Annotated in this window: 49 protein-coding genes (2 of these 49 only partly in view); 15 read left to right on the top strand and 34 right to left on the bottom strand. The window is 70.6% G+C overall.

Annotated elements, in window-relative coordinates:
- The 5 genes in view from mnmE to ACQW02_RS25130 are tightly spaced (at most 18 nt apart) and all read left to right on the top strand, a layout consistent with a single transcriptional unit that may run on beyond the window.
- Window positions 1-147, top strand: partial view of a tRNA uridine-5-carboxymethylaminomethyl(34) synthesis GTPase MnmE gene (gene mnmE, locus ACQW02_RS25150; protein WP_431282654.1) — the 3' portion only. Its footprint begins 1155 nt before the window's first position; the window shows 147 of its 1302 coding nt (coding positions 1156-1302); its start codon lies beyond the left edge, outside the window; its stop codon occupies window positions 145-147.
- Between the two features lie 18 nt (window positions 148-165).
- Entirely contained in the window at window positions 166-2025 is a 1860-nt protein-coding gene (gene mnmG / locus ACQW02_RS25145; protein ID WP_431282653.1) for a tRNA uridine-5-carboxymethylaminomethyl(34) synthesis enzyme MnmG, read from the top strand.
- Window positions 2013-2588, top strand: coding sequence for a 16S rRNA (guanine(527)-N(7))-methyltransferase RsmG (rsmG, locus tag ACQW02_RS25140; RefSeq protein WP_431282652.1), 576 nt, complete (start codon window positions 2013-2015; stop codon window positions 2586-2588). Before mnmG ends, rsmG begins: the two co-directional genes overlap by 13 nt.
- Window positions 2575-3381, top strand: coding sequence for a ParA family protein (locus ACQW02_RS25135; protein WP_431282651.1), 807 nt, complete (start codon window positions 2575-2577; stop codon window positions 3379-3381). Before rsmG ends, ACQW02_RS25135 begins: the two co-directional genes overlap by 14 nt.
- A complete protein-coding gene (locus ACQW02_RS25130) occupies window positions 3378-4223 on the top strand; it encodes a ParB/RepB/Spo0J family partition protein (RefSeq protein ID WP_431282650.1) in 846 nt (281 codons plus the stop codon). Before ACQW02_RS25135 ends, ACQW02_RS25130 begins: the two co-directional genes overlap by 4 nt.
- On the opposite strand, the gene holA is transcribed toward ACQW02_RS25130, so the two are convergent.
- The 6 genes from holA to ACQW02_RS25100 form a co-directional block, all read right to left on the bottom strand.
- Window positions 4220-5257 carry a DNA polymerase III subunit delta gene (holA, locus tag ACQW02_RS25125; RefSeq protein ID WP_431282649.1) on the bottom strand — a complete coding sequence of 346 codons (1038 nt, stop codon included), beginning with the start codon at window positions 5255-5257 and terminating at the stop codon, window positions 4220-4222. The two genes, ACQW02_RS25130 and holA, sit on opposite strands and share 4 nt — an antisense overlap.
- A gap of 5 nt (window positions 5258-5262) precedes the next feature.
- Entirely contained in the window at window positions 5263-5808 is a 546-nt protein-coding gene (gene lptE / locus ACQW02_RS25120; protein ID WP_431282648.1) for an LPS assembly lipoprotein LptE, read from the bottom strand.
- A complete protein-coding gene (gene leuS, locus ACQW02_RS25115) occupies window positions 5801-8356 on the bottom strand; it encodes a leucine--tRNA ligase (protein WP_431282647.1) in 2556 nt (851 codons plus the stop codon). The genes lptE and leuS overlap by 8 nt, the downstream gene beginning before the upstream one ends.
- A 99-nt stretch (window positions 8357-8455) precedes the next feature.
- Window positions 8456-9004 carry a DUF3576 domain-containing protein gene (locus ACQW02_RS25110; RefSeq protein WP_431282646.1) on the bottom strand — a complete coding sequence of 183 codons (549 nt, stop codon included), beginning with the start codon at window positions 9002-9004 and terminating at the stop codon, window positions 8456-8458.
- A gap of 189 nt (window positions 9005-9193) precedes the next feature.
- Window positions 9194-10519: a porin gene (locus tag ACQW02_RS25105; RefSeq protein WP_431282645.1), complete on the bottom strand. Its 1326-nt coding sequence runs from the start codon at window positions 10517-10519 to the stop codon at window positions 9194-9196.
- A 205-nt stretch (window positions 10520-10724) separates the two neighbouring features.
- Window positions 10725-11282: a thiamine phosphate synthase gene (locus tag ACQW02_RS25100; protein ID WP_431282644.1), complete on the bottom strand. Its 558-nt coding sequence runs from the start codon at window positions 11280-11282 to the stop codon at window positions 10725-10727.
- 80 nt (window positions 11283-11362) lie between these two features.
- On the opposite strand from ACQW02_RS25100, the gene ACQW02_RS25095 reads away from it, so the two are divergent.
- Window positions 11363-12037 (top strand): YggS family pyridoxal phosphate-dependent enzyme, encoded by a 675-nt coding sequence (locus ACQW02_RS25095; protein WP_431282643.1) that lies wholly within the window; start codon window positions 11363-11365, stop codon window positions 12035-12037.
- 254 nt (window positions 12038-12291) lie between these two features.
- On the opposite strand, the gene ACQW02_RS25090 is transcribed toward ACQW02_RS25095, so the two are convergent.
- From ACQW02_RS25090 to ACQW02_RS25075, 4 genes are all read right to left on the bottom strand, one after another.
- Entirely contained in the window at window positions 12292-13020 is a 729-nt protein-coding gene (locus tag ACQW02_RS25090; RefSeq protein WP_431282642.1) for a 2OG-Fe dioxygenase family protein, read from the bottom strand.
- Window positions 13017-13793, bottom strand: a complete 777-nt coding sequence (locus ACQW02_RS25085; RefSeq protein WP_431282641.1) for a (Fe-S)-binding protein — start codon at window positions 13791-13793, stop codon at window positions 13017-13019. The genes ACQW02_RS25090 and ACQW02_RS25085 overlap by 4 nt, the downstream gene beginning before the upstream one ends.
- 45 nt (window positions 13794-13838) lie before the next feature.
- Window positions 13839-15413, bottom strand: coding sequence for an MltA domain-containing protein (locus ACQW02_RS25080; protein WP_431282640.1), 1575 nt, complete (start codon window positions 15411-15413; stop codon window positions 13839-13841).
- Between the two features lie 205 nt (window positions 15414-15618).
- Window positions 15619-16287 carry a Tim44/TimA family putative adaptor protein gene (locus ACQW02_RS25075; RefSeq protein WP_431282639.1) on the bottom strand — a complete coding sequence of 223 codons (669 nt, stop codon included), beginning with the start codon at window positions 16285-16287 and terminating at the stop codon, window positions 15619-15621.
- A gap of 184 nt (window positions 16288-16471) precedes the next feature.
- On the opposite strand from ACQW02_RS25075, the gene ACQW02_RS25070 reads away from it, so the two are divergent.
- Window positions 16472-17026 (top strand): histidine phosphatase family protein, encoded by a 555-nt coding sequence (locus ACQW02_RS25070; RefSeq protein WP_431282638.1) that lies wholly within the window; start codon window positions 16472-16474, stop codon window positions 17024-17026.
- 289 nt (window positions 17027-17315) lie between these two features.
- Here the strand turns inward: ACQW02_RS25070 and ACQW02_RS25065 are convergent, their stop codons facing one another.
- From ACQW02_RS25065 to ACQW02_RS25010, 12 genes are all read right to left on the bottom strand, one after another.
- A complete protein-coding gene (locus ACQW02_RS25065) occupies window positions 17316-18074 on the bottom strand; it encodes a hypothetical protein (RefSeq protein WP_431282637.1) in 759 nt (252 codons plus the stop codon).
- 102 nt (window positions 18075-18176) lie between these two features.
- Window positions 18177-19739 (bottom strand): formylglycine-generating enzyme family protein, encoded by a 1563-nt coding sequence (locus tag ACQW02_RS25060; RefSeq protein WP_431282636.1) that lies wholly within the window; start codon window positions 19737-19739, stop codon window positions 18177-18179.
- Window positions 19740-19825: 86 nt separating this feature from the next.
- Window positions 19826-20683, bottom strand: coding sequence for an alpha/beta fold hydrolase (locus ACQW02_RS25055; RefSeq protein ID WP_431282635.1), 858 nt, complete (start codon window positions 20681-20683; stop codon window positions 19826-19828).
- A 34-nt stretch (window positions 20684-20717) separates the two neighbouring features.
- Window positions 20718-21884 (bottom strand): FtsX-like permease family protein, encoded by a 1167-nt coding sequence (locus tag ACQW02_RS25050; RefSeq protein WP_431282634.1) that lies wholly within the window; start codon window positions 21882-21884, stop codon window positions 20718-20720.
- Entirely contained in the window at window positions 21884-22594 is a 711-nt protein-coding gene (locus tag ACQW02_RS25045; RefSeq protein ID WP_431282633.1) for an ABC transporter ATP-binding protein, read from the bottom strand. The genes ACQW02_RS25050 and ACQW02_RS25045 overlap by 1 nt, the downstream gene beginning before the upstream one ends.
- Window positions 22591-24498 (bottom strand): vWA domain-containing protein, encoded by a 1908-nt coding sequence (locus ACQW02_RS25040; protein ID WP_431282632.1) that lies wholly within the window; start codon window positions 24496-24498, stop codon window positions 22591-22593. The genes ACQW02_RS25045 and ACQW02_RS25040 overlap by 4 nt, the downstream gene beginning before the upstream one ends.
- The gene (locus ACQW02_RS25035) at window positions 24495-25517 is read right to left on the bottom strand and encodes a hypothetical protein (RefSeq protein ID WP_431282631.1); all 1023 of its coding nucleotides are present in this window, start codon (window positions 25515-25517) and stop codon (window positions 24495-24497) included. The genes ACQW02_RS25040 and ACQW02_RS25035 overlap by 4 nt, the downstream gene beginning before the upstream one ends.
- Window positions 25514-28126, bottom strand: coding sequence for a virulence factor SrfC family protein (locus ACQW02_RS25030; RefSeq protein ID WP_431282630.1), 2613 nt, complete (start codon window positions 28124-28126; stop codon window positions 25514-25516). The genes ACQW02_RS25035 and ACQW02_RS25030 overlap by 4 nt, the downstream gene beginning before the upstream one ends.
- The gene (locus tag ACQW02_RS25025) at window positions 28123-31077 is read right to left on the bottom strand and encodes a virulence factor SrfB (RefSeq protein WP_431282629.1); all 2955 of its coding nucleotides are present in this window, start codon (window positions 31075-31077) and stop codon (window positions 28123-28125) included. Before ACQW02_RS25025 ends, ACQW02_RS25030 begins: the two co-directional genes overlap by 4 nt.
- A gap of 79 nt (window positions 31078-31156) precedes the next feature.
- Entirely contained in the window at window positions 31157-32365 is a 1209-nt protein-coding gene (locus ACQW02_RS25020) for a hypothetical protein (RefSeq protein ID WP_431282628.1), read from the bottom strand.
- 5 nt (window positions 32366-32370) lie between these two features.
- Window positions 32371-33648 (bottom strand): hypothetical protein, encoded by a 1278-nt coding sequence (locus ACQW02_RS25015; protein WP_431282627.1) that lies wholly within the window; start codon window positions 33646-33648, stop codon window positions 32371-32373.
- Between the two features lie 3 nt (window positions 33649-33651).
- On the bottom strand, window positions 33652-35409 hold the full coding sequence (locus ACQW02_RS25010) for a S1C family serine protease (protein ID WP_431282626.1): 1758 nt from the start codon (window positions 35407-35409) through the stop codon (window positions 33652-33654).
- Between the two features lie 206 nt (window positions 35410-35615).
- On the opposite strand from ACQW02_RS25010, the gene ACQW02_RS25005 reads away from it, so the two are divergent.
- Complete coding sequence (locus ACQW02_RS25005) at window positions 35616-36596, top strand: Bug family tripartite tricarboxylate transporter substrate binding protein (RefSeq protein ID WP_431282625.1); 981 nt, start codon at window positions 35616-35618, stop codon at window positions 36594-36596.
- Here ACQW02_RS25005 and ACQW02_RS25000 read toward each other — a convergent pair whose 3' ends face one another.
- From ACQW02_RS25000 to folE, 4 genes are read right to left on the bottom strand one after another with little or no spacing between them, the layout of a single operon-like run.
- On the bottom strand, window positions 36597-37403 hold the full coding sequence (locus tag ACQW02_RS25000) for an undecaprenyl-diphosphate phosphatase (protein WP_431282624.1): 807 nt from the start codon (window positions 37401-37403) through the stop codon (window positions 36597-36599).
- Window positions 37404-37448: 45 nt separating this feature from the next.
- Window positions 37449-38303, bottom strand: a complete 855-nt coding sequence (locus ACQW02_RS24995; RefSeq protein WP_431282623.1) for a DMT family transporter — start codon at window positions 38301-38303, stop codon at window positions 37449-37451.
- Between the two features lie 39 nt (window positions 38304-38342).
- On the bottom strand, window positions 38343-38885 hold the full coding sequence (locus ACQW02_RS24990) for an MOSC domain-containing protein (protein WP_431282622.1): 543 nt from the start codon (window positions 38883-38885) through the stop codon (window positions 38343-38345).
- Window positions 38886-38909: 24 nt separating this feature from the next.
- Window positions 38910-39566 carry a GTP cyclohydrolase I FolE gene (folE, locus tag ACQW02_RS24985; protein WP_431282621.1) on the bottom strand — a complete coding sequence of 219 codons (657 nt, stop codon included), beginning with the start codon at window positions 39564-39566 and terminating at the stop codon, window positions 38910-38912.
- Window positions 39567-39802: 236 nt separating this feature from the next.
- On the opposite strand from folE, the gene ACQW02_RS24980 reads away from it, so the two are divergent.
- Window positions 39803-41458 carry a stimulus-sensing domain-containing protein gene (locus ACQW02_RS24980; RefSeq protein WP_431285968.1) on the top strand — a complete coding sequence of 552 codons (1656 nt, stop codon included), beginning with the start codon at window positions 39803-39805 and terminating at the stop codon, window positions 41456-41458.
- A gap of 66 nt (window positions 41459-41524) precedes the next feature.
- Here ACQW02_RS24980 and ACQW02_RS24975 read toward each other — a convergent pair whose 3' ends face one another.
- The 6 genes from ACQW02_RS24975 to ACQW02_RS24950 are packed head-to-tail and all read right to left on the bottom strand — an operon-like array spanning window position 41525 to window position 48663.
- Window positions 41525-42082 (bottom strand): NADH-quinone oxidoreductase subunit B family protein, encoded by a 558-nt coding sequence (locus ACQW02_RS24975; RefSeq protein WP_431282620.1) that lies wholly within the window; start codon window positions 42080-42082, stop codon window positions 41525-41527.
- Window positions 42083-43594, bottom strand: coding sequence for a hydrogenase expression protein HypE (locus ACQW02_RS24970; protein ID WP_431282619.1), 1512 nt, complete (start codon window positions 43592-43594; stop codon window positions 42083-42085).
- Window positions 43591-45033, bottom strand: a complete 1443-nt coding sequence (locus tag ACQW02_RS24965) for a proton-conducting transporter membrane subunit (RefSeq protein WP_431282618.1) — start codon at window positions 45031-45033, stop codon at window positions 43591-43593. The genes ACQW02_RS24970 and ACQW02_RS24965 overlap by 4 nt, the downstream gene beginning before the upstream one ends.
- Complete coding sequence (locus tag ACQW02_RS24960; RefSeq protein ID WP_431282617.1) at window positions 45030-45698, bottom strand: hydrogenase-4 component E; 669 nt, start codon at window positions 45696-45698, stop codon at window positions 45030-45032. Before ACQW02_RS24960 ends, ACQW02_RS24965 begins: the two co-directional genes overlap by 4 nt.
- Window positions 45698-46657 carry a respiratory chain complex I subunit 1 family protein gene (locus ACQW02_RS24955; protein ID WP_431282616.1) on the bottom strand — a complete coding sequence of 320 codons (960 nt, stop codon included), beginning with the start codon at window positions 46655-46657 and terminating at the stop codon, window positions 45698-45700. Before ACQW02_RS24955 ends, ACQW02_RS24960 begins: the two co-directional genes overlap by 1 nt.
- The gene (locus ACQW02_RS24950) at window positions 46654-48663 is read right to left on the bottom strand and encodes a proton-conducting transporter membrane subunit (RefSeq protein WP_431282615.1); all 2010 of its coding nucleotides are present in this window, start codon (window positions 48661-48663) and stop codon (window positions 46654-46656) included. The genes ACQW02_RS24955 and ACQW02_RS24950 overlap by 4 nt, the downstream gene beginning before the upstream one ends.
- 148 nt (window positions 48664-48811) lie before the next feature.
- On the opposite strand from ACQW02_RS24950, the gene ACQW02_RS24945 reads away from it, so the two are divergent.
- Genes ACQW02_RS24945 through ACQW02_RS24930 form a run of 4 tightly spaced genes read left to right on the top strand, consistent with a single transcriptional unit; the run spans window position 48812 to window position 53353 of the window.
- Entirely contained in the window at window positions 48812-49948 is a 1137-nt protein-coding gene (locus ACQW02_RS24945) for a TRAP transporter substrate-binding protein (protein ID WP_431282614.1), read from the top strand.
- 4 nt (window positions 49949-49952) lie between these two features.
- On the top strand, window positions 49953-50501 hold the full coding sequence (locus ACQW02_RS24940; protein ID WP_431282613.1) for a TRAP transporter small permease subunit: 549 nt from the start codon (window positions 49953-49955) through the stop codon (window positions 50499-50501).
- A gap of 19 nt (window positions 50502-50520) precedes the next feature.
- Window positions 50521-51927 (top strand): TRAP transporter large permease, encoded by a 1407-nt coding sequence (locus ACQW02_RS24935; RefSeq protein WP_431282612.1) that lies wholly within the window; start codon window positions 50521-50523, stop codon window positions 51925-51927.
- A 55-nt stretch (window positions 51928-51982) separates the two neighbouring features.
- On the top strand, window positions 51983-53353 hold the full coding sequence (locus ACQW02_RS24930; RefSeq protein WP_431282611.1) for a DUF4157 domain-containing protein: 1371 nt from the start codon (window positions 51983-51985) through the stop codon (window positions 53351-53353).
- A gap of 9 nt (window positions 53354-53362) precedes the next feature.
- Here the strand turns inward: ACQW02_RS24930 and ACQW02_RS24925 are convergent, their stop codons facing one another.
- Window positions 53363-55147, bottom strand: a complete 1785-nt coding sequence (locus ACQW02_RS24925) for a monovalent cation:proton antiporter-2 (CPA2) family protein (protein WP_431282610.1) — start codon at window positions 55145-55147, stop codon at window positions 53363-53365.
- A gap of 175 nt (window positions 55148-55322) precedes the next feature.
- Window positions 55323-56153 (bottom strand): aldo/keto reductase, encoded by an 831-nt coding sequence (locus ACQW02_RS24920; RefSeq protein WP_431282609.1) that lies wholly within the window; start codon window positions 56151-56153, stop codon window positions 55323-55325.
- On the opposite strand from ACQW02_RS24920, the gene ACQW02_RS24915 reads away from it, so the two are divergent.
- Together ACQW02_RS24915 and ACQW02_RS24910 are read left to right on the top strand one after the other, a co-directional pair.
- Complete coding sequence (locus tag ACQW02_RS24915) at window positions 56152-56796, top strand: hypothetical protein (protein ID WP_431282608.1); 645 nt, start codon at window positions 56152-56154, stop codon at window positions 56794-56796. The two genes, ACQW02_RS24920 and ACQW02_RS24915, sit on opposite strands and share 2 nt — an antisense overlap.
- Window positions 56797-56848: 52 nt before the next feature.
- Window positions 56849-57326 carry the 5' portion of a sigma-70 family RNA polymerase sigma factor gene (locus ACQW02_RS24910; RefSeq protein WP_431282607.1) on the top strand. It continues 47 nt past the right edge of the window, so 478 of the gene's 525 nt are visible here — the first part of the coding sequence; its start codon is at window positions 56849-56851; its stop codon lies off the right edge, out of view.

Genomic DNA, 57326 nt, shown 5'->3' with positions numbered 1-57326 from the left:
CTTGCGACGGCCCTGGACGCCGCGATGCCGGAGATTGTCGCGGAATGCCTGCGCGCCGCCCGGCGCACCCTCGGGCGGATCACGGGGCAAGGCAGCACGGAGGCGGTGCTTGATGCCGTGTTCAGGGACTTCTGCATCGGCAAGTAGCGGCGCTATAGGCAGCGCATGACTGACAGATACGACGTGATTGTGGTGGGGGGCGGCCATGCCGGCACCGAAGCGGCCGCCGCCGCCGCGCGCTGCGGCGCACGCACGCTTCTGCTGACGCACAACAAGGCAACCGTGGGGGAGATGTCCTGCAACCCGGCCATCGGCGGGATCGGCAAGGGGCATCTGGTGCGGGAGGTTGACGCGCTGGACGGGCTGATGGCCCGCGCCGCCGACCAGGCGGGCATCCATTTCAAATTGCTGAACCGCAGCAAGGGACCCGCCGTGCGCGGCCCGCGCGTGCAGGCTGATCGCCGCCTGTATCGCGAAGCCATCCAGGCCCTGCTGCGCGACACCGCCCTGCTGACCATCGCCGAGGGCGCCGCCGAAGCCCTGGAACGCAATGGCAACGGCCGGCTGTCCGCCATCATCTGTGCCGATGGCCGCCGGATCCCCTGCGGCGCCGCCGTGGTCACGACAGGCACGTTCCTGCGTGGCGTCATTCATGTGGGCGATACGCAAAACCCTGCCGGGCGGATGGGCGAAGCAGCTTCCGTCGGACTGTCCGATGCCTTGCGCAATCTTGGCCTGCCGCTCGGCCGGCTGAAGACCGGCACGCCGCCGCGGCTGGATGGGCGCACCATCGACTGGGCGGCGCTGGAAATGCAGCCCGGCGACGAGGTGCCGGAACCGCTGTCCTGGATGACCGACGCCATCACCCTGGCACAGGTCCAATGCGGCATCACCTGGACGACACCGGACGTCCACCGGATCATCACCGCGAACCTCACCCGCGGCCCCGTCCATTCGGGCCGCATCCAGGGCGTCGGCCCGCGCTACTGTCCGTCGATCGAGGACAAGGTCGTTCGCTTCGCCGATCGCGAACGGCACCAGGTTTTTCTGGAACCCGAGGGTCTGGACGACCACACGGTCTATCCGAACGGCATCTCCACCAGCCTGCCGGTGGATGTGCAAGCCGCCATGATCGCCGCCATTCCCGGGCTGTCGCGCGCAAAGATTCTGCGCCCGGGCTATGCGGTCGAATACGATCACGTCGATCCGCGCAGCCTGCTGCCAAGCTATGAATGCCGCGGCATTCCGGGGCTGTTCCTGGCTGGCCAGATCAACGGCACGACCGGCTATGAGGAGGCCGCGGCCCAGGGGATCATGGCCGGAATCAACGCCGCCGCCATGGCCTCGGGCGATCCGACCCCGCGCGTGCTGGCGCGGTCGGAGGCCTATATCGGGGTGCTGACCGACGACCTGACCCTGCAAGGGGTATCGGAGCCTTACCGCATGCTAACCGCGCGCGCCGAGCACAGGCTGGCGCTGCGCGCCGACAATGCCGGGCTGCGCCTGACGGAAACGGGTATCGCCTGGGGCTGCGTCGGCCCCGAGCGCGCCAGGCGCCATCGCGCCTTTGCGGGCGCGATCGACGACGCCATGGCCCGCGCCCGTTCGGAAACGCACACCACATCGGCCCTGCAGAATGCCGGTGTGCCGGTCAACCAGGACGGCAAGCCGCGAAGCATCCTCGACGCGATTGGCCTGCCGGAGGCGGAATGGAGTTCTGTGGTCGCCGTAGCCCCCTGGCTCGGCGACCTAAGCCCCAATGTGCAGTCCCATTTGCGCGCAGAGGCGCTCTACGCGCCCTATCTGGACCGTCAGGCGGATGAACTTTCGCTTATCCGGCGGGAAGACCGGGTCGCCGTGCCGCGTGGCCTGGACTTTTCCGCCGTCCCGGGCCTGTCGCGGGAGATGCAGCACAGGCTTGCCCAATCCGCACCACCCACGCTTGGCGCCGCCGGGCGCATCGCGGGCATCACGCCGGCGGCGCTGACCGCCCTGGCCGTCCATCTGCGCCGGTGTTCCACGTGAAACGCACCGAGCATCTTCTGGACCTGCTCATTCGTTGGAACCAACGCATCAACCTGGTGGCCAAGGCCGATCGCGACACGTTGTGGCAGCGGCATGTGGTCGATTCCGAGCAATTGCTCGACCTGCTGCCACCGGGCCAGACGCCTGCGGCCGACCTCGGGTCCGGCGGTGGATTTCCGGGCCTGGTGCTGGCGTGCCTGTCCGATCGCCCCTGGCATTTGGTCGAAGTGGATCGGCGCAAGGCCGCGTTCCTTGTCGCCGCCGCTGGTGAAATCGGGCTGCCAAACGTCCGGGTCCATGTTGCGCGGATCGAGGATGTGGTCCTGCCGCCCCTTGGCGTCTTGACCGCGCGCGCGCTTGCACCGCTTGGCACCTTGCTCGGTTTCGCCGAACGCCTGCTGGCACCTGACGGCGTCGCACTCTTCCCCAAGGGCAGAAATGCAGAGGCGGAGTTGACCGCGGCACGCCCCGACTGGCACATGGCCCTGGAGCGGTTCCCCAGCCGGACCGACCCCGACGCCACCATCTTCCGCATTTCCGGGATCCGCCGTGCCGGCCCCTGACTCCAAACAACCGCGACGCATCGTCGTCGCGAACCAGAAAGGCGGCGTGGGCAAGACCACGACGGCGGTGAACCTTGCGACGGCGCTGGCCAGCCGCAAGCGCGTGCTGCTGATCGACCTTGACCCCCAGGGCAATGCCTCCACCAGCCTGGGCCTGCCGCGCAGCGAACGTGGCGCCGGCACCTATGCGGCGCTGCTCGGCAGCCATCCGCTGCCGGATCTGTTGCGCGCGACGAAAATCCCGAACCTGTCGGTGCTGCCGGCCGATTCCGACCTCGCAGGGGCGGAGATCGAGATGGTGGATTTGCCGGAACGCGAATTCCGCCTGTCGGTCTGCCTGGAACGCGCGGCCGATGCCCTGGCCACCTACGACCACATCCTGGTCGATTGTCCCCCGTCGCTCGGCTTGCTGACGTTGAACGCGCTGGTGGCAGCCGATTCTGTGCTGGTGCCGTTGCAGACGGAATTCTTCGCGCTGGAAGGCGTCTCCGCCCTGACCCGCACCATCGAACGGGTGCGCGGCAACCTGAACCCGAAACTGGCGCTGGAGGGCATCGTGCTGACCATGTTCGACCGCCGCAACAACCTGTCCGTGGCGGTCGCCGCCGATGTTCGTGCGCATTTCAAGGATAAGGTTTTCCAGACCGTGATCCCACGCAACATCCGCATCACCGAGGCGCCGTCGCACGGCTTACCTGTGCTGCTCTACGATATTCGTTCGGCAGGGGCGTTGGCCTATATCGAACTCGCTGCCGAATTCCTGCGCCGCGAACGCCGTTTGGCGCGCGTATGAGCGGCCGCAAACCTCCACGCCTCGGCATGGGGTTGTCCGCCCTGCTGGGCGATGCCGGGACCAGTGCGGCGCAATCCCCGCGCAGCCTGGCGGTCACGGCATTGGAACCGGGTCCTTTCCAGCCGCGCGGCCCGATCGCGCAATCGGAATTGGCGGATCTGGCGGCCTCGATCCGCGCCCATGGCGTGTTGCAGCCCATCCTGGTCCGGCCAAAACCAGGAAACCCTGGCCAATACCAGATCATCGGCGGTGAGCGTCGTTGGCGCGCATCCCAACTGGCGCAACTGCACGACGTCCCAGTCATCGTCCGCGACCTGGATGATCGCACCGCCATGGCCGCCGCCTTGGTCGAGAACCTGCAACGCCAGGACCTGAACGCGGTCGAGGAAGCCCTCGGCTACCAGCGCCTGATCGGCGAATTCGGCCTCACCCAGGACGCATTAGGCCAATCCGTCGGCAAATCCCGCAGCCACGTCGCCAATACGCTGCGCCTTTTGGGCTTGCCCATGCCGGTGCGGGACATGCTGTCCGATGGCCGGCTGACAGCGGGCCATGCGCGCGCCCTGCTGACGGCCCCCGATCCGGAACGCCTGGCGGCGCTGGTCGTCGCCAAGGGGCTGAACGTGCGCCAGGCGGAAGCCTTGGCCAACCAGGCGCCCCGCCCCGGGCCATCCCACCGCGCCCGCGACACGGATTCCGAGGCCGTGGTCCGCGACCTCATGACGCGTCTTGGTATCAAGGTGGAACTGCGCCGCTCCGGCCGGGGCGGCCGGCTGACCCTGCATTACGCTGATCTGGACCAGTTGGACGGGCTGTTGCGCCTGCTGATGCCGGACGCCTAACGCTGCCGGGCTGCGGCCCGGTTTGCCAAGGTCATCAACAACTGCCGCGCCAGGGCCGCATCCGGTACGGGCGGCCGTCCCGTTCCACCGCTTTTGGCCCGTTCCTCCGCCTCCAGCGCCGCTTGGGCGGCCGCGGCCAGCATCGCCGGCGACCATCGCCGTAGCGCCTGGCCGAACGCCGCCTGGCCCCGGCCAAACACCTGCGGCCGCAGCCCCGCCATGGCATCGGATGGGCTGGCCCCACGCTCGACCGCTACCGCCGCTTCGCGCAGCCGCACCAGATGCCGCAAGATCGCCCGCAGCACCGCGACCGGCGCCGCGCCATCGGCGAAGGCGCCCGCGACCGCCCTATCCGTCCCCGCCACGTCGCCGACCATGGCCGCGGCCAGCGCGTCATCCAGATCGGGGCCACTGCCATCGCCGCCGGAACTGGCCAGCAGCGCCGCCTCGTCCAACACGCCGCCGCGGCCGGCGTAGAGCGCCAGGCGCTCCACCTCCCGCCGCACGGCCTGGCGGTCGTCCGGGGCGCGGGCGGCGATCCAGTCGAGGGCGGCGGCATCCGCCTCCACCCCCTCGGCCGCGAACATCCGGCGCAGGGTGGCCACCAGCGTGTCGCCGCGTTCCGGGGCGCAGAGGATCGCGCAGGCATCGGGCGCCGGTTCCACCAGGTCCAGCAGCTTGCAGCGCTTCTTCAGCGCCCCCGCTTCCGCCAGGATCAGCGCCTCCCCCGGCGCCGCCAGCGCGGCTTTCAGGGCCGGTGCCAGCGCATCGGTCGCGTCCCGCACGCGCACCACGCGGCGCCCCCCGGTCAGCGCGCCGGCGGTGGTTTCGGCGATCAACGCGCCCGGGCGGGCAGCGGCTTCGCGGGACAGTTCGGCAAAGCGGAATGGATCGGGGTCGCCGATCACGGCCGCGATCAGGGCGGCGCTGCGTTCCTGGACAAGGCCCTGGTCTTCGCCATGCAGCAGGATCAGCCGCCAGGCGGCCGGATCGGCCAAAACCCCGGCGACCCGGCGGGCATCCAGCCGCGCCACGCCGGTCAGCCCGCCGGCTGGCTGCGGAAATACAGGGCCAGCCGCGTCACGATGTCGTCGGAAAGAATCTCGATCAGGCGCCGTATCGCCTCTTCCTGCGCGAAGTCCGATGCGAAGAACTGGTTGTCCAGCACGTCGTAGGACTCAAAGCTGCGCGCCCGCCCCGCGGTCAGGGCGACAGGCGGCGTGCCCAGGACCACCAGGGTCCAGGGGGCGGCGCCATTGTAGCGCACGCGCGACAAGGTGCCGTCCCGCCGGAACCCCAGCGGATCGGCCGCGATCGTCAGTCCGGTGCGGATCTCGTAGCGCGCCGCGACGCCGGTGCCGCGCGGGTTCAGCTTTTCCTGCAAGGCCCTGCGGAACAGCTGCCCGGTCCGCTCGCCCTGCAAGGCGACCTGCACGGCGGCCAGTTCGCGCGTCACCCGTTCCTCGTAATCCGGCGTGGCGGACCGTCCCTCCGGCGCATACATCGGCCGGAAGCCGCAGCCGCCCAGGCTCGCGGCCGCCGCCAGCCCCAAAAGACCGCGGCGGGTGGCGCGAGGCTCAGGCAACGAAATTGACGATCCGGCCGGGGACATGGATGCGCTTCCTGATCGGCTTGCCAGCGATGGCACGCTGCACGTTCACATCGGCCTCCGCCAGGGCGAAGATGTCCGCCTCGGGCAGCCCGATGGGGATTTCCAGGGTCGCGCGCAGCTTGCCCATGACCTGGATCGCCAGGGTCATGGTGTCGGTCGCCAGCAGCGCCGGATCGGCTTCGGGCCAGGGCAGTTGGGCGGCCAGCGGGCCAGGCTCGGGCCGCAGCAGCGCCCAGCATTCCTCGGCCAAATGCGGCATCATCGGCGATGCCAGGCGGCACAGCATTTCCAGCGCCTCGCGCCGCGCAGCACCCTGCACCTCGCTGTCGCCGATGGCATTGGCCAGTTCGTGGATGCGCGCGACGGCGACGTTGAAGGCAAAGGTTTCCAGCGCCTCGGTCACCGCGGCGATGCTGCGATGGGTCACCTGGCGCAGGCGCTTGGATGCGTCGTCTGTCGGCATCGGCGCATCGGTCGGCGGCAATTCGGCCGCGAAGACCAGGCGATAGACGCGCTGGCTGAAGCGATAGGCGCCGGCCACACCGCCCTCGGTCCATTCCATGTCCCGCTCGGGCGGGTTGTCCGACAGGATGAACCAGCGCGCCGTATCCGCGCCGTAGCGGTCGATGATCGCGCCCGGATCGACCGTGTTGCGCTTGGACTTGCTCATCGCCTCGACGCGGCCGACCGTCACGGCCTCACCGGTGTCGCGGTGCACGGCGGCGCCGGGGGCGGTCACATCGACCTCGGTCGGGTAGAGCCAGCGCCCATCCGCGCCCTTGAAGGATGCGTGCGTCACCATCCCTTGCGTGAACAGCCCGGCAAACGGTTCGGAAATCCCGACCTCCCCCGCTTCGCGCATCGCGCGGGTAAAGAAGCGCGAATAGAGCAGGTGCAGGATCGCGTGCTCGATGCCGCCGATATACTGGTCGACCGGCAGCCAGGCATCCACGGCAGCCCGCACCACCGGCACATCTGCCTTGGGCGAGCAGAAGCGGGCAAAATACCAGGAACTATCGACGAAGGTGTCAAACGTGTCCGTCTCTCGCCGCGCGGGCTTGCCGCAGGATGGGCAGGCGATGTGCTTCCACGTCGGGTGATGGTCCAGCGGATTGCCGGGGCGGGAGAAATCCACATCCTCCGGCAGCCGGATCGGCAGGTCGCTGGCGGCGACCGGCACCACGCCGCAGTCGTCGCAATGCACGACCGGGATCGGGCAGCCCCAATACCGCTGGCGCGACACGCCCCAGTCCCGCAGGCGCCAGTTCACGACCCCCTGGCCGGCGCCCTGGGCCTCCAGCCGGTCGATGGCGGCGCGTTTGCCGGCGGCGACGTCCAAGCCGTCCAGGAAGCCCGAATTGGCCAGCACGCCATCGTCGGTGAAGGCGGTGTCGCCCACCTCCTCCGTGCCGACCACGGTGGTGACGCTCAGCCCGTATTTGCGGGCGAATTCCAGGTCGCGCTGGTCATGCGCCGGGCAGCCGAAAATCGCGCCCGTGCCGTATTCCATCAGCACGAAATTGGCGATCCAGACCGGATAGGCCTTGCCCGTGAAGGGATGCAGCACCGTGAAGCCGGTATCGAAGCCGCGCTTTTCCGCCTGTTCGATCGCGACCTCGCTGGTGCCCATCGCGCGGGCTTCGGCGATGAAGGCGGCGGCGGCGGGGTTCTGCTTCGCGGCGGCCGTGGCCAGGGGGTGTTCGGCCGCGACCGCGATGAAGGACATGCCGAACAATGTGTCGGGTCGCGTGGTGAAAACCTCGACCTCGGCCGTGTCATCGACGGGGGTGGAGAGCGCGAAACGCACCCGCGCGCCCTCGCTGCGGCCGATCCAGTTCGCCTGCATCGTTTTGACGCGATCCGGCCAGCGGTCCAGCCCATCCAGCGCCGCCAGCAGGTCGGGCGCGAAGTTGGTGATCCCGAAGAACCACTGCGACAGCTTCTTCTTTTCGACCGGCGCGCCCGATCGCCAGCCGCGGCCGTCGATGACCTGTTCATTGGCCAGCACGGTGCCGTCCACCGGGTCCCAGTTCACCCAGGATTCACGGCGCCCCACCAAGCCCTTGGCCAGGAATTCCAGGAACAGCGCCTGCTGCTGGCCGTAGTATTCGGGATCGCAGGTGGCGAATTCGCGCGACCAGTCGATCGACAGCCCCATGCGCTGCAATTCGGCCCGCATCGCGGCGATGTTGGCATAGGTCCAGGCCGCCGGATGCGTGCCGCGTTCGCGCGCCGCGTTTTCCGCCGGCAGGCCAAAGGCATCCCAGCCCATCGGATGCATGACCAGGTGCCCGCGCGCGCGCTTGTAGCGCGCGACGACGTCGCCGAGCGTGTAGTTCCGCACATGCCCCATGTGGATTTTTCCACTGGGGTACGGGAACATTTCAAGAACATAGTACTTCTTGGCGCCAGGCGGCGGCACATCCGGTACCGACGCGATCGCGCGATCATTCCATGCGGCCTGCCAGCGCGGCTCGGCGGCAGCAAAATCATAACGGACGGGGGCAGGACTATCGTTCATCGGGCCGATTGCGCGTGTTGAGACCGCACGATTAGGGTGCCGCAGCCTCCAAGGGAAGGCCGCTTGCCGCCTTCCCTGTCATGCAATCCGCCCCGGCCGTCAGCCCGAGGCGCTTTGGCTCCGCAATTCGCGGGCGCGGGACAGGACCTTGTCCTCCAGCTCCGACCCTGTGCTGGCGCTGACCGGGGAATCGATCCAGGTATTGCCGCGCAATTCCTGGCGGAACACCACCACCCGCACGCCATCCGACCGCAACTGCCGGCCCAGGATATAGGCCGTGGCGCGGAAGCGTTCGTTCGGTGCGGCCGGCGGCGCATACCAGTCGGTGATGACCACGCCGCCAAAGGGATCGGCCGAGGCCAGCGGCATGAAGGACAGCGTGTCCAGGGTCGCGCGCCAGAGGAAGGCGTTGACGCCGATCCCCGATGCGCCACCAGAACCGGCGCCCGCGCCGCCCTGGTTCGACCGGTCGGTGCCGACGATCAGGATGCCGTTCTCGTTTCCGCTCAGGCGGCCACGCACCGACGCGCGGCGGCTGTCGTCGCGATACTCATCCTGGCCGGGAATACGGCTGTTTTCGCTGGTGCAGGCGCCCAGCACCAGGGCTGCACCGCAGGCGGCGATAAGCGAGGAAGTGAAACGATTCATTTTGGCGGTTCCGCGAAGCGTCCCGATGACGGCGCATCCTTAGCCGCACAACGCGCGCCACGCAAAGGCTGGCGCTTGCAGCGAAGATCGCAACGAAAAAGGGCGGCAGGTTTCCCCACCGCCCTTCGTCCGATGTCCCCTGTGGTGGCAGCCGGTCCCTGGTTGCCCAGGGGCCGGACCGCCAGCCAATCAGAAGGCCAGGCGCGTCCCGACGACGAGCACCTGAGCTTCACGCGAGGTCGAGGTGAAGGTCGAGCCGACCGGGGCGATGTTGAACGGGTCGTTCTTGTCGTCCATCCAGGTGTAGTTGGCGATCAGGTCCATGCCCGGAGCCACGGTGTAGGCAGCGCCGATGCCGTAGATCGACTGCGTGCGGTTGCCAGGGCTGGCACCGTTCGCGAGGGTGGGGTTGTCCTGCTCGCCCTGACCGTAGAACGCGCCGAACGCCAGGGCGCCCGTCGTGTAGGTGGCGGACACGACGTAGTGGCTGCTGCCGTTCAGCGTGCGCGGCAGAGCCGTGCGGCCGACGGACTGCAGGGCGTAGTTGCCCCAGGTGTATTCGCCGCCGACCGTGAAGCCGTAGGCCGACAGGTTCAGGCCGACCGTGTAGGCCGTGATCTGACGCAGGTTGTTGAGCGCGGTGCCCGTGGTCTGCGCCGCGCCGCCGGTCACGGCGCCGATCGTCGCCGGATCCATGAACATGCCGCCGAAGCCGGCCGCGATGCCGACGCCGCTGAACGTGCCGCGGTAACGCAGGCCGTAGGAGACTTCGTTACGCGTGGTCGTACGGTCGCGCTGACCAACGGCGCCCTGCGCCGCGGCCGGGCCGGTCGGCTGGAAGGCGGTGCCGAGGTAGTAACGCTCACCTTCGCCCGCGTTCGGCGCGTAGGACACGCCGGCGTCGAAGCCGTAGAACTGCGGCGACAGGTAGATGATCTTGGAGGAGTCGCTGCCGTCGTTGATGGCCGTGAGCAGCGAAGGCGAGGAGCCGTTCGTCGCGCGCAGACCCGAGGAGGACGGACGCAGACCTTCGTCCCAGACGCCGTCCGAACCCATGCCAGCGATCATCGGCGCGCGAACCTGCAGCAGGTTGGCGGCGCTGTCTTCGTCACCGAAGCGGATGGTGCCGAGCGTCGGGGTGCTGACGAAGGCATAGGCCTCGTCGACGTCCAGCGTCGTGCCCGGCGAACCGGCGCCGACGTTGTCCATCTGCAGTTCCATCGTGGCACCGTAGACGAGGCCGTTGGCGGCCTTGCCGGTCACGAAGACCTGGATTTCGAAGTCGGTGTAGAAGTCGTTCTGGTCGCGACCGAAGGTACGGGTCGCGTTGGCCGGCTGGCCAGCGGCCGGGTTGGCCACGACGGCGGCCTTGTCGGCGGTGTCCTGAACGTTGAACCAGGCGGTGCCGAAGTAACCACCAATACGAACCGTGGGGGCCGTCTGCGCGGAAGCGTCGTGCGCCCCGAACAGTGCAGCCGCGGCAACCGCAGTGGTGCCGAGCAGAAGCTTGCGCATACCCAAATCCTCCTCAGGCCAGGTTTCCCTGGCAATGAATGATCCGCCCGCCCCCCCAGGGTGCTCGCCCCCAACATGGGGGTGGCTGAATCTGACGGCACAATGACCCAGCGCATGGAGACGCGGCAATGGTGCGAACGACCCTAGCGCGACATCCTTGAGACACTGTGACCCGAATGACACAGCGCCCTGTTGCGGTGCGACACTATTGCCTGATCGCCACCAGGGCCCCGATCGCCGCCAACCCGTTCGCCCAGCCTGGCAGACGGCCCGCCGTCGCCGGCGCCACGCCGCCCAGCGCGATGACCCCCGGCAGCCCCCGCCGGCACGATCCGGCCAGCCGCGCCCAGCGATGCGGGCCGAGTGCCGCCGCGCCAGGATGGCTCAAGGTCGGAAAGGCCGGTGAGACCAGCCCGGCATCGGCCCGCAGCCGGCGCCCGCGCGCCAGCCCCGCCCGCCCATGCACGGCCACGGTCAGCCGCGCCCAGGGCGCGCCGCCACGCCGCGCCAGAAGAAAGGGCAACAGCCCCGCGGCCGCCCGGCGGTCCGGCACATGCAGCCCGGCCCGCAGCCGCAGCGCCGCCCGCCCGTCACCCGCGACCAGCAGCACGCGCCCCCTGGCCCGGCACAGCCGCGCCAGCCCCACCATCACACCTGGCGCCTGGTCGCGCGCCAAAACCCCCGCCGCCCCGCGCGGCCCAGGTAGCCTGGCCGCCGCCGCGCGCAGATCCGGCAATCGCTGCGCATCGCCGACCAGCCACAACCGCGGCCACCCCGCCGGCGCTGGCTTGAGCCGTCGGGCCGCCGCCCATAGGGTCCGCCCACCGTTCACGAAAGCCACCCATGACCACGATCGCCGACAACCTGGCCCGTATCCGCGACCGCATCGCCGCGGCCTGCGCCAAGGCCGGGCGCGACCCCGCCGGCGTCACCCTGGTCGCCGTGTCCAAGCTGAACCCGGCCGAGGCCGTGATCGAAGCCCTCGCCGCCGGCCAGACCGTGTTTGGGGAAAACCGGGTCCAGGAAGCCCAGTCCAAATTCCCCGCCCTGCGCGCAACCCACCCGGACCTGCGCCTGCACATCATCGGCGGGCTGCAAACCAACAAGGCGCGCGACGCGGTCGAGGTCGCGGACGTCATCGAAAGCCTGGACCGCCCCCGCCTGGCCGCCAGCCTCGCCGCCGCCATCAAGGCCACCGGCCGCACACCGGGCCTGATGGTCCAGGTCAATACCGGCGACGAACCGCAAAAAGCCGGCATCCCCCGCGCCGAGGCCGAAGCCTTCTGCAACACCTGCCGCGACGAATACGGGCTGACCCTCTCCGGCCTGATGTGCATCCCCCCGGCCGAGGCCGACCCCGCACCCCACTTCGCCTTCCTCGCGGACCTGGCAGCGCGCCAAAACCTGCCCCTGCTGTCGATGGGCATGAGCGGCGATTTCGAAACGGCCATCGCCCTCGGCGCCACGCACGTCCGCGTCGGCACCGCGATCTTCGGCAGCCGGGTGCCGGGGGGCTGAGGTCGCGCCGTGGAAGGGGCTTTGCCCCCGCCACACCTCCCCCACCAAGGGGCCGTGGCCCCTTGGAACCCACGGCGTTTGGCAAGAGAAAGAGAGGGGCGTCGCGGAACCGCGACTGATCAGGGGCGCGCCATGCCCCTCTCTTTCTCTTGCCAATACATCGCGCCGGTCCAGGGGCGGCGGCCCCTGGTGGGGTGAGTTTGAGAGGGGCGAAGCCCCTTTCAAAGCGCCGCCTTCCGCTCCCCAGCGACCCGTCAGACTCGCTTCCAGGTCAGTACCAGCACGTCGCGGCAGGATGGCAGGGTCGGGTCGGTGGGTGCGATGGGGCTGACGCCGTGTCGCACGCGGGTGTCGTCCAGCACGGCCGTGTCCAGCATGCCGTCCAGGGTGAATTGTGCGAGCGGTCTGCCGTCCAGTGCCGCCACCACGGTCTCGCCACCGGTCAGGTTGGTGCGCGCGATCATGGCGATGATGACGAGGTCCACGCCGTCCTGGTGCACGCCTTCGGGTGTCGGGTAGCCGGGTAGGCCGGCAGCGGCCTCGATGCGGAACTGGTGCATTTCGGTGAACCAGTCCCGGGCGCCGAACAGCGTATCGGCGGCGCCGCGCCCCAGTTCCAGCAATGCGCCGAGGACCGCGCTATCGCCCACCGCCGCTTCGACCGGCGCGAACCAGCGGTCCACGCCGCCGTTCAGGCTGTTGTGCACGCTGGCCTGGAAATGCGGCCGGTGTTCGCCCCGGCGCTGGCCGGGGACGCCGGCGACCGCGGCGAAATTGGCATGGCGCCGGCGGCGATAGCGGCCGCCATCGGCCATGAACCCATCGGTTTCCAGCCGCGACCAGGATGCGGCGAAATCCGCCAGGGCCGTGGGCGTCGCGGTCGCACCCAGCAATCCCGCCATTTCAAGCGGGGCGATCCGGTAGAACCCCTGTTCGGTCAGGGCCGCCAGCGCCGAGGGCGGTGCCTTGCGCACGGCGCTCATGACGGCCGGGCCTGGCCGATGGGCGGGACATCGCCGGTCATGCCGGCCAGGACTTCGGCGACGTGGCGCACTTTCACGGGGCTATCCTCACGCGCCAGGCGGCCGGCCATGTTCAGCAGGCAGCCCAGGTCGCCGGCCAGAAGCGTGTCGGCGCCGGTCGCGGTGATGTCGCGGGTTTTGTCGGTGACCATGCGGGTGCTGATTTCTGGGTATTTGACGCAGAAGGTGCCGCCGAAGCCGCAGCAGGTCTCGGGTTCGGCCATTTCCCGCAGGGCCAGGCCCTTCATGCCGGCCAGCAGCGCGCGCGGCTGCGCCTTCACGCCCAGTTCGCGCAGGCCCGAGCAACTGTCGTGGTAGGTGACGGTGCCATCATACCCCGCGGCAACCCCCGCCATGCCGCGCACATCGGTCAGGAAGGCGATGAGTTCGAAGGTCTTGGCCCCCAGCGCCTCGGCCCGGCCGCGATAATCGGGGTCGTCGTCGGCGAAGAGCCCGGCATAATGGTGCCCGATCATGCCGCCGCAGGAGCCGGAGGGGGCCACCACGTAGTCATAGCCCTGGAAGGCATCGATCACGCCGCGCGCGATCGCCCGCGCCGTCGCGCGGTCACCGGAATTGTAGGCGGGCTGGCCGCAGCAGGTTTGTGCGGGCGGAACCTCGACCATGCAGCCGGCGGCTTCCAGCAGGCGAATGGCCGCGAAGCCGACCGTGGGCCGATAAAGGTCCACCAGGCAGGTGACGAACAGGGCAACGCGCGGCCGGGTCTGCGACATGGCAACATCCTATGCCGACTGCCCCCGGGCGCAACGGCCCGGCGGCTACTGTGCCGCGGCGGTTTCGGGGGCCGGGGTTGTTTCCGGCGCGGGCTGCTCCAGCACCGCGCGCGGGATCAGCACCCAGAATTGCGCATCGTCGCGGGTGCGGCCGGCGGCTTCCCCGGCGGCATCGCCCCAGCCGAAGAACAGGTCGCCGCGCGCCCGCCCGCGGATCGCCCCGCCGGTGTCCTGCGCCATGGTCAGCCGGTGGAAGGGTGCCCCGGTCAGCGGATCGCGCCCCACCAGGAACACCGGCGCGCCCATCGGCACATGCGCCCGGTCCACCGCCAGCGACCGCCCGGGGATCAGCGGCACGCCGAGCGACCCTGGCGGACCCTCGTCCGGGCGCAGCCCCTCCATCACGCGGAAGAAGATGAAGGACGGGTTTTCCGCCATCAGCGCCGTCGCCTCGGCCGGTGGGGCTTCCGATAGCCAGGCGCGGATGGCCTGCATCGACATGCGTTCGCGCGGAATGGCGCCGCGGTTCAACAGGATGCGCCCGATCGGCACATAGGGATGGCCATTCTGCGCCGCGTAGCCCAGGCGCAGCACCTTGCCATCCGCCAGCAGGACCCGGCCAGACCCCTGGATGTGCAGGAAGAAGGCGTCGGCGGCGTTGTCGACATAGGCGAGTTCCAGCCCGCGCCCGGCCAGCGCGCCGGATTCGATCGCGGCGCGGGAGGGCAGGCTGGGCGGGCGCGCGCCCGGGCGCATCGGCGGCAAGCCGTGCCCGGACATCAGTTCCGGCGGGGCGGCAGGCTCGGCCGAGGCGTCCAGCGGTTCGACGACCTGGGGTGGTGGCGTATCCGGCTTGGCGATCGGGTCGGCCGGGACGGGTGTGCGCACGCCCGCGATGGCCTGTTCATGCGCCGGGCCCACCACCGCCCCCGCGCGTGGCAGGTTGGCCGGGTCCGGCCAGGTCGGGCGCGGCACGCCGGCCCAAGGCGGCGCGACCGCCACGGCCACGGCCGCCCGGCGCAGCAGCGGTGCCGGAGCCTCCACCACCGGCGGTGGCGGGGGCGGTTCCTCGGCCGCCAGGGGCGGGCGGGCGTAAAGGGGGGTGCGGTGGCGCAGATCGGCTTGCCGTGCGCCGCGCAGCACCGGTTCATAATACCCGGTCAGGATCCCGGTGCCGAGCGGCACCGCCACCAGATATGTGTCCAGCATGGCACGAAAGGCGGCGTCGCGTGCCTGGCGGGCCTCGGCCACGGCCTCACGCTGGGCGATGGCGGCGGGGGTATTGCCGCGTCGCGGGGCTTCGGGCAGCGGGAATTGCCGCGCCAGATCGGCCGCGGCCTCACACAGCCCACGCCAGGCGGCGGGGTTGGCCGCGCGGGCGACGATGGAGGTTTCGGGCGGGTCCGGTTCGGCCGTGGCGGCGCGTGGCGGGGCCGGTGTCAGCAGCGGGCGGTCGGGCGGCATCGCGGCCCAGGCGCCGCAACTGATCGTCAGCGCATGCCAGGATTTGGCCGGGGCTTCCGTATCCCAGCCCGGCAAGGACGACGGCAGGGCCATCGGCTGGCCAGCCGCATCACCCGCGGCGATGCCGCCGAGCAGCGCGGATGCGACCAGCGCCAAGCGACCTGGATTCCGGCGGCCTGGATCCCGGCGACCTGGATCCCGGGGAGTTGGATACCTTGGCGCCGCGCCCAATTGGACTGCGCCAGATCGACCCCTCCCCGGCGCTGTTATGTCTTTGCCGCCGACCATGCGCCCAACATGGCGCCGCTGCCGCCAAAACCCAAAAGCAAAAATACGCGCGCCCCGCGAACGGGGCGCGCGGTCAGGCCGACCGCGTGCCGATCAGGCGCCAGGTCGGGTCCTTCACCGCCAGGTCGCGCTGGAAGGTCCAGACGTCGGTGATCTCGGTCACCGCATCGGCGCCCGCCACCGGCAGGCCATCGCCGCCCGTCGTGACATTGACCTGGTCGGAGACGATCCGCACCGCCACATCGGCCACGGTGCCGCGCAGGTCCGCCGCCTCGATCCCCATTTCCTGGATCGAGCGGATTTCCGTGCGCTGGGTTTCGTTGGCCTGTTCGCGCTGGGTGATCGCGCCCTCGAACCCGGCATAGGTGTCGTCCGACAGCAGGGATCGCAGGGTGACGCGGTCGCCGGCGGCAAAGGCCTCCACGATCATGCGAAAGGCGCCCTCGGCCCCGGCCATGAAGCCGTTCGGCTCAAAGCCCGGGTCGATGGACTGCATCCGGGTCAGGGTCTGGATCATCGGCGAACTGGCGTCCGGCAGCACCAGGCGCGGCCCGCCGGCGGCGGGGGCGACGCGGGGCGCTTCGGATTCCGCCGCGCGCGGGCCGGCGGGCGGTGCCGCGCGCTGGTCCACCGGTGGCCGTTCGAAGCCGGTGCGCTTGCCCAGCACGCCGCGCAGACGCAGCACCAGGAAGGCAGCGACCATGCCGAACAGGATCAGGTCAATCGGAAAGCCGCCTTGCATCATACGCTCCTTTGTCGCCTGTCACTTAGGCACGCGGCATGGTCACCGCAACGTCAATCGTGAATTGCGTGCAACGTCATTCTTGCATCGCACGCCGAGTCGGGCGCGCATACCAGCCCCGGCCATTGCCGTTATGGGCCACCGCCGCTACGCCCAGCGGCAGCTCTTTCAGGACACACTGCGCATGATCCTGCTTCGCCACGGACAAAGCGAGTTCAACCTTCACTTCACCGCGACGCGGCGTGACCCGGGGATCGTCGACCCGAAACTGACCCCGCTTGGGCATGAACAGGCCGCCGCCGCCGCCGTCGCGCTGTCGGCGCGGCCGATCCGGCACATCATCAGCAGCCCCTATACCCGCGCGCTGCAAACCGCGGCCCCGCTGGCGGCGGCCCTGGGCCTGCCGGTCACGGTCAATCCGCTGGCGCGGGAACGCTACGCCTTCACCTGCGACGTCGGCAGCCCGCGCACCGAACTGGAGATGGCCTTCCCGGCACATGATTTCTCGGTGATCGACGAAATCTGGTGGCCGACGATCGAGGAACCGGAGCCCGAGGTCCGCGCCCGCGCCGCCCTGTTCCGCGCCGAGATGGCGGCGCTGCCATCCTGGCGGGACGCGGTGGTGGTGGCGCATTGGGGCTTCATCCTGGCGATGACCGGCGTGTCCGTGCAGAACGGCAACTGGCTGGAATGCGACCCGACCGCGCCGCCACCCGAGAAGATCGTCTGGAAGGTCTGAACCGGAGGTCACCAGGGTGTTGAATATTGGGGAGGTTGCGCTTTGAAAGGGGCTGTTCGCCCCTCTCAAACTCTCCCCACAAAGGGGCCGTGGCCCCTTTGAACCCACGACGTTTGGTAAAATAAAGCGAGGGGCATAGCGCGCCATTGATCACAGGTGCCCCTGCGATGCCCCTCGCTTTATTTTACCAATATTCCGCCGGTCCAGGGGCGGCGGCCCCTGGTTGGGGGAGGTGTGGAGGGGGCGAATAGCCCCTTCCACGGCGTAACTTCCCAATATTCATCCCCCGTCACGGTCGCGTTCCCCCTGTCGGCGGGCCGCAGGTCCCGGCCAGCGCGCAGGCCAGGCGGTCCGCAACCTGCGGGTTCGCCGGCGGGGCAGTGGCGACGGGCGGCGCGGCCGGCGCGGCCTGCTGCCTTGGTGCCGGTTGCGGTGCCTGTGCCGTCGGCGCGGGTCCGCCTTGCACTGATGCGCCGGGCGCGGGCCGGTCGATCGGCTGCGGCGCCTGGATGCTGGCGCCGGCCTGTGGGCGATCGATGGGCGTCGCCGGCGCCACGAATTTGCCGGGGGCGCCGCCGGTGCGCGGTAGGGTATTGGGTCTTGGCGGGATGGTCGCGTAGGGCGGCGCCGGCGGGATTTCCAGTTGCGCCTCCGGCGACATCTGGCGTTGCTGCTGCGCCGGGGCGCGCGCCCCGGCCGGGGTCAGGTTCAGGTTACAGGGCGATTCACCCACGATGCCACGGGCGTGGATCTGGCTTGGCGTGACGATCACGCCGTCGAAGGTCGCGAAGCCGCCGCGCGGCAGGCTGCCTTCCAGCCGCACCAGATGCGTGACCCCGACATCCACGATCCGCCCCGTCACGCTGTTCGACCCGAAGCGGAGCGTCAGGACATTGTTCGCGACCCGTCCGCGCGCCTGCGTGCTGCCGCGGTCGAAGGCGTCGCGGGGAACGCAATCCACCGTGCCGAACCAGTCGCCATCGTAGCCCTGCGCCAGCACGGGCGCCGCGCCGAACGACAGGACGGCAATCAGGGGCCAGGCCCGCATCGTCACGCAATACCTCCTACACGCCGGGCAGGGGCACGGCACCGACTAGATAAGCAACCAATTGTGGCGCGGCCAGGATGAAGCGATGGCGAAGGCGGCATTTCAACGCCCCGAGGCATCGCGCAGGATATCGGTCCGCAGCGTCGCCATCGGCGGCAACCCGCCGCCGCGCGCCGCCTGGGCATGGCGCGCGACCAGCGCCACGGGCCCCGCCAGTTCCGGCACCCGCTGGGCGCGCAAATCCTGCTGCACCACCTCGGCCTCGGTCCCCACCGCCACATCGGCGGCCCCGGCCAGTTGGGCGATGATGGCGGCATAGGCGCGGACGCCGCCCTCCACCTCGGTCTGCACCGAGCCCAGCATGCCGCGCCAGGCGGGCACCTGTTGTGCCGTGCCGCCGACGCTGGCAGGGTTGTTGATCATGGCCTGCAGCCCACCGGCGCGTGAATTGGCGATGAACACCCCGCGCGCCAGCACCGCCGCCGCCTGGATCTGCGCCCGTGCCGCAAGCCTGGCCCGGTCGGCGCGGTCGCGGGTTTCGCGGGCATAGGCGGCGCCCAGCCGGTCCAGCGCCGCCAGCATCGCCGGGTCCGCCTGGTCGCGCCGCAGCGCGTCCAGCAAGGCCGCCGGATCGTCGCCCGGTGTCGCCCGGGCGCGGGTTTCGGCCTGGAAGGCGTCGCGGAAACTGGTGGCGTCGGCCAGGCTGCCCTGCGTGGGCGCGGCCAGCACGAAGCGGGTGCCGATGGTGGCAAGCCGGGTCGGCTCCCCGCTATCGGCGACGAAGGGCGCGTATTCGACCCGCAGGCTGGATCGCAACTGGCCCTCGGTCGTGGTGCGGAAATCGCCGCCGCGCGCGACCAGTCCGCCCGCCAGCCCGTGGTTGCGCCCGACGCGGTTCAGCCGGAACGGTTCCAGCACCCATTCGGCGGCATTGCCCAGCATATCGTGCAGCCCGAGCGGGTTCGGCCGCTTCAGCCCGATGGCCGACAGCCGGCCGGCGGCGCTGCGCGGCCCCTGGAACCAGGCATAGGCCTCCACACCCTCCGGCATCGGGAAGGTGCGGGCCTGGAAATCCGCCTCGCCGACCGCCGCCCCGCCGCGTGCCGCGTATTCCCATTCCTGTTCGGTCGGCAGGCGGACGAAGGCGGGCGCCTGGCCCCGGCGCGGCAATTGCGCCCGGGCATTGCGCAGCAGGAAGCCGGAATAGCGCTGGGCGGCCTCCATCGCCTCGAACCACGACAGGCTGACGGCGGGTTGGCGCCCGGCCGCGGTATTGCCGGCCGGGCATTGCGGGAGGCGGAGCGCGTCGATCTGCGCCCGCGTCGCCTCATACTTGGCCATGAAGAAATGCCGCGGCTGCGGCCCGCCGCCGAAGGGGCCGACCAGATACACGCGCCGCAGGTATTCGACATAGCCGGTGTCCGGGTCGGCACTGCCCAGCAGGGCCGGCCGGTCATCCAGCACGCCATCGCCGGTCGGGGTTTCGATGCGACGGAACGCCATGGCGCCACCGCAAGGCATCGGCAGGATCAGGTCCTCGGGCAGGGGCTGCGGGTTGAAGGCGCTTTGCGGCCAAGTGGGCGCGGGCGCCGGCTGGGCGACGGCCGACCCGGCGAAGAACAGCGAAGCGAGGACCCAGACCCATCGTCCTTTTTTCACCGACACCTGGACCACCCTTGTTGCGGCGCGGACAGCGATGCCCGGCCGGTCAGGCTGTGCCAGGGCGGCGAGAGGGGCAAGGTCGGCGCGGTTCAGTGCCGCTCCAGGAAGCCGAGCACGGCCGCATGGAACAAGGCGGGCTGCTCCATCGGCACGGTGTGCCCGGCATCCGCGATCGCCACCACCTCCGCCTGGGGCACGTGGCGCAGCCAGGCCGCCATCAGCGCGGGCGGCGCCAGCAGGTCGGCGCTTGCCGTGATCGCCAGCAGCGGCAGACGGATGGTCGCGATCTTGGCGAAGGTATTGGGCGTGCGCAGCGGCTGGGCCGGTGCGCCGGGCTGCCGGGCCGCTTCCTGCGCATGCGCCCATGCGGCGACGCGATCGGGGTAGAGGGCGCGGAAGGATGGCCCGATTTCGCGGAAGGTCTCCGGCAGGCTGGCGAAACCGGGGATCGCGATGTTGCGGGTCAGTTGCTGCATCTCGGGTTCGGAGAAGGAGCCGGTGCTGGCGGTGATCACCAGGCTGCGCAGCGTTTCCGGCCGCCAGGCGGCGTAGTCCAGCGACACGAAGCCGCCGCCCGCGACGCCGAGGAGATGGAAGCGCGGCAGGCGCAGATGATCCACCAGCGCCGCCAGATCCTCCGCCACGCTGCCGGGCTGGGGACCGGTCGCCGGATCGGCCAGGCTGCCCCCCCAGCCACGGCGATCGGTGGCGATCACCCGATAGCCGGCGGCGGCGAAGGCTGCGAGTTCCGGCGCCCAACTCTGACTGGTGCCGGTATTCGCGTGCAGCAGCACCAGCGGCACCCCATCCCCGCCCGTGTCGCGGTAGGCCAGGCGCAGGCCCGGCAGCGCGACCTGGCGCAGTTCGGGCATTGTTTGCGCCTGGGCGACGCCGCTCACGGCGAGGCCCAGGGCGAAGAGATCACGGCGGAAGAAAGCATTGCGCATGCTGCCTCACACGAGATGTCGTTCATAGCCTTGCTCAAGCATCCCGCAGCCCCTCCGCCGGATCAACCGCCGCGGCGCGGCGCGCGGCGACGGCGGCGGCCAGGATTGCCGCCAGTGCCGAAAGTGCTGCCGCCGCGCCGATCTCCACCAGCCCGATCCGCGCCAGGGCGCGCCCATCAGCCGCCCCCAGCAGCGACAAGCGGTTGACCAGCATCGCCGCGCCCTGCGCGATCGCCGCCCCCGCCGCCGTGCCCAGCAACGCGAACGCAAGCGACTGCCACACCGGGATCATCACCAAGGTGAGCCGCCGCATCCCCATCAGCCGCAGCAAGGACAGCGTGCGCCGCTTGCGTTCGACCGATGCCCAGAGCGCGGCCGCCAGTCCCAGGATGAACCCGGCCCCACCCACCGCCGCGATCACCGCGACGGCGGCGTTCAGGTTGCGGTCCAGGGCCAGCAAGGCCGCCACATCCTCCGCCCGTGATGCGGTTTCGATGTTTTGTTCGCGCAGGGCGGCGACCAGGGTCGGCACATCCTCCAACCGGCGCGCGTGCAGGCGAAAACCCTCGGCGGTGCGCGGCCCGGCATCGGCGGCGCGGTCGTCGGTAAAATCCTGCACACGGCGGCCCATCGCCGGGTCGGCAAAGATCGCATCCCGCGCGCCGGCGGCGGGGGGTGCTATGGCGGCGACGGTCAGGTCCATGCCCAGGACCTCCCGCGCGCTGCCCACCGTGCGGACCACCCGAAACCGCAGCGGGTCACCGGGCGCGACGGCCAGGCGCTGCGCGGCGCTGGCGGTCAGGACGGCCTGGCCCTCGGCCGGTGGCGGCAGGCCAGGTAGCAGGGGGTCGCCGGGGCCGGTCGGCAAGACCTCGACCCGGATGGCGGCGCCTGGGTTGGCGCGGGATTCCAGGCTGCCGGTCGCGGCCAGCAGGCGCGTGCGGGCGACCAGGAAGCCGACATCGGGGCGGGCGCGCAGGCTGGTGAACCAGGCGTCGTCCAGCGCGCGATTGGTGGTGTTCACGATTTCCCGCGCGCGGGGGCTGGCGGCCAGGTCTTCCTTCAGCCCGGCGATGACCCCGGCGCGCAGGCCGGCCAGCAGGATCAGCGGCGCGATCACGGCGGCCAGGGCGAGCACGCTGCACAGTGTGAACGCCGGTTCCCGCCGCAGATCGGCCAGGGCGAGACGCAAGGCGCGCATCAGGCGTCCACCGGCTCCGCCAGGGTGCTGGCTGCCGCCGCGGGGCGCAGGGGGGCTTCCAAAAACCCGTGGCGGCGGGCGGCGGCGACGTCATGGGTCGCCAGCAGCACGGCGGCACCGGCGCCGCGCGCCTGTTCGGCCAGCAGGGTCAGGATGGTGTCCGCCATGTCGGGATGCACGCTGGCGGTGGGTTCATCGGCGACCACGACGGCCGGGCGATGCGCCAGGGCGCGCAGGATCGCCGCGCGCTGGCGCTGGCCGACCGACAGGCTGTCGGGGAAGCGGTCCAGCAGCGGGGCCACCTCCAGCGCCTCGGCCAGGGCGGTGATATGGGCGGCGTCGCGGCGCCCGGCAAAATCCTGCGCCAGTTGGGCATTGGCGCGAATGGTCAGGAAGGGCACCAGCCCGCCGGTTTGCAGGATATAGCCGAAACAGGCGCCGCGCAGGGCGGCCAGCGCCTCCACCCGCCCGGCCTGCCACAGGGCGGCGGCGTCATGCCCCGCGACGCGCAACGCCCCCGCCGCATCGGGCCGGCGGGCCAGGGCCGCGACGTCGAGCAAGGTGGATTTGCCCGTGCCGGAGGCCCCCGTCACCGCGAGCAACCCGCCGGGCGCCAGCGACAGCACCGGCACCGTCAGGGTGAAGACCGCACCGCCCGAGCGCCGCCGTGACACGACCCCCCGCAATTCCAGCGCGGGGCAAAAGATCACGGCAGGCTGTCGAGCGGCACCGGAAACACCGCGGACCCGGGCTGTGCGCCGCTGCCGAGTTGCACCCAAAGGGCCGGGGTGCGCGCGTATTCCTCGAACAGGCGCAGCTTGGCTTCCAGCCCGTTCAGCAATTCGCGCTGCCCACCCGGTTGCAGGTCCAGCCAATCCTGTTCGGTCAGTTCCATCACCTGGCTGCGATAGGGCAAGCCATCCAGGTATTCGCCAAAGGCGCCGCCCAGCCGTTCCAGATTGCCGATCCGTCGCGGATCGCGCGCCGCGGCCAGGGCCGCCGCGCGGATATTGGCGAAGACCGTCTGCGGCGCGAGCCGCCCCGCGTTCGCCTGGTCCACCACAAGCCGCAAGGCCGCCTGCAAATCCGACAGTTGGTCACGCGTCAGCAGCACCCGCACATCCATATTGGCGCGATCCGGGTTGCGCAGGTCGCGGTCGGTCGAAAACGACCGCACAATATCCGGCGCCTGGGTTTCCTGCGCGCGGCCGAGGTAGGACAGCCGCATCGCCTGGGCCACCACTTCCACCTGCTGCGCGACCTGGGGGGTGGCCGCGGCGGGTTCGCCGCGCAACTGCCCGATGGGCGTGCCGGTCAGGGCGGCGACCTGGCGCAACAGCGCCTCGGTGATCGCTTCCACCGTCTGGCCAAAGGCCGCGACCTCGCCATTCGGGATCGGGTAGTAGAGCGAGCCATTGGCGCCATCGAAGCGCGTGAGTTCGGTGTATTGCGACCGCGCGCGGGCGTGGTTGTTGCGGCCCTCCGGCGTTTGCAGATGCAACACGAAGGGCGCGATCTGGCGCTGCTTCAGCAGGTCGCGGATTTCGCGGATGCCGAGATGGGTGGAGGAGCGCGGGTCATTCGCCTCCCGCGCGCCCGCATCCGTCACCATGATGAGGAAGCGTCCACCGAAGGAGGCCCAGTCGATCTCGTCGATCGCGGATTTCAGCCCGGCGATGGCGTCTTCGTCAAAGCCTTCGTTGCTTTCCGTCGCGGCATTGGCGGCGGCGATCTGCGGCAGGATGGCGGCGACGGGTGCGGCGAAGTCCGGCCTCGCAAAGACGCGCGTGACGTATTCCAGGCTGGCATTGCCCTCCATCGCGTCGCGATAGGCGATCAGGCCGAAGCGGAAGCGATCGCGCAGCGGCGTTTCGCCGACGCGGGCCATGACGTTGCGGATCGCATCGCGCGTGCGGTCGAGATACGGCTGCATCGACAAGGTTGTGTCGAGCACGAAGACGATGGTGCCGCGGAAATTCTCCAGCGGATTCGGCGGCGGCGGCGCGGGGGCGGCGGTGCGCTCGGCGGGGGCCGAGGCGACTTCCAGCAGGCGCATGCGATTGCCGCGCTCGTTCTCGATCTCCTCCGCCGACAGGATCGGCAGCAGGTAGAAGTTGCGCGTGATGTCGACGAAGGTTTCGGGTTCCAGCGCGATCACGCGGCCGTCGTTGGCGGTGCGTGCGGTGGCGGCGGCCGCCGCCATATCCTGCGACAGGATGACGCGACGGAGCGGGTCGCGCTCCGCGAAAAACATGGTGCGGTCGCGCCCGGCGGGGTTGGTGAAGGACAGCACCATCGTCTGGCGCCAGGCGACGCTGCGTTCTTCCCGCATCCAGCCGACGGTGGGACCCTGGGCGTCGGGTCCGACCTCGATCCAGCCGTTCTGGCGCGCATAGACGTGGAACAGCGTGAAGCCGGGAATGGGCCGCCCGTTCGCCGCGTCGGGGGCTGTGTGCAGGGTGGCGCCGGGGCGGACCAGGACTTTTTGGGTCAGGGTCTGCTTACCCTCCATGATCAGGGCGCTGCGCTGCGCCGGCGGCACGATGATGCCGCGGCTTTGTTGCGCGGTCGCGGGCAGCGCCAGGGCCATCAGCAGAAGGGCGATACGCATCATGGCCAATTGTCCTGCAATGCGAGGGCGGCACTCGAATCCCCGGCCTGGGCGGCGGCCGACAGGCGGTCGCGCAAGGCCGCGCGGGCCGGCGCGGCGGCCGGGTCGCCCGCCCGTTCGGCCGCGCGCCAGTATTGCGCGGCCTTGGCGGGATTGGGCACGGAAAGCGCGCCGCCCTGGGTAAAACTCGCGGGATCATACAAGCGCGCCAGGGCGCTGATCGCCGGCGGATGGTTTTGCGCCGCCGCCAGTTCCAGCAGCAGCAGCGCGTCCTGGTGCTGTGCCCGCGCCTGGCGCCGTTCGGCGACGGCCAGGATCTGCGCCGGGGCCAGGTTCATCGCCGCGATCTGCGCGGGGGTCGCGGTGTCCAGCGGGTCGGCCACGGGGGGGACGACCTGTTCGGGCTGCGCCCAGAGCCCCATCATCTCATCCTGGTAGATCCAGCCGCCCAGTGAGGCCGCGGCGACCAGCATCATCACCAGCGCATAGATCGGCGCCCGCCGCCGCGACGGGGATGCGGGCGCCGCGGGGTCGGGCGGCGGCATCGTGCTCGGCGGCATCACCGGTGGCGGGCGGGAGATCACGACGGTCGCATCGGTATCCGGTGCCGGCAGCGGATCAGGCCCGCGCAGCGGCGGCGCGGGTCTTTCCGCCCGTGCGGCCCGGCGTGCGGTGGCGAACCCGGCCCGCTTGGCGGCGGGCAGTGGCGCGATGTCGGGCCACATCACCACCTGGGTCAGGTCGATCTCCGGCAAGCCCAGGCGGATCGGTCCGGCCTCCAGGTGTTCGACCACATCCGGCCCCAGGATCAGCACCAGGTGGGCGCCCTGGTCGAAGGCGGAGTCCGGCGCCAATCGGGCCGCCGCGACCTGCCAGCCGCGCGGGCCCAGGCTGTCCGCACCGAAGCCTTCGCGGGCGATGGTGACGGCAGAGATGATCTGGCCGGCCATGCCCTCAACCAGGACGCGCGCAAAGCCGCCATCGGGGTGGTCGGCGTCTTCCTGGATCAGGATGCGGGTCATGCGGCGTGCGCGGCGGTCAGCGCCGTGTCCAGATCGGCCAGGATGCGGCCCAGCGCGGCATTGCGCGCGACATCCACCTGGTCGTCGCCATCGCCCTGCACGTTCAAATCGATCGATCGCAGGAAGGCCTGGATCCAGTCGAGCGATTGCTGGCGGTCGTAGTCGGCGGCGGTCTCGCCCAGGGCCGGGATGGAATCCGCCGCACGGCGCGGCGCGAAGACGGGGCGGCGGTCGGCGCCGACCAGGGGCCGCTCCGCGACCGGCATGGCATCGAAGCCAAGGGCTGCGACAAAGCCGCCGATGCGCAGCGCCGCACATAGCCCGCACACGGCCGCGGCGGCCGTCGCATGGCGCCGGAACCCCAGGATGGCGCGGATTTCGGCGGCGATCGACGTCTGCAATTTGGTGCGCCGGGCCGAACGCAGCAATTCCGCCACCAAGGTGCCCGCCGCTTCCGGCGTCAGCCCATACAATGTCGCCGCCGCCGGGCTATCGGCAAAGGCGTGCAGCCGGTCGGCCCATAATTTCAGCGCGGTCGAGGCCAGGGTATCCGCCTCATCCCCCTGCCCATCGCTGTCTATCTCTGGCGGCGTGTCGTCGCCGAAATCCAGTTCCGCCAACAAGCCGCTGGCGGCGGTCCGGGCGCCGATGGAAATGGCGTTGGAATCGGGCGCCGCGAAACGCGCGCGGGCGAGGGAGGCCGCGACCTCATCCGCCTCCGGCGACAGCGCGCGCAGCAGATGGCCGAAGCGCTGGCGTTCGACGGCCTTGGCCAAGGCAATGGCGACGGCACGGCCGGCGGCGCGGCGCTTGACCAGTTCCTGCGCCAGATCGGCGGAATGCCAATGCGGCAGCAGGCGCGCCCGCAGCCTTTCGCCCAGGTCGGCCAGGCGTGCCGCCACCTGGCGGCGCTTTAGCGCGGGATCGCAAACGGGGCGAAGCCGCGCCGCGAGATGGCTGATGCCGCCATCGTTCAGCCGCATCGCCTCGTCCCAGGCCAGCGACGGATCGGAAAAGTGTTTCTGGGCCTCGGGGTTGTCCAGGAAATCCTGGCGCAGGCGGCCAACGCGTTCCGATTCCTGCGGGCGCACGCCGGTCTCGTGCCCATCGGCATCGTAGTCCAGGATCGCCTTGTTCTCGACATTCGGGTTGCGCAGCCAGAACAGGTTCTGGAACGGCTTGCCGGGATGCCATTCGCGCGGCCAGGCGGATTCCTTGCCGAAGAAATCGGTCAGCGACGCCGCCAGGCGCGCCGTCCAGCGCGTGCCGCCGACGTCGGATGCGCCCTTCTTGCTTTCGAATTCCGCATCGAACTTGGTCAGCACGAAGAACAGCGCGGTCGGTTGTGCCGCGCGCTTTTCCGGCGTGTCGCCATGCGTGCCGTCGATCCATTCCGCGACCATGCGCGGCAGGGTGCGGACTTCCTGGTTGGACGGGCCGATGCACAACAGCATGCCGGTCAATTCATTCTCGGCGCAGTAGCGTTCGAACAGATAGGCGACTTTTCCGCGCAACAGGATGGCCGGGAGTTTTGCAGGATCGGCCAGATGTCTTGCGGGATCGCGGATCTGTTCGCGCGACCGCGCCCCCGGAAAATCCAGCAGGTCGGTGACGTCGAAGAAATCCCACGGCTTTGTCTGCAACTGGACGGTGACTTCCGCCACCAGCGCGGTCAGCACCGCGCGCGGCAGATCGGCCCGCGCACCCGTGCGGGTCGCGACCGCGATGGTCGCATCGGCCGGATCGTTCAGCCGGTTCAGGGTCAGCACATCGATGATGCTGGCTTCGCGCGGCAGTAGCGCCGTCAGTGGGCAGAAGGCGTCATCGGCATGGCCCAGCAAGGCCAAGGCTGAGGCCAGCCGCACATAGGCCGCCGACAGCGCCGGCAACCGCCCCCAGACGACACCCAACAGATCCGCGCGCCCGGCATGGTCCAGCCTCGGCGCCAATTCACTCGCGGCCTGCCAGAACCGCGCGGTCTTCAGCGCCTGGACGGTGGAATGGCCGCCAAAACGCGCTTCGAAATATTCGCGCAGATCGACGAAGACATCATCCTCCGACAGCTTGTCGAAGGGCTGCGGCAACAGCCGCCCGCGCGCCTGTTCGATGGCGGCTTCCAGCGCGCCGGCGCCCGGGGGTTCCACATCGGCCGGATCGAAATCCGACAGGAAGGCATTGCCCAGGATCTTGATGACATCGGTCTGCGACAACAGCCGCAGTGCCACCGGCATCCCCGGCGGTCCCTGGATCGGCTTCATGGTGAAGCGGGTGACCAGGCCCGTCGCCTCGCGCCCGCCCTCGGGGTTGATCTCCCGCACGAAATCGACGGCGCGGGTTTCGAACAGGGTCATCAGCGGTGCGGAACCCGCACGCGCCAAGGCCGAGATCAGATACGACTTTCCCGCCTGCGACGGGCCGAACACGCCCACACACATCGGTCGCGCGGCGGCCGCCGCCAGCTTGTGCGCCCGCACCCGCGCCCCGCGCAATTCGCGCGCCAGCGCCGCCGCATCCAGCCCGGGTTTGCTGGACGTCGCGAACCAGTCGAGCGCCCGGCCCGACGCCGCCTCGACCCCCCGCGCCTGGTTGGCGAGTTCCTGGTCTGTCATGGCACGCCCAGCGCCCCCGTATCGCGCCAGTAGCCGGCGTCGTCGCGCATCGTCTGCAAGCGCATCAGCACCGTCGTCGTATGCAACTCCTGCTTATCGGCATCGCGAATGCTGACCGGCTTGAAGTTTTCCAGCGCGGCTTCCGCTTCCGCGTTCGTGGCATTGTCCGCGGCCGTGCCGCGCGCCAGGCGCAGGGTCAGCGGCAGCGCCAGGTTCCGCACCCCATCGGCATTGCCGAATTCCAGCGCGTACAAGGGCGTCGCCGGCCAGCGTTCCAGCGGCAATTGCCGGAAGCCGAGCATCGACGGCGCCTCGAACGGGATCTCCACCTCCAGCGGCATGCCGCTATCGGCGGCGTCCAGGTCGACGTCGCGCAGATACACGTTCTGCCGCAATAATTGGCCCGAGGTCTCCAACCGCCCGATGAAGCGTGCGGTGGATTTCATCCCCAACCGCGACGACCGCAGCAGGAAGCCGGGCAGCGAACCCTCGGCCAGGGTCGCCACCATCGCGCCGACGGCGGCGGTGGTCTTCGGGTCTTCGATCCGCCCGTTGGAATCGCGGAACGGATACCAGCCGCCGGCCGGATAGCCCTGCATATGCACGATGCGATGCGCGGGCACCGGCAGCTTCGCCAGCACGATATCCGTCACCGCGCGCAGCCGCGACGGACGGCCGGACAGCAGCAGCACATCGCAATCGAAGGCATGCGCGGCCTCGCACAGATCGGCCAGGATCGGGCCCAGCGTGCCGCGCACCAGCCCGTCCATGGCACCCGCCTCGGCCGGCACTTCGACGGCGTCCAGCACGAAGCCCACCGCCCCCGCATCGGCGGCGGCGCGTTCGAAGAATGCGATCGCGCGATCATGCCGCGGGCGCCCCGGCCCGGCGGTCAGCGGCAGGCGCGCGAACGGCCCGTCCTCGGCGGGTGTCAGCGCTTCATAGGCCGACAGCAGCGCCAGCGCGCAGGGTTCCAGCACGCGCGCGACAAACTGGCGCGTCAATTGCCGTTCCGATTCCGCCTGTCCGCCCCGCGCGCCACCCAGCACGCGGCGCAGGAATGCCTTTGGCTCACCCAGGCCCGCATTGCCCAGCGCCTGTTCCAGCGGCGGCAGCACCATGCGTTCGATGACGGTTTGCAGCAGGTCGTCGCCGGCGATCTTGAAGCCTTCGCGGAAATTCTGCGTCGGGCGGATTTCCTGGTCCTGCGCCAGGGCGAAGGTCGTCACCGCCAGGTCGGTCGTGCCGCCGCCGATGTCGATGCTGGCGATGCGCAGCGACGGCGTGGTGCCGTAGCCTTCGCGCGTGCGCCCCATCAGCGTGAACAATTGCCGCGCATCGGCCTGCAAGCGATGCATCGCCTCGGCATAGAGCCAGACAAGCTGCGTCGCCGTTGCCTCATCCAGATTCGCCGTCACGCGCGGCGGCGCGGGGGCCGCGGCCGCGCGTTCGGGGGCGGCCGTGGACCAGCCCATCCAATCCCAGACCAGTTCGACGGCATGTTCGGCACGGCGCCGCACGATGCGTTGTTCCGCGACCGGCATGGCCGTCGGCAGGGTCAGGATCACCCGGCGCAGCCGGCGCGGCACATCGGCGTTGCGCCGCGCCGCGCGGGTGGCGGGCGCGTTGATCTGGCTGATCGCCTGCGAAAAAATCTCCGCCAGCATCAGGGTGAACAGCGACGACCGCGAAAACCGCGCCCGGATCCCCGGCGCCGCGTTGCGGCTGCGGGAGACGACTTCGCCGGTTTCGGTCAGGGCGACCATGAAAGCGCCCATCACCGGCAATTCCTTGGCGACACCTTGCGCCCCGGCAAAACGCCATCCGAGCACCGCCGGCCGCTCATCCCAAAGGTAGCGCTTGGGCGAGGACAATCCCGTCGCGCCCTCGTTGCCGATCGACTGCCCGGCAAGCCGGACGGCTTCCGGACCCACCCGCAGCGGCGAATGCCAGACGAAGGCATCGGCGCGCCCCGACCGGCGCGAGGCCGCGTCGTCGCCGAAATTCGCGCGGGAGAACTCGACGCGGCTTTCGAACGGCTTCTGCCAGGTCAGTTCCGGCCGGGTCAGGTCGCGCAGCGCCAGCGGGTAGGAATCATTCAGCGACAGCGGCCCGTCGGGCGCGGATTCGACCAGGATGCCGCAGGTCCGCGCATTGCCGATGTCCAGCACCAGGTCGACATCGACCATCGGCTTGCGGCGCCCCGGTTCGCCGGGATTGACCAGCCGCACGCGGGGAGCGGCGCCGGCATGGCCCAGGACCTCCAGCATCGTCAGGAACCGTGCCCAGGGTTCCATGCGATAGGGCAGGTCCTCCACCTTCACCTCCCGCCCGCGCCGTTGCGCGCGCTTGAGGTCCAGGAACATCGCCTCGATCCATTGCCCGAACCAGCCCTCGGCCAGGAATCCGGCATTGTCGGCCATGCGGGCGGCCAGGGCGAATTCATGTTCCTCCTCGGCATCCTCCGGTCTGGGGGCGCTGTAGGGGCGGCCCTTCTGGAAGGCCGCGAGGCTGGTGTCGAAGGCCAGCACCGCGCGATGCGACACGCCGCGCAGCCCGGTCATTTCCACGATCCGCACCCGGACCCAATTGGTCGGCCCGGGTTCGAACCCCGCCGCGCCATCGGCCTGGCCCGATTTTACGCGCAGGTAGGGTAGCGGGACCCAACGGCCCAGGAACGGTTCCAGCGCCTGGCTGCGGGTGATGCGATAGACCTCGTCCTCGGGCGGGTGCTGCTGGCCGACCGGGTCGTACAGCTCGCCCTCCTCCGATTCTTCCAGCGCGCGCAGAAACACCTGCTGGTCGCCGGCCTCGTCCCGCATGTGCAGCGGCTTCTCGTCCCAGAAGGCGCGGCCGATGCGCGGCAGCGCCTCGATGTCGAAATCCACATCGAGGAACTGGATCCCGGATGCCGGGATCAGGCTCAGCAAGGGTGCCAAGGGGGCTGTCATGAAGGGGGGGATCGCATGGGCTCCGCGAATAGGGCGTTACTATCGGCGGAAGCGGTGCGGCGCAGCAAGGCGGATGGGTTCATCTCTGAAACGTCACCCGCGACCGGGTGCCCTGGCCGGGCTGGGTGGTTTCGCATTCGGCGCGGGTGTCATTGGCCCTTTCGCAACGGCTGATGCGGCGGAAGATGTAGGACTGGTCGTTGCATTGCAGGTCGCTGACGTCGTCGATCAGCAGGTTGCGCCCCTCGAAACTGCCGCGCGCCGGGCCTTCGCAGACCGCGCCATTGTCGAAGGTCAGGGTCTGCCGCCCCTGCCCGGCGCGGTCGAAACACACCCGCCAGGCGCGCACGGTGTTGATCCGCCCGGTGCGGACATCGCGCGTGCGGTAGTCGGAGGCGAGGTTCCAGCACCCTTCCAGCAAGGCGACATCGCCCCGGTTCCAGCGATCGGCCGGCAGGTCGGTGCGCGGCGGCGGGGGGGGGGGCGGCGTTGGCCGGGGCGGCGGTGGCGCCGGGGGCAGTGTCGGCTCCGGTTCAGGGGCGGCCGGCACGGGCGGCGGCGGCGGGGCTTGCGGCAGCGGGCAGTCCTGCTGCTGCCGGCCGCGCGCCAGGCGCAGTGCCTCACGCTCACCGGCCAGCGCCCGGCCCTGTTCGCGCGCCTGTTCCAACTCCCGCAACGCGGCCAACTGCGCCGTATCCACCTGGCAGGCCGGCAGCGGCGGTTCCAGCATCCCGCGCAGCACCGGGGCCGCGAACAGCGCCGCCGCGCCAAAGGCCACCAGCGCGGCGGCGGTGATCCATAGTGCCGCCCGGTCCCGCGCCACCGGGGCGGCCACCGTCGCGTCATCGAACCGCGCCAGCGCCGAGACCACCGGCCCTTCGGGTGCCGCGAACCCCCAGGCGGCCAGCACCGGCGCGCCATCGACGGCAAACACCGTGTCCTGCACCGGCACCATGCGCGCGAGGTCGAGCAAGGCGGCCTTGTCGGTGTCACCCTGCGCCCGCGCGGTTTCGGCGGCCCGGCGGATGTCGGACAGCAGCAGGGTCAGGCTGGCGGCAAAAACCGCCCGGTCGTGCCGGTTCAGCCCGGTCAGGCCGCGCATCGCGCTGCCCGGGGCGTCCCAGGCGATGGCCTCCGCCCCCTCGGCGGGGGTCGCGAGCAGGGCCGCGTGATGCGGACCCATGGCGGCCAGCAAGGGCCGCAACCGGGCCAGGGCGACACCTGGCGTCAGCCCGGCGGGGCCGGTCCAGCGTAGCCGGTTCTTGGGCAGTTCGGTGAGGCGCAGCATCCCCGTCACCTCGCCGGGATCGTGAAGCGGTCGACGACGCGCGGCGGCCCGGGGCGTGCGATGCCCTGGATCACCCGTTCCGGCTGGCCCTGCACGCGGATGGTCACGCGATAGGGTGTCTCCGGCCGGTCCACATTGTCGAACTGATGGACGCGCACCTGGTAGGTGCCGGGCTGCGGATTGTCGAAGAACACGTTTTCCACCGGCGTGCGGCTGCGGTTGCCGCCCACGTTGCGGTCCACGTCCAGCGTGCCGCCGCAGGCGCGGGTCCGCTGGTAGGAGATGATCTGCCCGTCCGGGCAGACGATCGACAGGTCCAGATCATCGCGCGTGTCCCAGCCCAGGATGATCTGCGCACGGCCTTCCTGGCCGCCTTCGCGGCGGGCGCGGTCGGCGTCGTCATTGCGCGGCGGCGTGGGGGGCGGCGTCGGCGGGGGCTCCGGCCGTGGCGGCGGGGGCGGCGGCGGGTCGGGGCGCCGGGGCGGCGGTTCGGGCGGGCGCGGTGGTGGCGGGGGTGGCGGCGGCGGCTGGCAGGCCAGGCGCCGCCGGCCGAGTTCCTCGGCGATGCCGGCCAGGCGGTCGCGCAACGTGGCTTCCTCGGCCCGCACGGCGTCCAGGTCGCGCAGCAGTTCCAGGTCGGCTGGGTCGATCGTGCATTGTGCGTCCGAATTCGCCAGCCAGCCCATCGGGTCGCGCCAGGCGATGAAGGCGCCGATCGCCAGCAGCAGCGCCAGCAGGGCGGCGGCCAGCAAGGCCCAGGGCCAGATCGGCCGGCGCGGGGTCGGGCCCAGCGCCAGGATCGCCATGGGTGTCGCGGTATTCGGCAGGGTGCGCAGCAGGGCCGCACCCTCTGTCCGCCCGGCCAGGTGATGGCCCCAGGCGACCAGGAAGAGCGCGTCGCCCCGGATGCGGATGTAGGAGCGGTCGGGGATTTCCAGCGCCAGCCGGATCAGGTCGCCGAGCAGCCGCAGCCCTTCGTCGCGTTCGGCCAGCAGGCGTTCGGCCTCGGCCCGGATGGCGGCGGCCAGGGTTTCGAAACCGGCGACCCTGTCCGGGGCGGCGTCGTCCAGCGGCAGCGCGTCGCCGCTGCCATCGGCATACCAGTCGGTGGTGCCGCGCGCGGGATCGGGGCTGGGTTCGGCCAGGATGGCCGCATGCGCGGGGGACAACCGCCGCGCCAGATGGGCCGCGATCTGCGCCCAGGCCGCGACCACCGGCTGCCCGCCGGTGGCCAGCGCGTGCAGATCGGCATCGCGCGTCGTGGCGGCGAGGAGACGCGCCATGGCTTAGGGCGTCCGGGCCGGGGCGGCTGGGGTGGGCGGTGTTGTGGCGGGTGGCGTCGTGGCGACAGGTGCCGCCGCCGGCGGTGCCGTTCCCGGCGCCCCCCCGGCCGGCGGGACAACGGCTGGCGGGACAACGGCTGGCGGGACAACACCCGGCGGCACGGCCGGCGTCACGATCTCCACCGGCACCGGCGCCGCCTGCGGGCTGCACGCCCCATCGGCCAGCGCCGGCGTTACCCCGGCGCCGCGCAGGAACTCCAGCAAGGCCTCGGTTTTTTGGGCATAGGACACGCGTTCGGCCATCTGCGCGTTGATGAAGTTGAAGGTATTCACCCCCACCACCCGCCCGCAGCGGTCCACCAGCGGCCCGCCCGAATTGCCCGGGCTGATCGACGCCGTATGCGGCATCGCGACCAGCCCGCTCTGCAAGGTCTGGATTGCCGAGATCCGGCCATCCGTCGTCACCAGGTCCGGCAGTTGCGACAGATCGCCCTGCACCACCGCGCGGAACCGCGCGTCGTTCTGCACGATCGCGGCCGGGAAACCCGCGGCCACGACCTCATCCAGCCGCTGCGCCTGGCGCGTCAGGGTAAAGGGGGTCAGGGATGGCGCGCCCTCCACCTGCAACAAGGCGAAATCGGGCTGCCCCGGCTGCGCCGCCGCCGTCGTCTGCACGACACGCGCCGGGAAGGCGCGGCCGAGATGCCGGCTCGTCACCACCACCTGCCCACCGGCGGCCGCGACCACATGGTTGTTGGTCACGATCTGGCCCGGGCCGACGAAGAAGCCGGTGCCGATGCTGGTGCCATCCGGCCCGCCCTGGCCAATGACCAGCACCACCGCCTGGTCCAACTGCTGCAGCAGGTTCGACGGGCGCGGGGCCAGCGGCGCGTCGGGCGCCGGGGCCGGCGTCGGCCGGGCGGGCAAATCCTGCGGCATCAGGGTGCGGCCGGGGGGTGCGAGGGTATTGGGCTCGGCGCGGCAGACATTGCCCTGGGATGCGGCGCGGGCGCGTTCGACCTCCTCGGCCAGGGTTTCGTTGCTGCGGCGCTGGAGTTCGATCGCCTGCCGCACCCGGTCGCGATCGACGAATTCGGCGGTCAGGCGGCGGTTGGCCACCTGGTCGGCCAGCGCCCGCCAGCCGAGCCAGAACCCCAGGGCCAGGAACAGCGCCGCGATGCCCAACCCGACCGGCAGCAGCCACCAGCGGCGCGGCCCACCCGGGGCGATGCCGCCCGGCGGCGGCGGCGGCGGGGCCGGCGGCGCGGTCGCACCACCCGTGGGCGCGGCGCGCGGCGGGGCCGGCGCCGGCGCGGTGCCCGGCAGCCACGGCCCCAGGGCGGCCATCCCGGCCGCACCAAGCCCCCAGCCCGCCAGCACCGGCCGCCCATCCAGCACCAGGATGCCGCCGGCATCCGGCAGGGTCAGCGCGGCCGCCAGCAGCGCGGCGTCCGGCCCGGCACCCTTGGCGCGTGGCGCCAGGGCGGCCAGGGCCTCGCGCAACTGCGCCTCGGCCGCGGCGCGGCGCGGTTGCGGCAGGCTGGTCAGCGCCTCCGGCTCGGCGCCATTGGCGGTCGGGCCATACCAGGCGAAGGACACGATGCTGCCCGAGGCATCGCGCGTCGGCACCGGCTCGGCGAACAGCCCGGCAAAGGCCCCGGCGGCGCGCTGCACCTCGGCAAAGCGCGCCTGCACCGGCTGGCCGCCGGCCAGGGCGGGCGCTTCCGCCCCGGTTTGCAGCAGGAACTGTGGTGCTGCCATGGCGTGCCTCCCGTCGCATCGATTCCCGCGCTGCGACGCGGCCCGATGATCCGGGGGGATTGCGCCACCAATGCGGCGGCGCGGCAAGGCTTGCGGGCGGCCGGTCACCGCGGTGTGACGTGGGGCGGCGCCCTTGCCGCGCCGGCCGGGCCGGACGACCATCGCGCGACCCCGGCACGGAACGATCGGGGCCAGGGAGGAACAGCATGGCCCGTCGCCGTGACATCATTCTGGGCGCCGCCGCCATGGCGGTCCTCGGCCGGGTCGCCGCCGCGGCCGATTTCCCCGACCGCCCGATCCGCATCGTGGTGCCCTTCCCGCCGGGCGGGAACCTCGACTTCACCGCCCGGCTGCTGGCGCCGCCGATGGCGCAGATCCTCGGCCAGCCCGTGATCGTGGACAACCGTGCCGGGGCGGGCGGCGTGGTCGGCACCGAGGCCGTCGCCCGGGCGCGGCCGGATGGCACCACGCTGCTGATGGGATCAAGCGGCCCGCTGTCGCTGCTGCCGGCGACGATGCCCAGCCTGCCCTTCAACCCGTTGCGCGATTTTGCACCCGTCGGCCCGGCCTATCGCATCCCCATTGTCGTGCTGGCCGGGCGCGGGACGCCGGCGACAACGCTTGCCGAACTGGTGGCGCTGGCCAAGGTGCGCGCGGGGGCGATCACCGCCGGGACATCGGGCATCGGCACCGGGGCGCACCTGGCGGTGGAGCTGTTCAACAACGGCAGCGGCGCTACCCTGCTGCACGTGCCCTATCGCGGCACCGGTCCCGCCATCAGCGATTTGATCGCGGGCAATGTCGCCACGGTCTTCGACCAGCTTTCGACCGCGCTGCCGCTGCATGCGGATGGCCGCGCCCGAATCCTGGCGATCGGGTCGGCCGAGCGCAGCCCCCTGCTACCCGATGTGCCGACGTTCCGCGAAGCGGGGCTGGTGCAGCCGGAACTGACCACCACGCTGGGCCTTCTCGCCCCCGCCGGCACGCCGCCCGCCGTGATCGAAATCCTGCGCGCCGCCCTGGCCGCAACCCTGGCCGACCCCGCCATGCGCGGCCGCCTGCAAGCCCTGGGGGCCGAGGTCGCGAGCGGCGACGAGGTCTCACCCCGCCATTATGCGGCGCTGATCGCCGACGAGTTGGAAACTTCCCGCCGCGCCGTCGCCCTGCCTGGCGTCAAGCTGGAATAGTCAGCGCAGCCCCAACCACACCAAAATCACGCAGCCCAAGCCGATGCGGTAATACCCGAAGGGCGTAAATCCGATCCGCCCGATCACCGCCAGCACCGCCCGCACCGTCAGCAGCGCCACGACGAACGCGGCCAGAAACCCCACCGCGATCTGCCCCAACCCCGAGGCATCCAGATCCGCCCGCGCCTTGAACAGCGAGAAGGCGGTCGCCGCCAACATGGTCGGGATCGCCAGCAGGAAGGAGAACTCGGCCGCCGTCTTGCGTTCCACCCCCAGCAGCAGCGCCGTGATGATGGTCGCCCCGGACCGCGACGTGCCGGGGATCATCGCCAGCGCCTGGCCAAAGCCGATCAGGACCGCCGTCACCGGCCCGATCTCCGGCACCGAGGCGATGGTGGCCGCACGCGGCCGCCGCTCGATCAGGATGATCGCGATGCCGCCGACGATCAGCGCGATCGCCACCACCAGCGGGCTGAACAGCAGCCGTGTGATCGGCCCATGCAGCACCGCCCCGATCACCGCCGCGGGCAAAAACGCCAGGATGATGTTGGTGGCGAAATAGCGTTCGCGCGTGCCCGGCGCCCACATGCCCGCCGCGACCTGCCACAGCAGCCCGCGATAGATCCAGATGACGGCCGAAATCGCACCCAGTTGGATCGCGATCTCGAAGGCCTTGCCGGGTGGGCCCTGGAACCCCAGCGCCTCCCCCAGCACGATCAGGTGGCCGGTCGAGGAGATCGGCAGGAATTCGGTCAATCCCTCCACCACCCCGAGGATCAGGGCGGTGAACACGGCGGACAGGTCCATGGGCAAAAGGCTCCGGCGCCAGCATGGGCCAGCAGCGGGGCAGGCTTACCGCCGGTCGCGCAACAGCAGCAAGCCGCCGGCGGCGATCAGGGCGCAGCCGGCCAGGGCCAGGGGCATCGGAAAGCGCCCGAACAGCAGCGCATCCATGGCCAGGGCGAAGATCAGCCGGGCGTAGTGCCAGGGGGCCAGGGCCGACACCTCCGCCCGCCGCACCGCCGCCGCCAGGGCGGCCAGGCCCCCGGTCTGCAGGGCGGTGAACAGCACGACCAGCGCCGCGACCTCCCACCCAAAGGGCCGCCAGCTCCAGATCAGCGGCGGTCCCAGCAGCAGGACCCCCATGATGGCGGCCTGCACCACGCCGTCGCTGGCGCTGGCCGCACCCCGCAGCCGCCGCATCAGAACCTGGTACAACGCATAGGTCAGGGCCGAGGCGATCGGCACCAGCGCCGCCGGGCGAAACACCTCACCCCCGGGCCGCACGATCAGCAGCATGCCGCCAAAGCCGCAGGCGACCGCGATCCAGCGGCGCGCGCTGGCACGTTCCCCCAGCACCGTCACGCCCAGGACCACGGTGATCAGGGGGGCCGTGAAGCCCAGGGCCGCGGCCTCCGTCACCGGCAGCAGCGCATAGGCCAGCACGCCGAGCAGGGTGGAGAGGATCAGCACCGCCCCCGCCAGCCGCTGCGCCCAGGCGCTGGGCGGCGCCACGGCACGGAACAGCGCGACGCCCGGTTCCGGGCGGAAGGCGGCGATGCCGCCCCAGGCCGCCAGCACCAGCACCGACCGCAGGAAGGTGATCTGCACCGGATCCAGGCTGGCCGACAGCACCTTGGCCAGCGCGTAGCCGCAAGCATAAAACAGGTTGCAGAGAAGGGTGAACCCGATGGCGGCGAGCGGCACCGCCCGACGGGGCCACGCGCGCCCGGCCGGGTCAACCCGTCAGACGGGCTCCAGCCGCCGATGCGGCAGGGCCGGCAAGGCCACCCCGATGCCATCGCCCGGCAGCACATCGCCGCCCGCGATCACCACGGCCATGACGCCAGCCTTGCGGATCAACCGGCCATCGGCATCGCGGCCCAGGGTCGCCGCCATCAGCCCCGGCTGAAACCGGTCCAGTTGCAGGCAGGGGTTGCGCAAGCCCGTCACCTCGACGATCGCGGTCGCGCCCAGGGAGAGCAGCGTGCCGGCCGGCAGCCCAAGCAGATCGAGCCCCCGCGTCGTCACATTCTCACCCAACAGGCCGGGGCCGACGCGAAATCCGGCGGCGACGAGTTCATCCAGCAATTCGCCATGCAGCAGATGCACCTGGCGCAGATTGGGCGTGGTCGGGTCGGCCGCGACGCGGGAGCGGTGTTTGACGGTGACACCCGCATGGGCGTCGCCCTCGACCCCCAGCCCGGCGGTCAGCCGGATCGACAGGGCCGCGGGCTTGCTGAAGTGGTGGCCCGGCGCACGGCTGACCCCGGCGACCACCCCGGCCATGTTGGCCTCAGCCCTCCCCCATCCTTAACCTTCCATCGTACCGCGGCTGCCCTGGATCATCGCCAGGAACTCACGACGCGTCGCCGCATCGTCGCGGAAGGCGCCGAGCATCCGCGACGTCACCATCGACACCCCGGTCTTGTGCACGCCGCGCGTGGTCATGCACTGGTGCGCGGCCTCGATCACCACGGCCACGCCCAGGGGCTGCAGCACGTCCTGGATCGTATTGGCGATCTGCGCGGTCAGTTTTTCCTGGATCTGCAGCCGCTTGCCGAAGGCATCGACGACCCGCGCCAGCTTGCTGATGCCGACCACCCGCCCGGCCGGCAGGTAGCCGACATGCACCCGGCCGATGATCGGCGCCATGTGGTGCTCGCAGACGCTTTCCAGGCGGATGTCGCGCAGCACGACCATCTCGTCATAGCCGTCCACTTCCTCGAACGACCGGGCGAGCAATTCCTCCGGGTCTTCGTCATAGCCGCAGAACCATTCGCGATAGGCCTTGGCCACCCGCTTGGGGGTGTCCAGCAGGCCCTCGCGCAGCGGGTCGTCGCCGGCCCAGAGCAGCAGGGTCCGCACGGCGGCCTCGGCGTCGGCCTGGCTGGGCCGCCCGGCCGCGATGTCGGGCGTCGCCGCCACTTCGGGGTCGGCGACGGTTGCCGGCGGTGTCTGAATGTTCACGCGGTCTCTTTCCTCAAGCGCACATGACAGGGCGGTGTGGTCTGGACCGCACATGGGGCCGGGCGGGACACTGGCAACCCGCGCGGCGCAACAGGCCCCCGGCGCCAGCAGGGGGGTGCGCGGAACACCCGCGACAAGGCTAAGATGCCATCTGCCCGATCCGGGCGCCAGAGAAGGACCCCCGCGTGCCCGACGGCACACCCATTCGCCCCGATACGCGGCACCCCGACGCGCCCCTGCCGACGGCCCCGCCGCGGCCGGGGTTCCGCGCCCGCGTGTCGCCGCTGCTCAAGCGCATCCTGCTGCTCAACGCGCTGCCGCCCGCGCTGCTGGCCGCCGCGTTGCTTTACCTGGACCAGTATCAGAACGGCTTGCTGGCCGCCGAGGTGAACGCCCTGCGCACCCAGGCCCGCATCTATGCCGGCGCGATCGCCGAGGCCGCGGTGCGGGTCCAGGACGACCGCCCGGTGCTGGTGCCCGAATCCGCCCGCCCCCTGCTGCGCCGCCTGGTCGAGCCTTCGCCCAATACCCAGGCGCGGCTGTTCGACAACACGGGCCTGGTCGTCGCCGACAGCCGGGTGCGCGATGGCCCCGGTGGCGCGGTCGCGACCGAACCGCTGCCGCCGCCCGAACCGCGCGGCGCGCTGGCCGGGTCGGTGGTGGGGCTCTACGAAAAGCTCCTCTCGGCCTTTCCGCGCAGCGGCACGAATATCGGCACCGGCCCGGTGGTGGTGGACCAGACGCCGGATGCGCCATCCTTCGACTGGCAACCCGACCTTGGCCCCGACCGGCGCGAGGAATTGCGCCTGGCGCTGGAGGGCGGCGTCGCCCCCTACGTCCGCCGCACCGCGGAGGGGCGGTTGCTGATCTCCGTCGCCGAGCCCGCCCGCCGTGCCAACCAGGGCGTCGGCATCGTCCTGCTGACGCGGGAGGCGCGGGACGTGGACCAGCGGTTGATGGAGATTCGTGTCTCCGTCCTTCTGCTGTTCCTGATCTCGCTGGTGCTGACCGTGGCGCTGTCGGTCTATCTGGCCCGCACCCTGGCGGCCCCCATCCTGGAACTGGCCCGCGCCGCCGGGCGGATGCGTGCTGGCGAAGGCCGCACAGGCAGCGTGCCGCCCGCCCTGCTGGCGCGGGAGGATGAGATCGGCGTCCTGGCGCGCGACCTGCAGGATGCGGCGACCGCCCTCTGGGCGCGCGTGGACAGCAACGAACGCTTCGCCGCCGACGTCGCGCATGAGTTGAAGAACCCGCTGACCAGCGTGCGCAGCGCCATCGAAACCCTGCGCCGCATCGAAAAGCCGGAACAACGCCTGCGCCTGCTCGCCATCATCGCCGAGGATGCGGTGCGGATGGACCGGCTGATCAGCGACATCGCCGATTCGTCCCGCGTCGATGCCGAACTGTCGCGCACCGCGGTCGAACCGGTCGACCTGGCCCCCATCCTGGCGGCCCTCGCCGAACTGAACGCCGCGACCATGGACGACGACGACCCCAGCGTCGAACTGGAAGCCCCACCCGAAGGCCTGGTCGTGCGCGGCGTGGAAGGCCGGGTGGTGCAGGTCCTGCGCAACCTGCTGGGCAATGCCGTCAGCTTCAGCCCCGCCAACGGCAAAGTCTGGCTGCGCGCGAAGCAAACGGGCGCGGTGGTCGAGGTCTCGGTTGAGGACGAAGGCCCCGGCATCCCCGAAGCCAACCTCGAAAGCATTTTTGATCGCTTCTATTCCGAACGGCCGCGAGGGGAGCGGTTCGGCCAGCACTCGGGCCTCGGCCTGTCGATCAGCCGCCAGATCGTCGAGGGGCTGGGCGGCCGCATCGGCGCGGAGAACCGGCGCGACGCAAGCGGCAAGGTGGTCGGCGCGCGTTTCGTGGTGCGGCTGCCGGCGGCGTAGCGTTTGGCGGGTTGGGGGCGCGAAGCCCCTCCCACTGGCGCAACCTTGCCGGATTCGTCCATCGCCCTACCGCCGTCGCGCCGGCCGCCCGTCCTCATTGGCCGCCAGCAGTGCCAACAACCCCTCGACCAGGGCCATGGGGCTTGGTGGGCAGCCCGGGATCATGAGGTCTACCGGCACCACCGAATCCGTCCCCCCGGCGATGGCGTAGCCGCCCGGGCCGCCGCTGCCCTTGAACACCCCGCCATCGACCGCGCAATCGCCGGCCGCGACCACCCATTTCGGGTCGGGCGTGGCCGCATAGGCGATGGCCAGGGCCTCCGCCATGTTGCGGCTTGTCGGGCCGGTCACCAGCAGCACATCGGCGTGCCGAGGGCTGGCCACGAAGCGCAGCCCGAAACGTTCCAGGTCGTGCAGCAGGTTCGCGGTCGCATGCACCTCCAGCTCGCAGCCGTTGCAGGACCCGGCATCGACGTGGCGGATCGCCAGCGACCGGCCCAGCCGTACCCCCGCCGCCGCTTCCAGCCGCGCGACCAGGGCCGCCACGGTGTCCTCCGGCGGGGCCGCGACGGGTTCGGCCAGGGGGCGCTGCAGTAGCGATCGCGCGAGGCGGGGCCAAAGCATCTACAGGTCCACCCCGCTGTAGGAGGCATTGATCGATTTGTTGATCAGCGGGAAATCCGCGACGATATTGCCCTCGACGGCGGCTTCCAGCAGGGGCCAGTGGAACCAGGACGGGTCGCGGGCGAAACAGGCCTCGATCAACCCGCCATCATCCAGCCGCAGCCAGTGCAGCACATCGCCGCGAAAGCCCTCGACGATGGCGATGCCTTCGCCGCCGCGGATCGGCACGGGCGCATGGATGGCACCCTCCGGCAGCCCGTCCAGCAGCCGCCCGACCAGCCCGATCGAGGCCGTGATCTCCGCCACCCGCACCCGCACCCGCGTATCGACATCGCCGCTGGGCAACACGGGAATGGCGAAATCCAGCGCGTCATAAGGCATGCTGCCCGGCAGCCGCCTGGCGTCGAACCCCCGCCCGGACGCCCGTCCGACCACGCCCCCCGCGCCATAGCGCGCGGCCAGGTGCGTGGCGATGATGCCGGTGCCGACCACGCGATCCTGCAGGCTGGCGTGGGTGTCGTAGATGCGCAGCAGCCCCGGGACCTCCGCCCCGATCGCCGCCATGGCCGCGCGCAAGGTGGCGATGCCCGCGGCGTCCAGGTCGGTCGCCACACCCCCCGGCAGCACCCGGTCCATCATCAGGCGGTGGCCGAACGCCGCTTCACACGCCCGCAGCAGCCCTTCGCGCAAAAGCCCCGTGCGGGCGTGGGGGAAGGCGAAGGAGGCGTCGTTGCAGACAAACCCCCAGTCGTTGAGGTGGTTCGCGATCCGTTCGCATTCCGCCATCACCGCGCGCAGCCAGATCGCGCGCGGGGGTGGGGTGTGCGCGGTCGCGGCCTCCGCCGCGCGGGCGAAGGCGAGCGAATGCGCGACCGTGCTGTCGCCCGAAATCCGGCCCGGGAAGGGCGATGCCGCACGCGGGCTCTTGCCCCGCATCAGCCCTGGGATGCCCTTGTGGACATAGCCCAGCCGCACCTCCAGCCGCACCACCGCCTCACCCTGCACATGGAAGCGGAAGTGCCCGGGTTCGATGATGCCGGCATGGATGGGGCCGACGGGGATGACGTGGATGCCCTCGCCCTCCACCGGCAGGAAGGTCGGTTGCGGCGGCGCGCCATCGCGCGGGCGCGGCCGGGCCGACATCGGCGCCGTCACCGGCCAGCGGCCATGATCCAGCCAGGGTCGCCGATCCACCGCATCGACGGCATCGATGCCCCAAAGGTCGCGCGCCGCCCGCTCCATCAGCGCCGCCCCCGGCCGCGCCGCCGCCAGTGAGGCGAAGGCCGCGCCATCGGCCGTGGCGAGAAAAACCTCCTCGCTTTCCTCATCCAGGAAGGCGGCGTGGACCACCCCCGCCTCACCCCAAAGCCCCAGCAGCGCGAGGCGCGGTTCGGCGGCCAGTGCTGCCGGCAGCGCGGCCCAGGCTTCGGTCGCCAGCACATGGCGCCCGGTCGCACCGCCGACCGCCACGGCCCGGCCCGCCCGGATCAGCGCCGTCGCCGGCCCGCTCATCGCCCGATCACCCCGGCGGCGGCGGCCAGGACCGCGCCCATCGGCCCCGGCATGCCAAAACCCAGCACGGCAGCCACGACCAGATGCAGCCACAGCGGCCCGAGCACCGTCCAGGCCCCGGCCAGCGCCGGCGCCTCGGGGGGCGCCACATCGGGGGTCGCGGGGCCAAGGCATAGCCGCTGCATCGCCGTCACCAGCGCGATCCCCGCCGTCAGCAACCCCACGCAGAGCGGCACCAGCAACCAGGGCATCACCCCGCCGGCCAGCAGCAGCAGACGCAACTCCGACACGAACAGCGGGAACGGCGGCATTCCCGACAGCCCCGCGATGCCCAGCAGCAGCCCCCAGCCCAGCGCCGGATGCGACGTCACCAGCCCCGAGATATCAGCCATCTTCTGGCTGCCCTTCAGCAGCACGGCCCGGCCGACGGCGAAGAACACCGCCGATTTCAACAGCGAATGCCCGATCATGTGCAAAAGCCCCGCCGCCGCCCCGCCGGGGATGGAAAAGCAGATCGCGGCGATGCCGATGTGCTCGATGCTGCTCCAGGCAAACAGCCGCCTGGCATCGCGCCGGCGCCACAGGGCCAGGCTGGCCAACAGCAGCGACGTGACGCCCAGCCCCATCAGGAAGGGCTGCATCGGGATCGCCACGGCATTCAGCGAAATAATGCCGCCCACGCGCAGGATGGCGTGCAGGGCGGCGTTCAGCAGCAAGCCGGACAGCACGGCGGAAATCGCGGTCGGCCCTTCCGCATCCGCATCCGGCAGCCAGGAATGCAGCGGCGCCAGCCCGGCCTTGGTGCCGTAGCCGACCAGCAGCAGCACCATCGCCAGGGTCAGCAACCCCGCATCCGACCGCGCCGCGACGGCACGCAGGGCGCGGATGGACAGCGCCGCCTCGGGGTCCGCCAGCAGGGGATGGGCGGCCATGGCCAGCACGATGGTGCCGAACAAGGCGAGCGCGATGCCGACGCCGGCCAGGACGAAGAACTTCCACGCGGCCTCGATCGCGGCCGGGGTGCGATGCACCGCGACCATCAGGACAGAGGACAGGGTGGCGATTTCGATCGCGACCCACATCACGCCCAGGTTTTCCGACAGCAGCGCCAGGTGGTTGGCGCCCAGGAAGATCTGGAAGGCGGCGTGATAGGCGCGGCTGGCCGCCGGCGGAAACGCCTCGGCATGCACCACGCCGAGCGAAAACACCGCCGCCGTCGCGCCGATGAACCCGCCCAGCAACAGCAATGGCCGGTTCAGCGCATCCAGGTGCAGAATCCCCGGCGCCAGGTCCGGCCCGAACACCAGCAGCGCTGCGATGCAGAACCCCAAGCCCGCGGCCAGGACATTGCCCCGCGCCGCCAGCGCCGGGCGCGGCAAGAGCGCCAGCAGCACGGCCGACCCCCAGGGCAGCAGGACCAGGGCGGCGGCCAGGCTCATCGCCGCTCACCCCGATGGTCCTCAAGGAAGGCGATATCCAGGCTGTCGAAGCGTTCGCGGATGCCGGTGAGGAAGACCCCCGCCACCAGGGCGATGACCAGCACCAGCGCCGCGGTCGACAATTCCACCACCAGCGGCAGCCCCTGCACCCCGACCGCGGCCAGGATCAACCCGTTCTCCAGGCTCATGAGGCCGATGACCTGCCCGATGGCATTGCGCCGGGCGATCATGACCAGCATCCCCAGCAGCACGATGGACAGCGCGACGGCCAGGTCCTCCCGCGCCAGCACCGACCCCCCGGCCGAGACCGGCAGCGCCACGACCAAGGCCAGCGCCACCAGCGCCACCCCTGCGATCATCGACGGGCCGATGCCCAGGGCCGTCTGCACCGTGCGATGCAGCGACAGCCGGTCCACCAGTTTCGACAGCGCCCAGGGGATCAGCACGGCCTTGGCGACAATCGCGATCAAGCCGGTCAGATAAAGCCCCGTCGCCCCCTGCACCCAGCCCTGCCACAGCGCCGCCATGCCCAGCAGCGCGCCCTGCGTCGCCAGCGCCCCGATCAGCGCCGAGACCCGCCGCTGATACAGCAGCACGAAGGACACCAGCAGCATCCCCCCCGCCAACCCATGCGCGACATCGAAGGGAAGTTGCCCGAACTGCATCAGAGCAACCCGGTGCTGACAAACAGGAACAGCGCCCCCAGCAACCCCAGCAACAGCGCCGCCCCCAGGAATTCGGGCACCCGGAACACGCGCATCTTCGCGCTGGCGCATTCGAACACCGCCAGCGCCACCGCCAGCGCGCCGATCTTTGCCGCAAAGGCCAGGATGCCAATGACCCAGGCGACCGGCCCCGCCCCGGCCGGCGCCATGCCGATCGGCGCGAAGAGCGCGGCGAGCAAGGATAGCCACAGCATCAACAGCAGCGCCGCCTGATACTCCCACAAGGCCAGGTGCCGGCCGGAGGCTTCAAGGATCATCGCCTCATGCACCATGGTCAGTTCCAGGTGGGTCGCGGGATTGTCCACCGGGATGCGCCCGTTTTCCGCCAGCGCCACGGCGACCAGTGCGGCAAAAGCCAGGGCCAGCGACACGCGGATGCCCAGGCCCCCCTCGGCAAAGGCCGTCGCGATGGCATCAAGGTTCGACGACCCCGCCAGGATCGCGCAGCACAGCGCCACGATCAGCAGCGCCGGCTCGGCCATGGCGGCAAAGGCCATCTCCCGCGCCGCGCCCAACCCGCCAAAGGCGGTGCCGGCATCCAACCCGGCCAGCGCCAGCGCCGCGCGCGCCAGGGCCAGCAACCCGGCCAGCACCACCAGGTCGGCCATCGGCCCCAGAAGCATGCCCCGGGCGAAGGACGGCACCAGCAGCACCGCGACAATGGTCGCCCCGACGGCGACATAGGGCGCGGCCAAGGTGACGACCGAAGCGCTTTCGGCCACGACCGGCTGCTTGCGCAACAGTTTCAGCAGGTCCCGCCAGGGCTGCAACGGCGAAGCGCCCCGGCGGCCAAGCAGGCGCGCCTTCAGCCAGCGCACCAGCCCCACCAGCACGGGCGCCGCCGCCAGCAGCAGCGCGCCGTGCAAAAGCTGCGTCAGCACGCCGGCAAAGGCGGTCACGCGCCCGACTCCAACCAGGCGACCAGGGCCAGCAGCGCCACCACGGCGCCAAAGGTCAGCGACAGGCATTGGCGCAGGGTCATGTCGCGCAGCCGATCGGCCTTGTCGGCCAGCCGGTCGCGCAACCGTGCCAGGGGTTCGAGCAGGCGGGTGAAGGACGGGTCGGCGAAACCGGCCTGGATGCTGGCGGGCGCTGGATCGCCCGGTTCGGGCATCGTCACCTGTTCCCGCGCGCCCAGCAGGGTCGCGCCCAGCATCCGGCGCAGCGGCTGGGCCAGCCCGGCGGCCGAGGGCTGCGCCAGCGGGTCGCCAAAGGGCAGTTCCGGTCCGGGCGGGATAAAGCCGCAGCCCCAGGCCGGCCCGATCGCATGCCCGGCCGGCGACCGCCGCCCGACCGCCCATACGATCGCCGCCACCGTCACCGCCAAAAGCACCGCGATGACGGGCGCCGCATAGGCCGTTGCGCCATCGCCCGGCCAGATCGCCCAGTACCCGGCCTGCGCCCCCGGCCCGTGCCGCACCGCCTGGCGCACCGCGCCGTCGGCCAGCGCCAGCAACGGCCCCGGGATCAGCCCGAACAACACGCTGGCCGCGGCACAGCCGACCAACGCGGCACGCGCCAGCGGTGGAGCCTCCAACGCGGCCGCCGACCGCGGCCCACGCGGGCGCCCCAAAAACACCAGCCCCCAGAACCGCACCATCGCCGCCGCCGCCAGGGCTGCCGCCAGCCCGACCAGGGCCACCGTCGCGGCCAGCCCCACCTGCATCGGCAATGGGCCCACCCGCCAGCCCGCCAGCAGCGATTGCAGCAACATCCATTCGCCGGAAAATCCGGCCAGCGGCGGCAGGGCGGCGGCCGATGCCGCCATTGCCAGGCACGCCGCCGCCGTCACCGGCATCGCGTGGATCAGCCCGCCCAGGCTGTCCAACCGCCGCGACCCCGCCCCGGTCAGCACCGCCGCCGCCGCCAGGAACAGCCCGCATTTGAACACAGCATGGCCCAGCGCATGCAGCAGTGCTGCCCCCATCGCCAGCGCCGACAAGGCGCCCAGGTCCGCCGCCCGCAACACCGCCGCCAGGCCAAGCGCCGCCACGATCAGCCCGACATTCTCGATCGTCGAACAGGCGAGGATGACTTTCGTGTCTTCCTCCAAGGCCGCCCGCAGCGCGCCGAGCACCGCCGATGCCGCCCCCGCCGCGATCAGCGGCACGCCCCACCACAGGGGCTGCGACGGCCCGGCGCAATCCAGCAGCAGCCGCGCCATGACATAGATCGCGATCTTCACCATCGCCGCCGACATCAGCGCCGAGACATGCCCGGGCGCCGCCGGATGCGCCAAGGGCAGCCAGCCATGCAGCGGCACCAGCCCCGCCTTGGACCCGGCCCCGGCCAGCACCAGCAGCAGGATGGCGGCCGCGCGCCAGCCCTCGGGCGGGGCCGCGCGCAAGGCGGCGAAGGATACCCCGCCCCCCGCCGCCCAAAGCGCCAACGCCGCCGCGATCAGCACGCCGGAGGTCAAGGCGAACGACAGGTACAGCCGCGCCGCCAGCCGGTTCGCCGGATCGACGTGGCCATGGGCGACCAGCACCCAGGAGGCGAAGGACATCGCCTCGAACCCCAGCAACAGGGTCAGCCCATCGGCGGCCAGCAGGGTGATCGCCATGGCGGCCAGGAACAGCGGATAGGCCGCGACCACGCGTGGTGCGGTTTTTTGCGCATCGGCCATCGCGAAGACCGACGCCGCCATCCCCGCCAGCCCCAGCAGCAGCAGGAACCAGGCCGACAGATGATCGAGCGCCAGGGTGAATGCGGCACCGGGAGGACCGAGCGCCAAGATCAGCGTATCGGCGCCCGCGGTCGCCAGTGCCGCGATGGCGATGATGCTGAACCCGGCGGCCACCGCCAGGCATCCCGCCGCGATGAAGCGCCCCAACCCATGCCGCACGGCCCCCGCGACGCCCAACGCCAGAAGCGCCGCGACGAGCAGGACGAGCAGGTTCAGCATTTTGTCGAAACGTGCTTCACGGCGATGAGTCTAGCAGCGACAGGCGTCCTGGCCAGCGCTGTGGCGCAACTTCCGAACAAACGTTAACTTGCCGGGGCCAGCCCGCGTTCCTACAGGGCGGCCAACCCAATCAATGGAGAAATACGTCTTGGATCGCAGGAATCTGCTGACCGGAAGCACGATCGCTGCCGCGACCCTGGGGCTTGCCGCCCCCGCGCTGGCCCAGGCGATGCCCGAGATTCGCTGGCGCTGCGCGTCCAGCTTCCCCCGCTCGCTCGATACCATCTTCGGTGCTGGTGAACATGTCGGCCGCCGGGTCGCGGCGATGACCGATGGCAAGTTCCGCATCCAGGTGTTTCCGGCCGGCGAGCTGGTCCCGGGTCTTGCGGTCGCCGATGCGGTGCAGGCCGGCACGGTGGAAGCCTGCCACACCGTCAGCTATTACTTCGTCGGCAAGGACCCGACCTTCGCCTTCGACGCCGCCGTGCCCTTCGGCTTCAACATGCGCCAGATGAACGCCTGGCTGCATCATGGCGGCGGGCGGGAGGTCATGAAGGACTTCTTCGCCAGCTATAACATCGTCTCCATCCCCGCCGGCAACACCGGGGCGCAGATGGGCGGCTGGTTCCGCCGCGAAATCCGCACCGTCGAAGACCTGCGCGGGCTGAAGTTCCGCATCGGCGGCTTCGCCGGAAACGTCCTGGAACGTCTGGGCGTGGTGCCGCAGCAGATTGCGGGCGGCGACATCTATCCCTCGCTGGAACGTGGCACGATCGACGCGGCCGAATGGGTTGGGCCCTACGACGACGAAAAACTCGGTTTCAATCGGGTGGCGCCCTACTATTATTATCCTGGCTGGTGGGAAGGCGGGCCGAACCTGTCATTCTATGTGAACCAGGCGAAGTTCAACGAGCTGCCGCAGATCTACAAGGACATCCTGGAAAGCGCATGTCGCGACGCCACCATCGATACGATCAGCAAGTATGACGTGGTGAATCCGCCGGCGATGCGCCGCCTGGTGGCCCAGGGCACGCAGTTGCGCGCCTTCCCGCGCCCGGTGATGGAGGCCTGCTACCGCGAGGCCTTCAAGCTGTATGACGAGACGGCGGCCCGCAATCCGAATTTCAAGAAGGTGTACGACCACTTCATGGCCTTCCGCGATCCCACCCTGCAATGGTTCCGCGTGGCGGAAAACACCTACGACAGCTTCGTCTATTCGATGCAGGCGCAGGCCCAGAACCAAGCCGCCGCCGCCCCGGCGGCCGCGACACCGCTGCGGCGCTGATCGCATGGGGCCTCTGCTCGCCTTCAGCCGGGCCGTCGATGCGGTTGGCCATGTCTTCGGCAAATCCGCCGAATGGATGGTCGGGCTTGCCTGCGTGATCAGCGCCGGCAACGCCGTCGTCCGCTACGGGTTGTCGATGTCATCGAATGGCTGGCTGGAGGTGCAGTGGTACCTCTTCGCCGGCACGGTGATGTTCGGTGCACCCTATACCCTGCTGCGGAACGAGCATGTCCGCGTCGATCTCATCTACGGCAACCTGAGCGAACGCGCCCGGCTCTGGGTCGATGTCTTCGGCATCATCTTCTTCCTGATGCCGGGGATGATGCTGCTGGCCTGGATGACCTGGCCCTTCTTCTGGGAAGCCCTTGTCCGCGGGGAGACGTCGTCCAACGCCGGTGGCTTGCTGCGCTGGCCGGTGAAGCTGGTGCTGCCGGTCGGCTTCGCCATGCTGTCGCTGCAGGGCCTGTCGGAACTGATCAAGCGCATCGCCCTGCTGAAGGGCGAAAAGCCGGACGTCGAGATCGTCGTCGCCTACGAACGCCCTACACAGTGATCGGGAACCACCAAGCCCCATGAACGTTGAGTATATGCCGCCGCTGATGTTCGGCGGGCTTGTGGTCTTCCTGCTGATCGGCTTCCCGGTCGCCTTCTCGCTCTGCGCGGTGGGGCTGTTCTTCGGCTTCGCGTCGATCGAGATGGGGTTTTTCCCGGCCGCCTACCTCGGCAACCTGCCGCTGCGGGTCTTTGGCATCCTGTCCAACGATTTGTTGCTGTCGATCCCGTTCTTCACGCTGATGGGCGCGATCCTGGAACGCTGCCGGCTGGCGGAGGATCTGCTGGAGGGCACCGGGCAATTGTTCGGCAAGGTGCCGGGCGGGCTGGCCTATGCCGTCATCCTTGTGGGTGCGGTGCTGGGCGCCATTACCGGCACCGTGGCCGCCAGCGTCATCGCCATGGGCATGATCTCGCTGCCGATCATGATGAAGTATGGCTACGACATGCGGATCGCGACCGGCGTGATCGCGGCGTCGGGCACCATCACCCAGGTCATCCCGCCGTCCCTCGTACTGATCGTGCTGGGCGACCAGTTGGGCAAGAGCGTGGGCGACATGTACGCCGGCGCCATCGGCCCTTCGATCCTGCAGATCCTGCTGTTCCTGGCCTTCATCGCCGGCGTGTCGATCTTCCAGCCGCACAAGGTGCCGCCGCTGCCGGATGAGGCGCTGCACGAGCGCGGATGGCCGCTGATCTGGAAGGTCGCCAAGGGCATGGTGCCCTCGATCGTGCTGATCTTCCTGGTGCTGGGCACCATCTTCATGGGCCTGGCGACGCCGACCGAGGCCGGGGCCATGGGTGCTGTCGGCGCCGTCGGCCTTGCCTGGATGAACCGCACCCTGACCTGGACCCTGATTCGGGAGGCGATGGCCAATACCATGCGGATCACCGCCATGGTGATCTTCATCCTGATCGGCGCGACCGTGTTCAGCCTGGTCTTCCAGGGCGTGGATGGCGGGCTGTGGATCGAACATCTGCTGGCGCAACTGCCGGGCGGCCAGACCGGCTTCCTGATCTTCGTCAACATCTTCGTCTTCTTCCTGGCTTTCTTCCTCGACTTCTTCGAGATCGCCTTCATCGTGGTGCCGCTGCTGGCCCCGGTCGCGGCCAAGCTCGGCATCGACCTTGTATGGTTCGGCGTGTTGCTCTGCGTGAACATGCAGACGTCGTTCATGCACCCGCCCTTCGGTTTTGCCTTGTTCTACCTGCGTGGCATCGCGCCGAAGGAAGTGCGCTCCTCCGACATCTATTGGGGGGCGATCCCCTGGGTCGGGCTGCAACTGGTGCTGGTCGCGGTGGTGATCCTCTGGCCGGAATCGGTCACCTACTGGATCGATCGCGGCACGGGGGTGGATCCCTCCACCGTGCGGATCGAAGTGCCGATGCCCGACATGCTGGATGACGAGCCCCCCGCGTTCCGCTGATCGTGAACGCCGGGGCATGGACCGCCGGGGTGTCGCAGCCCTAGGTTGCGGCACCATGGACCGGCGCCAGACACTCAACGACCACGACCAACGGCGCGCCGCAGCCTGGTTCGGCGCCGACCTGTCCGATGCCGCCATCCACACCGGCCCCGCCGCCCGCCGCCTGTGCCAATCCCTTGGCGCACGTGGCATCGCGGCCGAAGGCCAGGTCTTTTTGCGTGACGCCACGACCGCCTGTTTTGCCGACCCCGTGCTGCGCCACGAACTGGCGCATGCGCTGCAACAGCGTGGCACCGGGCGGCGCGGGTTTGCCGAAGCCGAGGCCATCGCCCGCACCCACACCCCCGGCCCGATCCGCGCCGCGGCCGACCCGCGCGACCCCGCGGCGTGGGAGGAAGTCGGCCACTACTACACGGTCTATGCCGTCCTGCTCGGCAGCGGTGTGAAGGACGCGCTGGCCAAGCGGCTGGCCTTCTACACCCAGTTGGCGGATGAGATGGCCGATCTTGACGCCATGAACCTGCTCCTGGAGCCGGACTATACGCCCCGGCCGGTGGCGCATGAACTGGCGGCGCGGATCGCGCAGCAGGAACGCAACGGCTACGCCGATTCCTTCGCCAACCTCCCGGTCGAACTCAACAACGGCATCTGCACCATGCTGCAGGCGGGGCGGATGTGGTCCGGCTGCTACGCCGCGCGCCAGGTCACCGTCCTGCCCGAACCCAGCCGCGACTTCAGCATCATGCTGGATGTCCACAAGGGGCTGCATTCGCTGACCGGCGAGCTGATGGAGCGGGAGACGGCAAAGCGCCTGGCTATCCTGCGCGGCATCGATCCTTCGGCCGATCCCTTCGCCTTTGGCCTGGCCTTGCATGCCTTTGGCGACAGCTACGCGCATCGCGACACGCCGAACCACCGGATGTTCGGCCCCGGTGTCGGCCATGGCGTTGAAAGCCAGGCGTCGCGCTTTGGTATCGACGGGCATGTGCATGTCGATGGCGTCGGCCCGACCAAGCGGGCCGACTACCAAGCCTATGTCGGGCAGTTGTACGACCTCTTCGCCACGCGCTGTGGACCCGGCGACCGCGACCACACCGTGCAGCCCCGCGTCATGGTCTTGCGTCGGCTGGTGGGCATCGTTTCGGCGACTGACGAGCAAGCGGATACGCCTGCCGGCTGCGCGCTGCAGATTGCGCATATCCGCAACATCGCGCTGGACTGGTTGCCAGGCGGCATGTCGCCCTGGCGTCCGGAGAGCCACGGGCTCAGCACGCTGGACCGCAGCGGGGTGATGCGCATCGGTGGGCCGGATATGGATGTGGTGACCGCGGCGCAACTGGCGCGGGCGCTGGAACTGGCGCGCTACTGGTCGCAATCGACAGGGGCGTTTACCGGCAGCGGCGCCTTGCCGGGGTTGCCGAGGTAGCGGGCGGGGCTACGGCTGCGCCCGGCCCAGCGGTTCTCTGTCCGGCGGTTCTCTGTCCAGTGGCTCCGGGCGGATGCGGTAGCGGTCGCCAATGCCGGTCAGGTCGCCTTGCATCTGCGCCACCAGGAACGCCTCGTCCCGGGCCCGGACGTGCTGCATGACGCCCTCCGCCTCCTCCGGCGGCACGCCAAGGCCGACCAGTGCCTCACGCCCCATCGTCAGCGCCCCGTGGAATGTCTCGCGCACCTCCACGACACCTCTTGCCCGCAGCCCCAGCGAATGGCGGCGGTCGAAGGACCGCACGACGCAGGGCGTGTCGGGGAAGGAGTCCCGCAGGATGGCGACGATGCGGTCGGTCACCTCCTGCCGGTCGGTGCAGACGGCGATCAGCTTCACGCGCCCGGCGCCGGCGGCGCGCAGCACGTCAAGGCGCGAGCCGTCGCCGTAGTAGACCTTGGCGCCGAAGCGGGCGGCCGCCTCCATCTGTTCGACATCGGTGTCGATGATCGTCAGCCCCACGCCACGCCGCAGCAGCACCTGGGCCATGACCTGGCCGACGCGGCCGAAGCCGATGACGAGCACGCTGCCGCGCGCGCCGGCGTAATCCTCCTCCGGTTCCGCCCGCGCGGTGCGGCCCACCAGCAGCGGCGCCAACCGCGCGACGAAGGGCGTCATGATCATCGACAGCGTGACCAGCGCCACCAGCAGGCTGGCATGGCCCTGCGTCATCACCTGTGCCGCGGCGGCGGCCGAAAAGAGCACGAAGCCGAACTCCCCGCCCTGCGACAGCAGCAACCCGGACCGCACCGCCGTCGGGCGGTCGTGCCCAAAGATCCGGACCAGCCCATACATCATCACGGCCTTGGTCACGGTCAGAGCGCAGGCCGCGACCAGCAGCGACAGCCAGTTCGCCCGCACCACATCCAGATCGACGCTCATCCCCACCGACAGGAAGAACAGGCCGAGCAACAAGCCACGGAAGGGTTCGATATCCGCTTCCAATTCGTGGCGGTAACTCGATTCCGCGAGCAGCAGCCCCGCCAGGAAGGCGCCGGCGGCGGCGGAGAGGCCGACGAGGGTCATCAACTCCGCGGCGCCCAGCACCACCAGCAGGGCGGCGGCGGTCATGATCTCCCGCGCGCCGGTTTTCGCCAGAACGCGGAACAAGGGGTTCAGCAGGAAGCGGCCGGCCAGGACCACCACGGCGACAGCCCCCAGCATCCGCACCGCACCGAGCCAGGCGGGGCCATCGTCGCTGCCCTCCAGCGGTGACAGGAATGCGACCAGGGCGATCATCGGGACGATGGCCAGGTCCTGCATCAGCAGCACGGCGAAGGCGGTGCGCCCGTGCGGGCTGTCGACCTCGCCCCGCTCCTCCAGCATCTGCATCACGATGGCGGTGGAGGAGAGTGCCAGGCCCAGCCCCGCGACGATCGAGGCCGGCAGGCTGCGGTCCCCGACCAGCAGCGGATACAGCGTGATGACGGCGCCGGAGACCACGATCTGCGCCGTGCCGAGACCGAAGATGTCCCGCCGCATGGCCCATAGGCGCCCCAGGTTCAACTCCAACCCGATGATGAAGAGCAGCAGCACGATGCCAAGCTCGGCGATGCCGGTGACCCGCCCGGGTTCGGCGAAAAGCCCGAGCAGGAAAGGACCGATCGCAATCCCGGCGAAGATGTAGCCGAGCACCGAACCAAGGCCGAGCCGCTTTGCCAGCGGCACCGCGATGACGGCGGTCGCGAGCAGGACAATGGGTTCCAGCAACGACGTCGCATGGGCGGTGTCGGCCATGGCGGTCTCCTGTGTCTGACCCACTCAGGCACGTGACATGCGCGCGGCGTCGCCGGTTGATAGGCGGTCGGGCGGCGTGGTGAGAAGGGGTTGTGAAAGCATGGGGAGGTTGCGCCGCGGATGGGGCTTTTCTCGCCCGTCCGTACCACCCCCGACCAGGGGCCGCCGCCCTCCGCTAGATCATCGCCAGCGGTCGCTTGCGCCGCGGCGCCGGGAACGCGTGTTCCAGCGCCGCCAGGTCCCCGGGTTCCAGCCGCAGCTTGCGTGCCGAAACATTGTCGCGCAGGTGCGCGGGATCGGTCGCCTTCGGGATCGCCAGCACGCCTGGCCGGCGCAGCACGAAGGCCAGCGCCACCTGGGCCGTGCTGGCGCCAATCCGCGCCGCGACCTCGCGCAACGCCGCGTGCCGCAACAATGCGCCGCCCTGGCCGAGGGGTGAGTAGGCCATCACCGGCATGTTCCGCGCGGCGCAGAAGGGCAGCAGGTCGAACTCGACGCCGCGCGCCTCAAGGTTCCACAAGACCTGGTTCGTGGCGCAATGCCTGATGGCGGGGCCAAGGTCTTCCAGGTCCTCCACATCCAGGTTGGACACGCCCCAGCGCTTGATCTTGCCCGCGCGCACCAGGCGTTCCATCGCCTCCACCGTTTCCTGCAACGGAATGCCGCCGCGCCAGTGCAGCAGGTACAGGTCCAGCCGGTCGGTCCCGAGGCGCTTGAGGCTGCGTTCGCAGGCCAGCGGCAGCGATGCGCGGCCGGCGTTCTGCGGATAGGCCTTGGAGACGAGGAAGACATCGTCGCGCCGTCCGGCGATCGCCTCGGCCACGACCTCCTCGGCGCCGCCATCGCCATACATCTCCGCCGTGTCGATCACCGACAGCCCAAGGTCGAGGCCAAGCCGCAGGGCCGACGCTTCCGCCGCGCGATCGGCGCCGCGTTCGCCCATGTGCCAGGTGCCCATGCCGAGTGCGGCGGTCGTCGCGCCATCGGGCCAGGTGATGGGTGTCATGACAGTCCTCCTCCAACCGGACTATGCTACTCACATGATGCGCCACGCCATCGCCTTTGCTGCCCTGCTCTCGCTCGCGGCCCCGGCTGTTGCGCAAGAGGAATCGTTCGGCGCCTGGCGGCTTTCCTGCACCGTCGATCGCATGACCGACCGCGCCGATTGCCGCCTGTCCCATCGCGACTGGGTGGAGGCGCCGACCGCCAGCCGTCCCGGCCTTGCACTGGACATCGTCGAGCGCGGCGGGCGTGCCGTGCCGATCGTCGTCGCGCGGGACCTGGGGTTGGACGCCGCCGCGCGTGGTTGGCAGGCGCTGACCGGGACAGCGCAACTGCGCTTTCCGCCGAACCGGCTGTTCGACATGCCCTGTGGGCTGGAAGGCCGCAGCCTGGTCTGCGCCCCACGCCCCGACGACACCGCCCGCGCCGCCGAGGAGCTTTTGACCGCCGACCGCGCGCTGGTGCGGATGGGCGGCTTCGGCAGCGGCAGCCCGGTGGACCCGACCGAGATGCGCCTGGCCGACACGACCGCCGCCATTGCCGCCCTGCGCGCGCGCCAGCCCGAAGGTGCCGCCGTGCCGCCCCCGGCGCCGGGGCTGGAGTTGCGCGATATCCTGCAACGACTTCAGCGGTTGTTGGGCCAATGATCTTGCATCCGGTGATCGTGCATCCAACGACAGCCGCCGCGCGTAACGCTGCATGAGCACCGCCCTTCTGCAGGCCGTGGCCGCGGGCGACCGCGCCAGCCTGCGCAGCCTGTATGACAGCGAAGGCCCGCGGCTGTTCGGCATCGCCATGGCGATCCTGCGCGACCGCGATGCCGCGGCCGATGCGGTGCAGGACGCCTTCGTGAAAATCGCCCGCCGCGCCGCGCAGTTCGATCCCACGCGCGGCGAGGCCCGGCACTGGATGGGCGGCATCGCGCGCCACGCGGCGCTGGACATCGCCCGCGCCCGTGGCCGCGAAATGCCGACCGACGACCCCGCCCTGGGCGATACGCCGGTCGATCCCGAAGCGCTGGACCGGGTCCTGGCCACCGAGGCCGGAACCCGGCTGCGCGCCTGCCTCGCGGAGCTTGAGGCGAAGAACCGCGAGGGCATCATCCTGGCCTTCGTGCACGGCTTGTCGCATGTCCAGGTCGCGGCGCGGCTGGCCCTGCCGCTCGGCACCGCCAAAT

This window comes from Humitalea sp. 24SJ18S-53, assembly GCF_050632385.1.
Taxonomy (GTDB): Bacteria; Pseudomonadota; Alphaproteobacteria; order Acetobacterales; family Acetobacteraceae; genus Humitalea.
Note: the sequence above shows the minus strand (reverse complement) of the source record. Positions and strands in the feature narration are given on the sequence as shown.

What these genes read in the sequence shown, in the direction of transcription:
- mnmG (WP_431282653.1), top strand. Translation starts at nt 166, where the DNA reads ATGACTGACAGATACGACGTGATTGTGGTGGGGGGCGGCCATGCCGGC.
- ACQW02_RS25130 (WP_431282650.1), top strand. Translation starts at nt 3,378, where the DNA reads ATGAGCGGCCGCAAACCTCCACGCCTCGGCATGGGGTTGTCCGCCCTG.
- leuS (WP_431282647.1), bottom strand. Translation starts at nt 8,356, where the DNA reads ATGAACGATAGTCCTGCCCCCGTCCGTTATGATTTTGCTGCCGCCGAG.
- ACQW02_RS25110 (WP_431282646.1), bottom strand. Translation starts at nt 9,004, where the DNA reads ATGAATCGTTTCACTTCCTCGCTTATCGCCGCCTGCGGTGCAGCCCTG.
- ACQW02_RS25105 (WP_431282645.1), bottom strand. Translation starts at nt 10,519, where the DNA reads ATGCGCAAGCTTCTGCTCGGCACCACTGCGGTTGCCGCGGCTGCACTG.
- ACQW02_RS25095 (WP_431282643.1), top strand. Translation starts at nt 11,363, where the DNA reads ATGACCACGATCGCCGACAACCTGGCCCGTATCCGCGACCGCATCGCC.
- ACQW02_RS25090 (WP_431282642.1), bottom strand. Translation starts at nt 13,020, where the DNA reads ATGAGCGCCGTGCGCAAGGCACCGCCCTCGGCGCTGGCGGCCCTGACC.
- ACQW02_RS25085 (WP_431282641.1), bottom strand. Translation starts at nt 13,793, where the DNA reads ATGTCGCAGACCCGGCCGCGCGTTGCCCTGTTCGTCACCTGCCTGGTG.
- ACQW02_RS25075 (WP_431282639.1), bottom strand. Translation starts at nt 16,287, where the DNA reads ATGCAAGGCGGCTTTCCGATTGACCTGATCCTGTTCGGCATGGTCGCT.
- ACQW02_RS25070 (WP_431282638.1), top strand. Translation starts at nt 16,472, where the DNA reads ATGATCCTGCTTCGCCACGGACAAAGCGAGTTCAACCTTCACTTCACC.
- ACQW02_RS25065 (WP_431282637.1), bottom strand. Translation starts at nt 18,074, where the DNA reads ATGCGGGCCTGGCCCCTGATTGCCGTCCTGTCGTTCGGCGCGGCGCCC.
- ACQW02_RS25055 (WP_431282635.1), bottom strand. Translation starts at nt 20,683, where the DNA reads ATGCGCAATGCTTTCTTCCGCCGTGATCTCTTCGCCCTGGGCCTCGCC.
- ACQW02_RS25050 (WP_431282634.1), bottom strand. Translation starts at nt 21,884, where the DNA reads ATGCGCGCCTTGCGTCTCGCCCTGGCCGATCTGCGGCGGGAACCGGCG.
- ACQW02_RS25040 (WP_431282632.1), bottom strand. Translation starts at nt 24,498, where the DNA reads ATGATGCGTATCGCCCTTCTGCTGATGGCCCTGGCGCTGCCCGCGACC.
- ACQW02_RS25035 (WP_431282631.1), bottom strand. Translation starts at nt 25,517, where the DNA reads ATGACCCGCATCCTGATCCAGGAAGACGCCGACCACCCCGATGGCGGC.
- ACQW02_RS25030 (WP_431282630.1), bottom strand. Translation starts at nt 28,126, where the DNA reads ATGACAGACCAGGAACTCGCCAACCAGGCGCGGGGGGTCGAGGCGGCG.
- ACQW02_RS25025 (WP_431282629.1), bottom strand. Translation starts at nt 31,077, where the DNA reads ATGACAGCCCCCTTGGCACCCTTGCTGAGCCTGATCCCGGCATCCGGG.
- ACQW02_RS25020 (WP_431282628.1), bottom strand. Translation starts at nt 32,365, where the DNA reads ATGCTGCGCCTCACCGAACTGCCCAAGAACCGGCTACGCTGGACCGGC.
- ACQW02_RS25015 (WP_431282627.1), bottom strand. Translation starts at nt 33,648, where the DNA reads ATGGCGCGTCTCCTCGCCGCCACGACGCGCGATGCCGATCTGCACGCG.
- ACQW02_RS25010 (WP_431282626.1), bottom strand. Translation starts at nt 35,409, where the DNA reads ATGGCAGCACCACAGTTCCTGCTGCAAACCGGGGCGGAAGCGCCCGCC.
- ACQW02_RS25005 (WP_431282625.1), top strand. Translation starts at nt 35,616, where the DNA reads ATGGCCCGTCGCCGTGACATCATTCTGGGCGCCGCCGCCATGGCGGTC.
- ACQW02_RS25000 (WP_431282624.1), bottom strand. Translation starts at nt 37,403, where the DNA reads ATGGACCTGTCCGCCGTGTTCACCGCCCTGATCCTCGGGGTGGTGGAG.
- ACQW02_RS24990 (WP_431282622.1), bottom strand. Translation starts at nt 38,885, where the DNA reads ATGGCCGGGGTGGTCGCCGGGGTCAGCCGTGCGCCGGGCCACCACTTC.
- ACQW02_RS24975 (WP_431282620.1), bottom strand. Translation starts at nt 42,082, where the DNA reads ATGCTTTGGCCCCGCCTCGCGCGATCGCTACTGCAGCGCCCCCTGGCC.
- ACQW02_RS24970 (WP_431282619.1), bottom strand. Translation starts at nt 43,594, where the DNA reads ATGAGCGGGCCGGCGACGGCGCTGATCCGGGCGGGCCGGGCCGTGGCG.
- ACQW02_RS24965 (WP_431282618.1), bottom strand. Translation starts at nt 45,033, where the DNA reads ATGAGCCTGGCCGCCGCCCTGGTCCTGCTGCCCTGGGGGTCGGCCGTG.
- ACQW02_RS24960 (WP_431282617.1), bottom strand. Translation starts at nt 45,698, where the DNA reads ATGCAGTTCGGGCAACTTCCCTTCGATGTCGCGCATGGGTTGGCGGGG.
- ACQW02_RS24950 (WP_431282615.1), bottom strand. Translation starts at nt 48,663, where the DNA reads ATGCTGAACCTGCTCGTCCTGCTCGTCGCGGCGCTTCTGGCGTTGGGC.
- ACQW02_RS24940 (WP_431282613.1), top strand. Translation starts at nt 49,953, where the DNA reads ATGGGGCCTCTGCTCGCCTTCAGCCGGGCCGTCGATGCGGTTGGCCAT.
- ACQW02_RS24935 (WP_431282612.1), top strand. Translation starts at nt 50,521, where the DNA reads ATGAACGTTGAGTATATGCCGCCGCTGATGTTCGGCGGGCTTGTGGTC.
- ACQW02_RS24930 (WP_431282611.1), top strand. Translation starts at nt 51,983, where the DNA reads ATGGACCGGCGCCAGACACTCAACGACCACGACCAACGGCGCGCCGCA.
- ACQW02_RS24925 (WP_431282610.1), bottom strand. Translation starts at nt 55,147, where the DNA reads ATGGCCGACACCGCCCATGCGACGTCGTTGCTGGAACCCATTGTCCTG.
- ACQW02_RS24915 (WP_431282608.1), top strand. Translation starts at nt 56,152, where the DNA reads ATGACAGTCCTCCTCCAACCGGACTATGCTACTCACATGATGCGCCAC.
- ACQW02_RS24920 (WP_431282609.1), bottom strand. Translation starts at nt 56,153, where the DNA reads ATGACACCCATCACCTGGCCCGATGGCGCGACGACCGCCGCACTCGGC.